The sequence below is a fragment of the Paraburkholderia agricolaris genome, from assembly GCF_009455635.1.
Lineage (GTDB): Bacteria > Pseudomonadota > Gammaproteobacteria > Burkholderiales > Burkholderiaceae > Paraburkholderia > Paraburkholderia agricolaris.
In genome coordinates, this window is sequence record NZ_QPER01000001.1 from 4250769 (window position 1) to 4307329 (window position 56561).

A 56561-nucleotide genomic window follows, 5' to 3' on the forward strand; every position below is an offset into this window, starting at 1 on the left:
GGAAATGGTGGTGGAAGGCATTCAGACCAACATCCCGCTGCACCGCGAGTTGATGCTGGACGCGAAGTTCGTCGAAGGCGGCACCAGCATTCATTACCTCGAAAACCGGTTGGCCGCGAAGCAGCAGGCCGCGCCGGAAGAAGCGTAAGTCATGAGCTACCGGGAACTGATCGCCGAGCTGGCACGCGAGCACGCGGAGGAGTTCTCCGACGCGCTGCTCGAGTTGGGCGCGTTGTCCGTATCGGTTGAAGATGCGGACGCCGACACGCCCGACGAGCAGCCGCTGTTCGGCGAGCCCGGTCTCACGCCGGATCGCAAGGCGTGGCAGCGTTCGCGGGTGATCGCCCTGCTTGCGCCGGAACATGAGCCGGCCGTGCTGCTCACGGCCGCGGCCAATGAGGTGGGGCTGGAAACCGCTCCCTCGTTTACCGTGCGTGAGGTCGAGGACCAGGATTGGGTGCGGCTCACGCAATCGCAATTCGACCCGATTCCAATCGGCGAGCGCATCTGGGTCGTGCCCTCATGGCACGATGCACCGGACCCCGACGCCCTCGTGCTGGAACTCGATCCTGGCCTTGCGTTCGGAACCGGCAGCCATCCCACCACGCGTCTGTGCATGGAATGGCTGGAGCAATCGGTCAAAGCGGAGCAATCCGTGCTCGACTACGGTTGCGGCTCCGGCATCCTCGCGATCCTCGCCAAAAAGTGCGGCGCCAACCCGGTGTACGGCATCGATATCGACCCGCAGGCGGTCGAATCGGCGCGCCACAACAGCGAGCGCAACCGGGCGGAAGTCACCTACGGTTTGCCCGACGCCTGCCCCACCGGCGAATTCGATATCGTGGTCGCCAATATTCTGTCCAATCCGCTCAAGCTGATGGCCTCGATGCTGTCGTCGAAGGTCAAGCCGGGCGGCCGGATCGCGCTGTCAGGCATCCTGGCGCGCCAGGCGGACGAAGTGGCGCAGGTCTACGCACGATGGATCGACATCGGCATATGGCGCGAACACGAAGGTTGGGTATGTCTAACGGGAACCCGCCGCGAAAGCCATTAGAATAAGGCGTATTGCCCAACCAACGGCCTTTCGGCTTACCGGCTCAATATGCTCCTGGCAACGCGTTGCCCCTTCTGCGAAACCGTCTTCCGCCTGCAACCGGCGCAGCTCGCGCTGCGCCGCGGTCTTGTGCGCTGCGGGCATTGCAATGAAGCGTTCGACGCCTCGAGCAGCCTGTTCGAACTGAACGAGGACGGCGACTTCTCCACCGCCAAGCCGGTTGCCGCCGCAGCGGCGATCGAGGCTTTGTCCGGTGTGCGCCCGAAGGACCCCGATTTCAGCGCCGAAGCATGGGATCCGTGGGCGCCGGTCGCCGACGCCACGATCGACAATCGCCTGCTTCACAACGCCCGCAATCTGCCTCTTTCGCCGGTCTCCACCGGTGCAGGCGTCGCGGTCACGCCGCGTCATGCTACCGAGCCGGAACTGCCGGCGAGCGCCTTCACCGCGCCGATTCCCGCCGACAACGAACCCACGCTCGCGCATACGCCCGGCGAAACCTCCGCTTACACGGATGAGGTGCCCGCTGATGTCCCGCCCGAGCCGTTCGCTCACGCGGCCAACCCGCCTGTTGAGGCGGCGCCGCGGGTTTGGCACAAGACCGAACGCCCTTCCGAATATCCTGGGGATGCTGACGAACCGGTTCTGAACGAGCCGGCTGGCTTGCATGGCATTCCCGACAACGAGCCGCATTTCGGTGGGGCCGGCTTAGGTGCGGCCGCAGGCTCAGGTGCTCCCGCTGGTCCAGCCGCGGCAGCCGGCTTGGGTACTGCCGGCGCCGGTGGTCCCGGCACAGCCACATTCGGATCGAGCGGCGAGCCCTTCTCGGTCCAGCCGGTAAATGACGACGGCGTCGATCCCTTCCCGGTGGTACGTGAAACGCGCCCGCCCGAACCGCGCCGCCTCGGCTGGATCGTCTTCGGCTCGGTGGTCGCAGCGCTGCTGGCGATCGCGCTGCTCGCGCAACTCGCCTGGTGGCAGCGTGAAGCCGTTCAGGTCTTCTTGCCACGCTCGCAGGTACTCTATGCAAAGGCCTGCGCGCAACTCGGCTGCCAGCTCACGCCGCCGCACGACATCGACGGTTTGCTGGTCGAGCCGTCCGATCTGCGTCAGGTCGACGGCCCGCACAAGCTCGAACTGAAGATGCCGTTGCGTAACCGCTTCAGTATTGCGCTGGCCTACCCGGCCATCGAACTCACGCTGCTCGACGACCAGAACAATGTCGCCGTGCGCCGCGTGCTGTGGCCGCAAGACTACGTCCCTCCCGGCACGCCGATTGCGGCAGGTCTGGCGGCGCACACGACCCAGACCATGATCGTGCACCTCGACACGGGCAGTGCGGTCGCATCCAATTTCCGCGTGCAGATTTTTTATCCGTAACGCAACCTCGCGCGCCCGGCACTGACCGGGCGTATTCACCGTCATCACTGACGAATTTTCGGAGCACAACAACATGAGTCAAGTAACGCTGGGTGGCAACCCGATCGAAGTAGCCGGCACGTTCCCGACCGTGGGCCAGAATGCCCCCGCCTTCTCGCTCGTGGGCAAAGATCTGAAGCCGCTGTCGCTGGCCGACTTCGCCGGCAAGCGCAAGGTGCTGAACATCGTCCCGAGCCTCGATACACCGACTTGCGCCACGTCGACCCGCAAGTTCAACGAAGCCGCGGCCAAGCTGAGCAACACGGCCGTGATCGTCGTGTCGGGCGACCTGCCGTTCGCCGCATCGCGCTTCTGCACGACTGAAGGCATCGAGAACGTCGTGACGGCTTCAACGTTCCGCGGCCATGAGTTCGCGCAAGCCTATGGCGTCGACGTGACGAGCGGCCCGCTGACGGGTCTGACGGCACGCGCCGTGGTGGTCCTCGACGAGAACGACAAGGTCGTGCACGCTGAACTGGTCGGCGAAATCAAGAACGAACCGAACTACGACGCAGCACTCGCCGCGCTGAAGTAAAACCTTCGCGCACGAACCCCGGCGCCGCGCTTCATGCGCGGCGCTGTCACGTCGTCGCGCCCATTTTCTTTATCGATTTTTACAGGACGCTCACCTTGGCTACGCTGATTTGCGGTTCGCTCGCCTACGACAACATCATGACCTTCGAAGGCCGCTTTCGGGAGCACATCCTGCCGGAGCAGGTTCACATCCTGAATGTGAGCTTCCTTGTGCCGACGATGCGTCGTGAATTCGGCGGCTGCGCGGGCAACATTGCCTACTCGCTGCATCTGCTGGGCGGCAATGCGCGCATCATGGGCGCGCTCGGCGCGATTGACGCGCAGCGCTACATGGACCGTTTCGCGCAACTCGGCCTGTCGACGGAGAACGTGCTGGTGGTGCCGGATACCTATTCGGCCCAGGCGATGATCACCACCGATCTGGAAAACAATCAGATTGCCGCGTTCCATCCGGGCGCAATGATGCAGGCGCATCTGAACCGCGCCGACGAAGCGAAAGGCATCACGCTAGGTATCGTCGGGCCGGACGGTTACGACGCCATGATCCAGCATTCCGAGCATCTGGCAGCGGCCGGCGTGCCGTTTATCTTCGATCCGGGCCAAGGTTTGCCGCTGTTCAACGGCGAGTCGCTGCGACGCATGATTGAACTTGCTACTTACGTAGCTGTCAACGATTACGAAGCCAAACTGGTGAGCAACAAAACGGGTTGGTCGATCGAAGAAATCGCCGGCAAGGTCGAGGCGCTGATTGTCACGCTCGGCGAGCAAGGCGCGCAAATTCATCACGCTGGCGGGATCGAAGAGATTCCGGCGGTCAAGGCACAGCAGGTGCTCGATCCTACGGGCTGCGGCGACGCGTTCCGCGGCGGCTTGTTGTACGGCATCGAGAACAAGCTTGGCTGGGCGACCACGGGGCGTCTGGCGAGCCTGATGGGCGCGCTGAAGATCGAACACCAGGGCCCGCAAAACTACGCGCCCAGCCGGGCGGAGATCAACGAACGGTTCAAGCAGGCGTTCGAATACGACCTGCCGTAATACCGCAAGCTATTGGAGTTAGGGAATGAGAACAACGAGTCGCCTGGTCGTGGCCGCCTTGATCGCCGGTTCGCTGGCCATGTCGGGGTGTGCATACAACAGCAGTTCCGCCGACGTCTACACGGCATCGCAGGCACAGCGGGAAGAAACGGTTCGCATGGGCACGGTCGACAGCGTGCGCGCGGTGAAGATCAGTTCGAACAACGGCCAGCCGAGCGGCTTGGGCGCGATCGGCGGCGGCGCACTGGGCGCGGTAGCCGGCAGCGCGATCGGCGGCGGCCGCGGCTCGATCGTGACCGGCATCATCGGCGGCCTGGCCGGTGCGGTGGCAGGCAATGCGGTCGAGAACGGCGTCGCGGTGCACGACGGCCTCGAGATCACCGTGCGACTCGATAACGGCGATATGCGCGCAATCACGCAAAGCGCCACCGGCGAGATCTTCCGCGCCGGCGACCGCGTCCGGCTGCTCTCCAGCGGCGGCGTCACGCGCGTCACACACTAGGTTTCCCCTCTCGTGCGGTCGCGCTTCACGCGCTTCCGCGACGACCTCAAACGCATGCCCTCCCCTGTGCATGCGTTTTTTTTCGCCTGCCGGTTTTGAAGCGTTTCTCTTAGCGGGCGCGTTCGCCAGGGCAAAAAAAATCCCGTCGCCAGAAACCCGGCAACGGGACCCTGACCGAGTAGCGCTCGGTCATGCTACTTAAGCGCTACTCGATCATCGACACAGGTACGACGTGTCGAAGTACTTCTACCGCTTGTCGTCCAGATTACGGACGGCTGCCCGTCGGGAACGGCCATGCCGCTGCCGGGTTCAGCGCGGTCTTCACCGTTGCTGCCGGTGCGCTCGAGACAGAAGTCGCAGCGGGTGCAGGAGCCGCCTTCTTGGCGACAGCCTTCTTCGCAGGCGCAGCCTTCTTGGCAGGAGCAGCGGCCTTCTTCGCGGCAGCCTTCTTGGCAGGCGCAGCCTTTTTAGCAGCAGCCTTCTTCGCAGGCGCAGCTTTCTTGGCAGCAGCCTTTTTCGCAGGCGCAGCCTTCTTCGCAGCAGCCTTCTTAGCCGGTGCTGCCTTCTTTGCTGCGGCCTTCTTCGCCGGTGCCTTCTTTGCTGCAACCTTCTTCACTGCAGCTTTCTTAGCCGGTGCTGCCTTCTTTGCCGGCGCCTTCTTTGCTGCAACCTTCTTCACGGCGACTTTCTTGGCTGCAACCTTCTTGGCCGGAGCAGCTTTCTTCGCTGCAACCTTCTTAGCCGGTGCTGCCTTCTTCGCTGCAACCTTCTTCACTGCGACTTTCTTTGCAGCGACTTTCTTCGCCGGAGCAGCCTTCTTAGCCGGTGCGGCCTTCTTGGCTGCGGGTTTCTTAGCTGCGGCTTTCTTTAAAGTTGCCATCATTTTCTCCTTCAGGTTTTCAGATGAGAGTCAGTTCAAACTACACCCTTCGTCAAAACCCGTTTCCCGCGGACGCTTCTCAGGGCGCGCGCTACGAAGCGGGCTATTCATCGGCGTACGCAGGTGCTGCGCGCTTACGCTAATGAATGCGGTAAGGCGCGCGGTGCCAATGGGCACCGCGCGCCAGATCTGGTCGATGCTGGATATCAGCATCGGCAATTGCTTGATCGGGCCGCCGGCGCGAACGCCAACGGCTTTTTCCGGGGGGAAGTTTGCCCATCCCACTGAAGGGTTCGCAAAGTGCCAGCCATGTTTGTGGGCCGCGAAGGCACGCGGCGCACCGGGCACGATTTGCATCAGGCGGTTCTGCTCCTAACTAAATTGCCGCGGCCGAAGCCTGCCGGCATCCCCAAAATGAAATGCATCTGCGACTCGGACCCGGATCACTCCCAGGTCAACGCGCCGCCAGTCTGATATTCGATCACTCGCGTCTCGAAGAAGTTGCGTTCCTTCTTCAGGTCGATCATCTCGCTCATCCACGGGAACGGGTTTTCCTCGTTCGGGTACAGCGGATCGAGACCGATCTGCTGGCAACGGCGGTTGCAGATGAAGCGCAGATAGCTCTTGAACATCGACGCATTGAGGCCGAGCACGCCGCGCGGCATCGTGTCTTCCGCGTAACGATATTCAAGTTCGACCGCTTGCTGGAAGATCTCGCGGATGTCCGCGCGGAACTCAGCCGTCCAGAGTTGCGGGTTTTCGAGTTTGATCTGGTTGATCAGGTCGATGCCGAAATTGCAGTGCATCGACTCGTCGCGCAGGATGTACTGGTACTGTTCCGCCGCGCCGGTCATCTTGTTCTGACGGCCAAGCGCCAGGATTTGCGTAAAGCCGACGTAGAAGAACAGGCCTTCCATCACGCAGGCGAACACGATCAGCGAGCGCAGTAGCGTCTGGTCGGTCTCGAGCGTGCCGGTCTTGAAGCCCGGATCGGTCAGCACATTGATGTACGGAATCAGGAATTCGTCTTTCGCGCGGATCGAGGCAACCTCGTGATACGCGTTGAAGATTTCGCCTTCGTCGAGGCCCAGCGATTCGACGATGTACTGGTAAGCGTGCGTGTGGATCGCCTCTTCGAACGCCTGGCGCAGCAGGAACTGGCGGCATTCGGGCGCCGTGATGTGGCGGTAGGTGCCCAGCACGATGTTGTTGGCGGCGAGCGAGTCAGCCGTCACGAAGAAGCCCAGGTTGCGCTTGACGATGCGGCGCTCGTCTTCGGTCAGCCCGTTCGGGTCTTTCCAGAGGGCGATGTCGCGCGACATGTTCACTTCTTGCGGCATCCAGTGGTTGGCACAACCCGCCAGATACTTTTCCCAGGCCCACTTGTATTTGAACGGCACCAACTGATTGACGTCGGTCTGGCCGTTGATGATGCGCTTGTCGGCAACATTGACCCGCGCTTCGGAAATCGCAGCCGTTCCGGCAGCGTGAGCGGCGGCAATGCCTTTTTCGAAAACGTCTTGAGACGCGAAGACGTTTCGGTCCGAGGGAGCATGAGGAGCGGAACGCGTTCCGACTTGCGAACCGACAGCCGATCCCGCAGCGTTGCGCAACACATTCAGTTGCGTAGCGCTCGAGGGAGTTACGGCAGTGATCTCGTCATCCCAGTTGAGCATAAATGTCACCATCAATTTAGAACGGTTTGTACCATCTTTTCACGAGCGATAAAAGAGTTCGCTGATGAAAAATCCTGTTTTCGATTCGCGTTGCTACGTTCATACAACACTTTGTTCAACAGACTGTGTGTGTCGCCTCATGTGAAGCGTGTTGAACGCGTGTCGTCGAAGTGCTTCGCGAGCTCGAAGAGCAACGTGTCGAAGCGACGATTCGCTGCTCTATCTATCTGTATTGCGGAGCGTGCTTGCAGCGTTTTGCGATTGCTTCCTGCTGCCTCGCTGACGCGGTGGATTGCCTGTTCGTCAGCGCTGGCGAGGTGAAGTTCAATGCGATGTCGAGCGATGCTTCTGGCCGGCTGTGTCGTTCGACCTTTGACCGGAGCGTTTGCTGAGCGCTTCATGTCGAGCGCTTCGTCTGTGCTGCCGACTGCTTCATCTACTGCCTGCTTACCGCTTGCCATGCTTCGCTGCTGTTCGACGAGCGGTGTAACGTCGATTCTGTTTCGCCACGCCGCTCGTCTACTTCACTTCGGTACTACTTCTATCAGGCTTGCCGATCGCTGCATGCGGGTCTTTACCTACACCCATCTGCCACGCAGCGATCCTGCCGCCTGCTTCGTGCTCGCCTCGCAGTTGCCAGACGCTTACTGGCAAGCCTCGCACTCGTCGAAACCCGGATCGCCCGGACGCATCATGCACACCGGACCGTCCGCTTCCGGCGCTGCTTCGACTGCAACGGCCGGCGCTGCCGCCGCTACCTGGATGCCGCCCGAAGCCGCACCGCCGTTCGCGCCGAAGCTGCCTGCCGCGCCACCGCCGACACCGCCCGCGCCGCCCGATCCTTCGCCGCCACCCGAGCTCACCGCGTTCAGTGCGCCGTGCGCCACCGTCGACTTCTCGACGTGCGTTGCCGCCATCGTGCGGAGGTAGTAGGTGGTCTTCAGGCCGCGCACCCATGCGAGCTTGTAGATCTCGTCGAGCTTCTTACCCGACGCGCCGCCCATGTAAATGTTCAGCGACTGCGCCTGGTCGATCCACTTCTGACGGCGCGAAGCCGCCTCGACCAGCCACACTGGATCGAGTTCGAACGCGGTCGCGTAGATCGCACGCAGGTCGGCCGGGATGCGGTCGATGCGCGAGAGCGTGCCGTCGAAGTATTTCAGGTCGGCGACCATCACTTCGTCCCACAGACCGCGTTCCTTCAGGTCGCGCACCAGGTAGTCGTTGACCACCGTGAATTCGCCCGACAGATTCGACTTCACATACAGGTTCTGGAAGGTCGGTTCGATACAGGCCGACACGCCGATGATGTTCGAGATCGTCGCCGTCGGCGCGATCGCGATGCAGTTCGAGTTGCGCATGCCGTAGGTGGCGATGCGCGAACGCAGCTCGGTCCAGTCCATCGACTCGCTCGAATCGACTTCGACATAACCGCCGCGCGCATCGGCCAGCAGCTTCACCGAGTCTTGCGGGAGGATGCCGCGGTCCCACAGCGAGCCGCGGTAGCTGGAATAACGGCCGCGTTCCTGCGCCAGTTCAGTCGACGCGTAGTAAGCGTAGTAGCAGACCGCTTCCATCGACGTATCGGCGAACGCAACCGCCTCTTGCGACGCGTACGGCGTGCGCAGCAGGTGCAGGCAGTCCTGGAAGCCCATGATGCCCATGCCGACCGGACGGTGCTTCAGGTTCGAGTTACGCGCCTTGGCAACCGCGTAGTAATTGATGTCGATTACGTTGTCGAGCATGCGCATTGCCACGCTGACGGTGCGCTTGAGCTTGTCGTGGTCCAGCGCCAGGGTGCCGTCGGCCTGTTCCTTCAGGTGAGCGACGAGGTTCACCGAGCCCAGGTTGCAGACGGCGATTTCGGAGTCGCTGGTGTTCAGCGTGATTTCCGTGCACAGGTTCGACGAGTGGACGACGCCGACGTGCTGTTGCGGCGAGCGCACATTGCACGGATCCTTGAACGTGATCCACGGGTGGCCGGTTTCGAACAGCATGCCCAGCATCTTGCGCCACAGTTGCGCTGCCGGAAGCTTCTTGAACAGCTTGATCTCGCCGCGCGCGACCTTGTCTTCGTAAGCCGTGTAAGCCGCTTCGAATTCCGCGCCGAACTTGTCGTGCAGATCCGGGCAGGTAGACGGCGAGAACAGCGTCCAGTCACCGCCTTCGTGCACGCGCTTCATGAACAGGTCGGGAATCCAGTTCGCCGTGTTCATGTCGTGGGTGCGGCGACGGTCGTCGCCGGTGTTCTTACGCAGCTCGAGGAATTCCTCGATGTCCAGGTGCCACGTTTCCAGGTACGCGCAGACCGCGCCCTTGCGCTTGCCGCCCTGGTTGACCGCCACCGCCGTGTCGTTGACGACCTTCAGGAACGGCACCACGCCTTGCGACTTGCCGTTGGTGCCCTTGATGTGCGAACCGAGCGCACGCACGCGCGTCCAGTCGTTGCCCAGACCGCCGGCGAATTTCGACAGCAGCGCGTTTTCCTTCAGCGCTTCGTAGATGCCGTCGAGATCGTCGTCGACCGTGGTCAGGTAGCACGACGACAGTTGCGAGCGGCGGGTGCCCGAGTTGAACAGCGTAGGCGTGGACGACATGAAGTCGAAGCTCGACAGCACGTTGTAAAACTCGATCGCGCGCGCTTCGCGGTCGATCTCGTTCAGCGACAGGCCCATCGCCACACGCATAAAGAATGCCTGGGGCATTTCGATGCGCACGCCGTCGTGATGCAGGAAGTAGCGGTCATACAGCGTTTGCAGACCGAGGTAGCCGAATTGCAGGTCGCGGTTGTTGTCGAGCGCCGCGCCCAGTCGCTTCAGGTCGAACTGCAGCAGCTTGTCGTCGAGCAGCTCGGCTTGCACGCCGCGCTTGATGAACTGCGGGAAGTATTCGGCGTAACGATTGGCCATTTCGCCTTGCGTGACTTCCTCTTCGAGGATCTCGCGGCGGATCGTGTGCAGCAGGATGCGTGCGGTGACCTGGCTATACGCCGGGTCCTTTTCGATCATCGTGCGGGCAGCCAGAATCGCCGAGTCGTAGACCTGGCTCATCGGCACGCCGTCGTACAGATTCTTCACCGTTTCCGCGATGATCGGATCGGCGCTCACGGCGTCGCCCAGGTTCGCGCAGGCGGATTCGATAATGCCGCGCAGCGCTGCCATGTCGAGCGGACGCGTCACGCCGTTGTCGGTGACGTTCAGACCCGGCGTGTTGGCGACGATTTGCTCGTCATGGCCGCGCGCCTGGGTGCGCTTCTCGCGATACAGCACGTACGCACGCGCGACGTTGTGTTCGCCGCCGCGCATCAGCGCGAGTTCGACCTGATCCTGGATGTCTTCAATATGGAACGTGCCGCCGTTCGGGCGGCTGCGCACGAGCGCGCGCACCACGTTCTGCGTGAGTTGCTCGACCAGTTCGCGCACGCGCGCGGAGGCTGCGCCTTGACCACCGTTGACGGCCAGGAATGCCTTCGTCACGGCGATGGCGATTTTCGACGGTTCGAACGACACCACGCTGCCGTTACGGCGGATCACCTTGTAGTCGGCGTAGGTCGTTTGCGGCGCGAGCGGCTGCGCGCCTTGTGCCTGGCCGAAGGTCTGGCCAGTCGGTGAACCCTCGTACCGGGTCGTCGCGTTGTCGGTGGTTTGCATGTGCAAAGCTCCTGGTCCTGGAAATGGTGCGGAGAAAGCCGCGGATTAAAACGAACGCTGCGCCGCCGCGTGCGCAAGCGATGGGGTGCAGGAAAAAGGCCGGCTGAGCCGGGTGGCGGGATGCGACAGCGATGAAGCCTGGTTTGAATTGATGACGGTCTTCACGCTATGAGTCGCGATCACTTGCTGTGCCCTTTCCCTGAATGTTTCTGGACGCTGCCGACTCTCTATCAGCCGCGCCGCAGGAATATTTTCCGGTTGCCCGGAATGCTTGCGGCGCCATGCTCGGGAGCGGGGCGCCGCTGACTTATTCACTCGGTTATGCACTCAGTTATTCACACGGTTATGCACAGAGCAACACAAGATATAGTGCAAAACCGAATTTCTGGCACCAAGTATAGTGGAGATTCGAGACAGGTCAAATCGTTTTATTTGCTTTCGAAGTCTTGACTTTTGCATCTCGCGGCGCAAAGCCGCCTCCCCGGAGAACAAGGCTGCGCCTGGTTCTGCCCGTCTCACGCAAAGTCGTGAGAAGACCCTTTACGGCACTCTGGGAAACTTGAGATAGGGGAAGTACTGATCCGCCAACGCGGTGTCGCGCTGCAGACGCTGCCACTCGAAATGACGCCCTGGATCGGTCTTGCGGCCGGGCGCGATGTCAGAGTGACCGGCCAGCCCCTCGACCGGATAGCGAGCCTTGAGCGCCGTCACTAGTGCGCCGAGCGTGCGGTATTGCGCCGCTTCGAAAGCAGTCGTGTCACTGCCCTCCAGCTCGATGCCGATCGAGAAATCATTGCAGCGCTCGCGGCCGAAAAAATTCGACGGCCCGGCGTGCCATGCCCGCTCGTTGCAGGATACGAATTGCTCGAGCGCGCCGTCGCGATGGATCACGAAGTGCGCCGAGACCCGCACGCCGCGCAGATGCGTGTCGTAGTAGGGGTGGGCGTCACAGTCGAGCGTGTTCTGGAAAAGTTCGGCAATCGCCGTGCCGCCGAATTCATTGGGCGGCAAGCTGATGTTGTGTACGACGATCAGCGTGGGCACCGCCCCTTCGGGTCGCGCTTCGAAATTCGGCGAGGGAAGTTTGCGTGCGGCGGAGACCCAACCGTCGGCGTCGACGGTGAACGCGAGGTTCATCGAGCGTCGCGGCCCGTGGGACGCGCGTCATGCCGCTGTGCGTGCGCGGCGCTGCAGAATGCCTGCCCCGCGACCACCACGGAGTCGCTCTTCGGCGCGTGCACGCCGCACTCGGCGCAACGGATCATCGGCTCGGCGAGCTGCGGCTGTGCGGAAGCGGGTCCACGCGCGCCGCCGTTCGGACCATTCTGGCCGCCTTGGCGATTTGCCCCACCGGCGCCATTCGCACCGGCGCCCCCCGCGCGTTGCGACGCTTGCGCGTCATGACGACGCAGCGCCTTGACCAGCCATTGGCCAACGATGAACAACAGGATCAGCAGAAAAATTTGTCGCATAGCAGGACACTCACACTACAGCACGGTGCAACAGCACCTCGAATACGAAACGGCTGCCGACGTACGCCAGCAGCAGCGCGACGAACGACGCCAGCACCCAGCGCAATGCCGCACGGCCGCGCCAGCCGGACACCTTGCGCGCGGTCAGCAGCGCACCGAACATCACCCAGGAAAGAATCGCGAACACGGTTTTGTGATCGAGCCTCAACGCACGGTCGACCAGTTGCTCGCTAAATATGATGCCCGAGAGCAGCGTCAGTGTGAGCAGCACGAAACCCGCGCCGATCAGACGGAACAGCAGCTTTTCCAAAGTCAGCAGCGGCGGCAGCGTGTCGAGCCAACTCGACAGCCAGCCGCTTCCCGCAGCAGCCGCATTGCGTTGCGACATGCCGCCGCGCATTGCGTGCAGACGCCGCTCGACCAGCAGCATCAGAACCGCGTGCAGTGCCGCGATAGCAAACAGACCGTACGCGATATTGGCGATCAGGAAATGCAGCTTGAACATGGGCGCCGCCGAATACGGCAGCACGCGCACGCCGTTGAAGGCCAGCGGCAATAAGGAAGCGACGCAGGCAAGCGGAAGCACAAGCAGGCGCAGGCCGTCGAGCGGGAAGAAAAAGCTCTCGATCCAGTAGATGCCGGCGCCGAGCCAGAACATCGCCGACAGTGCGAACGCGAAACCGAACACCATCGCGTTCTGGGGAAAGATGGTGGTATGCAGCAGCACGCCGTGGGCGAGCAGCGCGACAAACAGTAGCGCGCGGCCCGAGGCGCTCATGCCCGAGGCCGCCGAGACGCTTGCAGCGGCCGGCACCGGCGGCACGCTCTCGAGCATGGGGCGCAGGGCGGCGTGCCGGTGCGAGCGCCAGCCGGCCACGGCGAGACCGCCGTAGAGGAGCGCAGTGAGGGCATACAGTACAATATCCATATTCGAAGTTTACACTAGGCCCCTGCTCCGCGACGTCTCCCGCATCGCGCCCTGCTCCGGCCGCACTGTTCATCGCTCCCCATGCTCGACAATCTGACTCAACGGATGGCGCGCGTCGTCAAGACGCTGCGCGGCGAAGCCCGGCTCACCGAGGCGAACACCCAGGAAATGCTGCGCGAAGTCCGCCTGGCACTTCTCGAGGCCGACGTGGCGCTGCCCGTCGTGCGCGAGTTCATCGCCAAGGTGAAGGAAAAGGCGCTCGGCGAGGAAGTCATCAGCAGCCTGTCGCCGGGTCAGGCGCTGGTCGGCGTGGTGCAGCGCGAGCTGACCGCGGTGATCGGCGGCGACTATGAAGGCAAAGCGGTCGAACTGAATCTCGCCGTCACGCCGCCGGCCGTCATCCTGATGGCGGGTCTGCAGGGCGCCGGTAAAACGACCACGGTCGGCAAGCTCGCCAAGCTCCTGCGCGAAAAGTACAAGAAAAAGGTCCTGACTGTCTCGTGCGACGTTTACCGTCCGGCTGCTATCGCGCAGTTGAAGATGGTGACGGAACAGGTCGGTGCGGATTTCTTCCCGTCGGAATCGGATCAGAAGCCGGTAGATATCGCGCGCGCAGCGGTGGATTGGGCCAAGCGCCACTACCACGACGTGCTGCTGGTCGACACGGCCGGCCGTCTGGGTATCGACGAGGCGATGATGCAGGAAATCGCCGCACTGCACAGCGAGCTGAAACCGGCGGAAACGCTGTTCGTGGTCGACGCGATGCTCGGCCAGGACGCGGTCAACACCGCGAAGGCATTTAGCGACGCCTTGCCGCTCACCGGCGTGGTCCTCACCAAGCTCGACGGCGACTCACGCGGCGGAGCGGCACTCTCCGTGCGTCACGTGACAGGCAAGCCGATCAAGTTCGTCGGCGTCGCCGAAAAGCTCGACGGCCTCGAGATCTTCTATCCGGATCGGATGGCGAACCGGATTCTCGGCATGGGCGACATTCTCGCCCTCGTCGAAGAAGCGCAACGCGGCGTGGACGTTCAAGCCGCGCAGAAGCTCGCCGACAAGGTCAAGAAAGGCGGCGACTTCGACCTCAACGATTTCCGCGCACAGCTGACCCAGATGAAGGGCATGGGCGGCCTGTCGTCGCTGATGGACAAACTGCCGGCCCAGTTCCAGCAAGCCGCCGCCGGTGCCGACATGGGCCAGGCCGAAAAGCAGATGCGCCGCATGGAAGGCATCATCAATTCAATGACGCCGCTGGAGCGCGCGAAGCCCGACCTGATCAAGGCCACTCGCAAGCGCCGCATCGCCGCCGGCGCGGGCGTGCAGGTGCAGGAAGTCAACCGCATGCTGAATCAGTACGACCAGATGCGCACGATGATGAAAAAGCTGAAGGGCGGCAATCTGCAAAAGATGATGCGCGGCATGAAGGGCATGATGCCCGGCATGCGCTAAGCTTTAGCAAGGCGGCGGCGCGCGTGCTTTCGTACATGAACCACGGCATGCGCGGCTGACTCCGGATTTGTGCGGGTTTATTCTGTACCGCCCGCCGTCGTTCTCACCCACACTATGTATACAGTTACCGCCCGTCAGACGTCATGAACCGCGAAGAAGCTCTCCATATTTTTAGCCACTCCGAAGAAATCGTTTCGGCCGACGACGTCAATGCGTCGATCAGCGGCATGGCTACCGCCATCCGTAACGAGATGAGCGAGGACTTCCCGCTCGTGCTGTCGGTAATGGGTGGCGCGGCGGTGTTCACCGGCATGCTGCTGCCGCACCTCGATTTTCCGCTCGAATTCGACTACATCCATCTGACCCGCTATCGCAACACCACCAAGGGCGGCAACGAGATGCAGTGGCGCGTGGCGCCGGCTGAGTCGGTGAAGGATCGTGTCGTGCTGGTACTCGACGACATCCTCGACGAAGGCGAGACAATGGCCGCGATCCGCGACCGCATTCTGGCCATGGGCGCGAAGCGCTTCCTGAGCGCGGTGTTGTGCGAGAAGATCATTCCGAAGGCGAAGCCGCTGCGCCCGGATTACTGCGGTTTCGAAGTGCCGGACCGTTATGTGTTCGGCTGCGGGATGGATGCCAAAGGCTACTGGCGCAACCTCCCGACTATCCGGGCGCTGACCGAAGGCGCGTAAACAGCGTGCGTCGCAGGCGCCACGTTTGATGACGCTGTTCAATGTAAAAAAGCGACCCACGGGTCGCTTTTTTGTTTGCTGGAAACAATGCAGGGCGCGGCTCTACCCGCTCTGCACTATCTCGGCCGACTCAAAGCTGATGCACAAACGACCGGATACCGCCGAGCATCATCTCCACTGAGATCGCCACCAGCACCAGTCCCATCAAACGCTCAAAAGCCATCATTGCGCGCTCGCCGAGCCACGCCTGAATCCGTTCCGCCAGCATCAGCACGACTGCACAGACGAGCATCGTGACAGTCAGCGCGCCGATCCACTCGAACATCTTGCCCGGCGCCTGCGACGTCAGCAGCATCACCGTTGCAAGCGCCGAAGGACCCGCCAGCGCCGGAATGGCGAGCGGCACGATGAGCGGCTCACCACCGCGCGTGTCGCCGCCGAACGGACCATCTGGATGCGGAAACACCATCCTGAGCGCGATCAGAAACAGCACGATTCCACCGCCGATGCGCAACGACTGGTCCGTCAGACTCATCATGCGCAGGAAGCGGTCGCCGACCACCATGAACAGCAGCAGGATCGCGAAAGCGATCGCCACCTCACGGAGGATGACGATCGTGCGCCGCTTCGGCGCCACCCCACGCAAGCAGCTAATGAAGAGCGGAATGTTGCCGAGCGGGTCGGTGATCAGAATCAGCAAGACTGTCGCGGACAGAAAGGTGTATTCCACCTCGACTCCGCCTAGCGCGCCAACGCGGCGCGAACCTTGCCGATCACCGTTTGGGCGGCGTCTTCGACCGGCAGCAGCGTCGCTTCAGCATCGCGGCGGCCTTGATACTCGAGCTTGCCGTCCTTGAGACCACGGTCGCCAATCACCAGACGATGCGGCACGCCAATCAGCTCCCAGTCGGCGAACATCACGCCCGGGCGTTCGCCGCGATCGTCGAGGATCACGTCGACACCCGCTTCGAGCAACTCTGCGTACAGCTTGTCGGCCTGCTCGCGCACGGCTTCGCTACGGTCGTAACCCATCGGGCACAGCACGACTTCGAACGGCGCGATCGATTCCGGCCAGATGATGCCCTTGTCGTCGAAATTCTGTTCGATCGCCGCGCCCAGAATACGCGTGACGCCGATGCCGTAGCAGCCCATTTCCATCGGCTGCGGCTTGCCGGTCTCGTCGAGGCAGGTCGCGTTCATCGCTTCCGAATACTTCTTGCCGAGCTGGAACACGTGGCCGACTTCGATACCGCGGCAGATCTCGATCACGCCTTTGCCGTCCGGCGACGGGTCGCCCTTCTTCACATTGCGGATATCTGCGACAACCGGCTCCGGCAGATCGCGGCCCCAGTTCACACCGGTGGTGTGGAAATCCACTTCGTTCGTGCCCACCACGAAGTCGCTCATGTTCGCGACCGTGCGATCCGCGACGACCTTGATCGGCTTCTTCGTGTTGAGCGGGCCGAGGTAACCCGGCGGCGTACCGAAGGTCTCAATGATCTCGGCCTCGGTCGCCATGCGGAAATCCGCCAGACCGGGCAGCTTGCTTGCCTTGATCTCGTTGAGTTCGTGATCGCCGCGCAGCATCAGCAACCAGATGGTCGGCTCGGCGCCTTCGTTTTCCGTGGCGAGGATGATCGACTTGATCGTGCGCTCGAGCGGGATGTTCAGCAGCTCAGCCACGGCCTCGCATTTTGCTTTGCCCGGCGTTGCGGTCTTCTTCATTTCCTCGGTCGGCGCCGCGCGTTCCGCGTACAGCGGCAACGCTTCAGCCGCTTCAACGTTCGCTGCGAAATCCGAGGTCGGGCAATAGGCGATCGCGTCTTCACCGGTGTCGGCGATCACGTGGAATTCATGTGAACCGCTGCCGCCGATCGAACCGTTGTCCGCCGCCACTGCGCGGAAATCCAGACCAAGGCGCGTGAAGATCCGCACGTACGCGTCGTACATCTTGCGATACGACTCGCGCAGGCCTTCCGCGTCCTTGTCGAATGAGTACGCGTCTTTCATGATGAACTCGCGGCCGCGCATCACGCCAAAACGCGGACGGATCTCGTCACGGAACTTCGTCTGGATCTGATAGAAGCTCACCGGCAACTGGCGATAGCTCTTGATCTGGCCGCGCGCGATATCCGTGACCACTTCTTCGTGGGTCGGTCCGATCACGAAATCGGATTGCTTGCGATCCTTGAAGCGCAGCAGCTCGGGGCCGTATTTTTCCCAACGGCCCGATTCCTGCCACAGCTCGGCCGGCTGCACCGCCGGCATCAACAGTTCGATCGCGCCTGCCCGGTTCATTTCTTCGCGCACGATGGCTTCCACCTTGCGGATCGAACGCAGGCCGACCGGCAGGTAGTTGTAAATGCCGCCGGCGACGCGGCGGATCATGCCCGCACGCACCATGAGCTTGTGGCTGACGATCTCGGCGTCGGCGGGCGCTTCTTTCAGCGTGCCGATAAAGAAACGGGAAGCTTTCATTCAGATTTTCCAAAAGCGGCGGCTCCGGAGGGACCGCCCGAAAGGTGAAAACGGTGGGGAAATCTTTACAGACCCGGCCTAAGGCCGGCTCGGACTCGCCGAATGCCCGGCCAAAGCCCGGCTCAGTTGCGGCAAACGGTCTGCGCATACCAGGCAAAACCCCGGCAAAACCGGCCCGACCGCAGCATTGAAGCTGCCGCGCAAAGCCTTTGCAGCAGGGGATAAGGCACGGAAAGACAGACAGGCTACCGCAAACGCAGGCCTTTTGCGGCGAATCGTTCCAATCTGGTGCGAATCGGTGCGTCGGGTCCGTTATCTGTTTATAATCAAAGCAATTTTAAAGGATTCGAAGGTGGTTGTATGCTGGATCGTGAAGGCTTTCGCCCGAACGTCGGCATCATCCTCTTGAACGCGCACAACGAGGTGTTTTGGGGCAAACGGCTCCGTGAACATTCCTGGCAGTTTCCGCAAGGGGGCATCAAGTACGGAGAGACCCCCGTGCAAGCGATGTATCGGGAGTTACACGAAGAAACCGGGCTGCTTCCTGAGCACGTCAAGGTGATCGGTCGCACGCGCGACTGGTTGCGCTATGAGGTGCCTGACAAGTTCATCAAGCGCGAAGTACGCGGTCATTACCGCGGCCAGAAGCAAATCTGGTTTTTGCTTCGGATGGTTGGACGCGATTGCGACATATGCTTGCGCGCCACCGACCACCCGGAGTTCGATGCGTGGCGCTGGAACGAGTACTGGGTGCCACTCGACTGTGTGATCGAGTTCAAGCGGGATGTGTATCAGTTGGCGCTGACGGAGCTATCCCGTTTCATGCGCCGGGCTGCGCCGCGTGCGGAAAAACCTGGCGGACACCATGGGCCTCGCTATCCCCGGATAGCGCCGTCAATGGAAAGTCCGCCGGATTCGACGATGATGACGGTCACCACCTCGGTGACCACCCTCAGCATCGAAACGTCGATTCACACGACGATCGCGTCTGATTGCGGTCCGGGTTCCGGGTCGGTAGCCGAACTGGGCTCCGCGTCGGAACACGAAGACGAATCGGATCGCGAAACGGCCGCCGGCTCGCTGTTCCGCCCCGGCGTACGCAATTAACAACTCTGTGCGGCCGTCCACGCCGCCTCCGCGGGTGTGGCTCATCAACGAGCCGCACCCGTCTTTCGAGGAAATCATATTGAAAGCACTTGCTCTCGTCGTGGCGTGCGTCGCCACCGGCGCCCTGCTGGCTGGTTGCGCCAGCAAACCCACGAATAAAGACGACAGCGCGTTTGCCTACCTGCTGGACCGGCCGAGCAACTGGGTTGAAAACAAGGTGGACACCTTACCGCCGCTACCGCAAGACTCCAATCTGCTGCCTTTCGAAGTTTCCGGTAACACGCCGCTGCACTTCGCGGTCGACAAAAATTCGCTTAGCGTCGGCACCGACGGCGTGGTGCGCTACACCGTCGTCGTCACCAGCCCGAGCGGCGCGCGCAACGTGAACTACGAAGGGATTCGCTGCGACACCTATGAATGGCGGCAATATGCAGGGCTGAACGCCGATCACGACGGCTGGGATGAAACCGTCGCCAACGACTTCAGGCGCATCGAGAATGGGGCGCTGAATGCCTATCAGGCAACGCTGTATCAGGATTACTTCTGCGCGAACAAGATGCCCACGGGCACCGCAAAGCAGATTGTCGAGAACATCCGCTACAAACGCACGCAGACCTCGCTGATTCATTAAAACCGTTTTCGCGCATGGTTTCCAATTTCTCCGGAAGCCGCCGCTGACGTAAAAAAGCCGTTCCAGCTCACGCTGGAACGGCTTTTTTGTCTGTCGTTCGGTCGGGGTCTTGCCGGGGCTCAGACCAGCACAAGATTGTCGCGGTGGATAACCTCGGGCTCCAGCATATAGCCGAGCACCGATTCAATCTCACCACTCGGACGCCGCTGGATCAGCTTGGTTTCCGTACTGCTGTAGTTGGTCAGGCCACGCGCGACTTCACGTCCGGCCGCGCTCAAACAAGCTATCACCTCGCCACGCGCAAACGCGCCCTGCACGCCGACGATGCCGATCGGCAGCAAGCTCTTGCCGCCTTCGATCAGCTTTTCGACCGCACCGTCGTCGATCACTACGTGGCCGCGCACTTGCAAGTGATCGGCCATCCATTGCTTGCGCGCTGCCATGCGTGCGGTGCGCGCGATCAACTGCGTGCCAATCGCCTCGCCCGAAGCCAGCCGTGACAACACGTCAGCTTCGCGACCGCTCGCGATCACCGTATTGGCGCCGCTGTGCGCCGCGCGTTTGGCGGCAAGAATCTTGGTCAGCATGCCGCCGCGACCCAGGCTCGAACCCGCGCCGCCCGCCATTGCTTCGAGCTCCGGCGCACCGGCATCGGCTTGCTGAACGAGCGTGGCGCGCGGATCCTTGCGTGGGTCGGCGGTAAAAAGCCCTTGCTGATCGGTGAGGATGACGAGCGCATCGCCTTCGATCAGATTCGCGACCAACGCACCTAAGGTGTCGTTGTCGCCGAACTTGATTTCGTCGGTAACGACGGTGTCGTTCTCGTTGATGATCGGCACAACGCCCAGACGCAGCAACGTCAGTAACGTGGACCGGGCGTTCAGATAGCGTTCGCGGTCGGCCAGATCAGCGTGGGTCAGCAGAATTTGCGCGGTCTGGATCGAATGCTCGGCAAAGCGGCTTTCGTAGACTTGCGCGAGGCCCATTTGACCGACCGCCGCAGCCGCCTGCAATTCGTCGATTTCGCGTGGCCGCTTGGTCCAGCCGAGCCGCTGCATGCCTTCGGCAATGGCGCCCGAACTGACCAGCACCACTTCCTTGCCTTGCGCACGCAGTGCGGCAATCTGAGCGGCCCAGCGGCCGATTGCAGCATGATCGAGGCCGCGCCCGTCATTGGTGACGAGGCTCGAGCCGACTTTCACTACCAATCGCCGTGAATCTGCGATGACTGAACGCATTGTGCGCGGTCTCCCGGGATGACGCGTGATGCATGTGCCGGCCGCCCTTGCAGGCGCCGGCGCTCAGACTTGCTCAGGTTTTGTTACGACTGCGGATCGACGCCGGAGTCATCCGGAGCGGCGGCCGGCGTTTCTGGCTTCTCGCGGAAACGCACGTCGGCGGCAAGATCTTCTGCTTCGGCCGCGCGCTGCGCGTCTGAATGCGCGGCGATGTGGTCATATATCGCGTAGCAAAGACTTTCGCAGCCCTGGCCGGTCAGCGCCGAGATTTCGAACACGGGCCCATCCCAACCGAAGCCTTCGAGGAACGCCGACACGCGCGCTTCACGCTCGTCTTCCGGCACCATGTCGAGCTTGTTCAGCACGAGCCAGCGGGGTTTCTCATACAGCAGCTCGTCGTACTTGCGCAGTTCGTTGACGATCGCCTTGGCTTCCGCAACCGGATCGACCGACTCGTCAAACGGTGCAAGGTCGACGATATGCAGCAGCAGGCCCGTACGCTGCAGGTGGCGCAGGAACTGGTGGCCGAGACCGGCACCTTCCGCCGCGCCTTCGATCAGGCCGGGAATGTCGGCAATCACGAAGCTGCGGCTCGGCCCGACACGCACCACGCCGAGATTCGGCGCGAGCGTGGTGAACGGGTAATCCGCGATCTTCGGCCGCGCGTTCGACACCGACGCGATGAAGGTCGACTTGCCGGCGTTCGGCATGCCGAGCAGACCGACGTCGGCCAGCACCTTCAGCTCGAGGCGCACCATGCGGCGCTCGCCGGGCTTGCCGTCGGTTTTCTGGCGCGGCGCGCGGTTCGTACTGGATTTGAAATGCAGGTTACCGAGACCGCCCGCGCCACCTTGCGCGATCTGCACGCTCTGGTTGTGCTCGGTCAGGTCGGCGATCAGCTCGCCGGTTTCCATATCGGTGATGGTCGTGCCGACCGGCATGCGCAGCGTGATATCGTCGCCGCCCTTGCCGTAGCAGTCCGCGCCACGGCCGTTTTCGCCGTTGCGCGCCAAATGTTTTTTCGCGTAGCGGTAGTCGATCAGCGTGTTGATGTTGCGATCTGCGACCGCGATCACGCTGCCGCCCCGGCCGCCGTCGCCGCCATCCGGGCCGCCGAACGGAACGAATTTCTCGCGGCGCATCGACGCGCTGCCATCCCCTCCGTCGCCGGCGATGACTTCAATCCTCGCTTCGTCAATGAACTTCATGCGTAACTCCGTCCCGTGGTGTGCTGCTAGATGGTGCTGCTGGGTTGATGCTTTCAGATGATGCTATTTTGCCGCGCCCGCCGTGCGGTGGGCAATCGGCCGATCGGCTAACCGCGCCGACAGGGCCAAGCAATCCGCTAATTCTTCGGACAAAAAGCGCTGCAATAAAAAAAGCCCCGCGAACTTCGCGGGGCCCTTTTCCGGTCCTGAAGCCCGTGCCTGAGTAAACTCAGACTGCTGCCGGGACGACGTTGACCATGTGCTTCTTCGCTGCGCCCTTCGTCGAGAAATTGACGTGGCCGTCCGTCAGCGCGAACAAGGTGTGATCCTTGCCGATACCGACGTTTTCGCCCGGGTGCATGCGCGTGCCACGTTGGCGAACGATGATGCCGCCAGCGTTGATGGCCTGACCGCCGTAAACCTTGACGCCGAGACGCTTCGATTCAGAGTCGCGGCCGTTGCGGGATGATCCGCCTGCCTTTTTGTGTGCCATTTGATTTGCTCCTTAACCGTTGCGCTTACGCGTTGATCGCGTCGATGCGCAGTTCGGTATAGTTCTGGCGGTGGCCGCCATGCTTCTGGTAGTGCTTCCGGCGACGCATCTTGAAGATGGTCACTTTTGCGTGACGACCTTGCGACACGACGGTAGCCTTGACGGAAGCCCCACTGACCAGCGGCGTACCGAACTTAATCGATTCGCCTTCGCCCACTGCGAGAACCTGGTCGAGCGTGATTTCAGCGTCAATGTCTGCCGGTATCTGTTCTACTTTAAGTTTTTCGCCGACGGCAACTTTATACTGCTTGCCACCGGTTTTTATGACCGCGTACATTGAGAACCTCACTCTGTGTTCATTTTTCCCACGCACCGCGCGCGGAAACCCGTGATTATACATAGAGTTAGCTGCTCGGTCAAAACTCATTGAGAGCCACCGCGCGCAACGCCCGGCGCCGTGCCGGGCAGCCCCGGCAGCGGCCCATCCGCGGTCTGCGTCGTGCCGAGCCGCAGCGTGCGACCCGGAACTGCCGCGATTCGCCTTATAATTCGCGGCACTACCCAATTCAGCCATCATGTCGTCGACTGCCACCCCCTCCTCCAACGCCGCCAGCCTGCTCGCTCCGATTGCCGAAGACATGCAGCAGGTCAATCGCGTCATACGGCACCGTCTGGCGTCCGACGTGATGCTGATCAATCAGATCTCCGAGTACATCATCAGTGCCGGGGGCAAACGGCTGCGGCCCGCCCTGCTACTTCTGGTGGCGGGCGCATTGGGCGAGACCACCGGGCATCGGCACGAACTGGCCGCAGTGGTCGAATTCATCCACACGGCAACGCTGCTGCACGACGACGTGGTCGACGAATCCGATCTCCGGCGCGGCCGCCAGACCGCCAATGCGCTGTTCGGCAACGCCGCGAGCGTGCTGGTTGGTGACTTCCTGTACTCGCGCTCGTTCCAGATGATGGTCGGCGTGGGCAAGATGCGGGTGATGGAAATCCTGTCGGAGGCGACCAACATCATTTCCGAAGGGGAAGTGCTGCAACTGCTGAACATGCATGACGCCGACGTCGACGAAGCGCGCTACATGCAGGTGATCCGCTACAAGACTGCCAAGCTGTTCGAAGCCGCCGCCCAGCTTGGCGCGGTGCTGGCCGGTTCGGACGCAAAAACTGAAGCCGCGGCGGCAGAATTCGGCCGCCGCATCGGCACGGCGTTCCAGATCATGGACGACTGGCTCGATTACACGGGCACGGCCGAGTCAATGGGCAAGAACGCCGGCGACGATCTGCGCGAAGGCAAACCAACACTCCCACTGATTTATCTGATCGAACGCGGCACACCTGAACAGTCGGCACTCGCGCGCGAAGCCATCGAGCAAGGCGGCACGGCCCGTTTCGACACCATTTTTGAAGCAATCACACGTTCCGGCGCGCTCGACCACACGCTGGAGTGCGCGAAGCAGGAAGCGCTTGCCGCAGCTGCAGCAATTTCTTCGTTTCCCGATTCCATTTTCAAAGATAGCCTGCTAGAATTATGTTCTTACTCGACGGCAAGACAGTCTTGAACGAGACTGAAACACCGTAAGAGTCCAGCAGTACAGATCGGGGTGTAGCTTAGCCTGGTAGAGCGCTACGTTCGGGACGTAGAGGCCGGAGGTTCGAATCCTCTCACCCCGACCAGATTTGCCTTGTTAGTTCAAGGCCCGAAAAACCGCCCAGCTTGCTTGGCGGTTTTTTGTTTTTGAGTCGCAATTTCTAGCGACCGATCGATGCCTTCCGTTTGTGGCCGATAGGCTCCTGTGCATTGCCGCCCCCTCCGCCCGGTCGGTTCGCCCGGCCCCCTCTGCTATATTCTCTCCATCCCTTCCCTACCCTTCACAACGCGTGGAACAACTTCCCTTATGGGCGCAGATCGGCGCCGTCTTTCTGCTGCTTATCTGCTCCAGCTTCTTTTCGATTTCCGAAACGGCGATGATGGCGATCAACCGCCATCGCCTGAAACACCTTGCCAACAAGAATGCGCTCGGCGCGAAAACCACTCAGGGTCTGCTGGCGCACACGGACCAGCTGTTGAGCGTGGTCCTGATCGGCAACAATCTGTTCAACACCATCATCCCGGTGCTCACCACCTCGATCGCGCTGCATACGTTCGGCCGTAACAACGTGGTGCTGTCGATCGCGACCGGCATCGTCGCGTTTCTGATTATCGTGTTCGCGGAAATCACGCCGAAAATCGTCGGCGCTACGTTCCCCGAGAAGATCGCGCTGCCGGCCAGCCTGCTGATCGCACCGATGATGCGCATCGGCAAACCGCTCGTCTGGTTCGTCAATCTGTTCGCGAACACGATCTTGCGCGTCCTGCATATCAACACCAAAGGCGCGCACGACCAACGGCTTTCCACCGAAGAACTGCGCACCATCGTGCTCGAATCGGGCAGCTTCATGCCGACCAAGCACCGCAGCATTCTGTTGAACCTGTTCGATCTCGAGAACATCTCCGTCGACGACGTGATGATCCCGCGCCGCCGTATCGAGGCGCTCGACTTCGACGCACCGTTCGAACAGATCCTGCACCAGCTGGAAACCTGTTACCACAACAAGCTGATCGTTTATCAGGGCGACATCGACCGTGTGCTTGGCGTGCTGCACGTGAGAAAAACACTGGCCGCCTTGCACAACCAGGAACTGGAGCGCGAGACGCTGCGCGAGTTGCTGGCCGAACCGTATTTCGTGCCGTCCGGTACACCGGTATTCCAGCAACTGCAGTACTTCCAGGAGAGCCGTCACCGCACGGCGCTGGTCGTGAACGAATACGGCGAGTTGCAGGGGCTGGTCACGCCGGAAGACATCATCGAAGAACTGATCGGTGAATTCACGACCTCGATTCCGCGTAGCGCCAATTCGCGCGGCGGCTGGAACGAGAACGGCGAATGTATCGTTGCCGGCAGCATGCCCCTGCGCGAACTGAACCGCTGGCTGCATCTCACGCTGCCAACCGACGGACCAAAAACGCTCAACGGACTGATTCTCGAAATACTCGAAGACATTCCCGATGGCGACGTGTGCGTTCAGATCGGCGAGGTGAAACTCGAGGTAATGCGCAGCGACGACCAGGCGATTCGCACCGTCAAGCTGTTCAAACCACCTGTTCGCGCGAGTGCGAAAGCCATCAAGACTGTGCGCGGCTAAGTACAGCACACCGCAGCATTGCACATGGACGCGGTGCGCACCATTAGCCGATTGGCTGAATGGTGGCGCCCGCGGCCTTACCGGATGATGGGGTCGTCGTGTTCTACAGGCGGCTCGTCACCGGTCTCTCATGCAAGATTCTTTTCAACACTCGGCATCGTTGCGGCCTATTGCCGTCGATAGCGAAGGTTCACTCAAACCCAAGGCCAACGGCTTTACGGCCAACGCCGCTGTCGGCACGAGGCTTGAGCCCGGCCCCACCGATTCCGACAGCGCGCCTGCGGTACGCCTGCTAACCGATACGTTGCAGGAGGCAACCCGTCGCAATGCATCGGACCTGCACATCGAACCGGCCGAGCGTGGCTGGCGCATGCGTTTGCGCATCGACGGCGTGCTGCACGAAATCCCCCAGCCCCCTGCGCATCTGCGCGACGCATTCATCACGCGGGTAAAAGTACTGGCGCGCATGGACATCGCCGAGCGGCGCGTACCGCAGGACGGCCGGCTGCGTATTGCCACCTCGCCAGGGCGCGTCGAAGACTACCGCGTCAACTCGCTGCCTACCTTGTTCGGAGAAAAGCTGGTGCTGCGCAGACTCGACGCGTTGCCCACGGATCTTTCGCTCGACTCATTGGGCCTCGATCCACAGCAACGTGCAGCAGTCGATGCGGCGATTCGCGCGCCGCACGGCCTCGTGCTCGTCACCGGGCCCACCGGCAGCGGCAAGACGCTGTCGTTGTACTGCTTCCTGCATATGCTCAACGACGAGGCACGCAATCTGTGCTCGGTAGAAGATCCGGCGGAAATTCAATTGGCAGGGATCAACCAGGTGAGTGTGCGCGAAAAGGCCGGCCTCACATTCGCGCTGGCGCTGCGCGCGTTCCTCCGTCAGGATCCCGATGTGATCATGGTTGGCGAAATCCGCGACGACGAAACCGCCGACGTCGCCGTAAAGGCGGCGCAGACCGGCCACCTCGTCCTGTCCACCTTGCATACGAACGACGCGCCGGCTGCCGTCGCGCGTCTGATCGACATCGGCGTCGAGCCTTACAACCTGGCCGCCGCACTAAAGATGGTGACGGCCCAGCGGCTGGTGCGGCGGCTGTGCGTGGCGTGCCGCGCACCCGCGCCGCAATCGGCGGCGGCGCTGCGAGCAGCGGGCTTCGCCGACGATCACCTCGACGGCTGGCAACCATTCGGCGCCGCCGGATGCGCCGCTTGCCACGGTATCGGCTACCGCGGCCGCGTCGGGGTTCACCAAGTGATGCCTGTCTCGGATGCGATGCGCGAGCTGATCGTGGCACGCGCGGGCACCCTGGAGTTGGCTCGGCTCGCACAAGCTGAGCACGTCGCTACCTTGCGCGACGCGGCCTTGGCGCGTGTGCGCGACGGCACGACGAGCCTTTCTGAAGCGCTGGCCGCCACCGAGGTCGCATGAGCACAGCCGCGCCTACTCAGCCAGCCGCCGATTTGCGCTTCAGATGGCGCGGTGTCGACGTCAACGGCATGCAACAAAGTGGCGCGCTCGTGGCGCCAGATGCCAGCGCCGCGCGAGCGATGCTCAAGCGCGACAATCTGTTCATCGTCGAACTGGCGGCCCGCGGGCCGGCACCACGCCCCAAAACTCGCGCCAACGACGTGACGATATTCACCCGTCAGCTTGCCAGCCTGTTGCGCGCCGGTTTGCCCCTCGCCCCCTCGCTGGAACTGTTGGCGCAAGCGCAAGGTTCGCCCCGGCAAGGCATGCCCCGAATCGTCGGTGCGCTGGCGCGCGATATCACCAGCGGCCTGCGGTTCTCAGCGGCATTGCAGCGGCATCCGGCGCAGTTCAATGCGTTGTACTGCCAGCTCGTCGAGGTCGGCGAAGCGGCCGGCGCATTGGCAACGATCCTTGCCCGGCTCGCCGACGACCGCGAACGCGCCGCCGCGCAGCGGGCCAAGGTGCGCGCGGCGCTGACCTATCCGGTGGCCATCCTGTTACTCGCCATAGCGATTACCGCGGCGCTGCTGATCTGGGTTGTCCCCACCTTCAAGCAGATCTTCGATGGCTTCGGGGCGAAGCTGCCCGCACCAACACAGTTCGTGCTGGCTTTGTCCGCAGGTGCTGCGCGTTGGAGCATTCCTCTGGTCGCTGTGACATTCGCAGCAGGTTCGGCTGTGACATTTCTGTTAAGACGTTCCGAAGCGGCGCGCATCCGGTTCGCACGCACATCGCTGACAATCCCGATCGCCGGTCCATTGCTTCGCACCTTGTGCGCGGCGCGCTGGAGTCGCGCGCTGGGCACTTTGCTCTCAGCCGGCACACCCCTCGCGGACGCGTTCGATTCACTCACTCACGCCACCGGCAACGCTTTCTTCGACCGTGCTACGGTGGAGATTGCCGCGCGGTTGCGGCGCGGCGAGCGGCTTGCCGCGGCAATGCGCGCAGCACACTGCTTTCCACCTGAGGTTGTGCAACCGGTCGCGGTTGCCGAGGAGTCCGGAGCGCTCGACACCATGCTGATCGATGTGGCGTCGCTCGCCGATCGTCAGGTAGACGAAAAGATCGGCACGCTTTCGGGTCTGTGCGAGCCCCTTGTCATCATCGTGCTGGGTACGCTGGTCGGTGGCCTCGTGATCGCGATGTATCTTCCCATTATTCAACTCGGCAACGTGGTGTAGCATCGCAGCCGAATCCCACCCTTTTTATATGCAGGCCACCATTCCGCTCGTGTCAGATACCTCTTCCAGCCTGTTTTCGGGTCTGCTGTCCGGCCACTTCGCAACGGGTCTCGAACTCGCGTTCGGTAGCTTGCCCGAAGGCCTGCAAATTGCATTCGCAATCGTATTCGGCCTTGTGATCGGCAGCTTCCTGAACGTGGTGGTGCATCGCGTGCCGATCATGCTGGAGCGCGCGTGGCGCGAAGAGGTCAGCGAGGCCACCGAACAACCGCTTGAAAACGACGGCCTGCCCGCCCGCTACAACCTGTGGGTGCCACGCAGCGCATGCCCGCACTGCGGCCACGTGCTCAGCGCATGGGAAAACCTGCCGGTGCTGAGCTACCTGCTGTTACGCGGACGCTGCTCCGCGTGCAAAACTCGCATCAGCCTGCGCTACCCGCTGCTCGAAATCGCCACCGCAGCCTGCGCGGCAGGGGCGCTCGCACTGTATGGGCCGACCGGCACGGCACTCGCCGCCTTCGGACTATGCGCCGCGCTGCTGGCAATGAGCGCGATCGACATCGACACGCATCTGCTGCCGGACTCGATGACGCTGCCGCTCCTGTGGGCCGGCCTGATCGTGAATTTCAACGGCATGTTCGCGAGCCTGCACGATGCCGTGCTGGGCGCGATCTTCGGCTATCTGGTGCTGTGGGCCGTGCATTGGCTGTTCCGGCTCGTGCGCGGCATTGAAGGGATGGGTTATGGTGACTTCAAACTGCTGGCTGCGCTCGGCGCATGGCTTGGCTGGGCGGCGCTTCCGCAGATCATCCTGATCGCGGCGGTAACCGGTGCAGTGGTCGGCCTCGCGGCGACATGGCGCGGTCGCATGCGCTTTGAAGAGCCGCTGCCGTTCGGGCCATTTCTCGCAGCGGGCGGTGCTGTTACGCTATTTCTCGGCACACCGTTTTATCTGGCCTTGGGAGGCTGAAGCATGTTTGTTGTGGGACTGACCGGCGGCATCGGCAGTGGTAAGTCCACTGTGGCCGACCTGTTCGCTGCGCACGGCGTACCGCTTGTCGACACCGACCTGATCGCGCACCGCATTACGGCGCCGCATGGCATCGCAATGCCCCAGATCGCCGCGGAGTTCGGCGATTCGTTCGTTGCCGCGGATGGCTCGCTCGACCGCGCCCGCATGCGCACGCTGGTGTTCAGCGACGAAGGTGCGCGCAAACGCCTCGAAGGCATCACGCATCCGTTGATTCGTGCAGAGACCGAACGCGAACAGCGTGAGGCGCAAGGGCCGTACGTGATCGTGGTCGTACCTCTGCTGGTGGAGTCGGGCAACTGGAAAACGCGCGTGAACCGCGTGCTGACGGTCGATTGCAGCGTCGAGACGCAAATCGCGCGCGTGATGAGCCGCAACGGGTTCAGCCGCGAACAGGTTCTGGCGATCATCGCCCGCCAGGCAACGCGCGAAGCGCGCCTCGCCGCAGCCGACGACATCATCGACAACGACAACGCACCGCTGGATGCGCTCAAGGCGCAAGTCGACGCACAGCATCGCGTCTATCTGGCACTGGCGGCGGCATAAGCGTGCGCAGGCCGTGGTATGCCGAGCACACAGTTTTGTTGAACTTTGCCGCGGCACGCGAGCCGAAGCACTCCGAAAACCACTCGAAACACGCGAAAAAAATTGCGAAAGCGCGCTGAAAAAGTGCGTGATTGCTAGGGTAGTCTCACGGCATTAGAATGTTCTGCATTCCTGTCACCGACCACGCCCGAGGCGAGCCCGCTTGATCCTTTACGAGTATCCCTTCAACGAGCGAATCCGGACGCTATTGCGCCTCGAAGATCTGTTCGAGCGCTTCACCTTCTTTCTGACTCAGGAAGACGCCCGGGAACACCACGTCGCACTGACAACGTTGTTCGAAATCTCAGAGGTGGCGGGTCGCGCGGATCTGAAGTCCGATCTGATGAAGGAACTTGAGCGCCAGCGGCAAACCTTGGCGCCGTTCCGGGGCAATCCGGGTATCGAGCAGAACGCGCTGGAGGCAGTGCTGGGAGAGATCGAGCAGACTTTGTCGGGGCTTTCACAGATGCAAGGCAAAACCGGCCAGCATCTGGCAGACAACGAATGGCTCGCCAGCATCCGCAGCCGCGCGATCATTCCGGGTGGTACCTGCAAGTTCGATTTGCCTTCGTACTACGCGTGGCAGCAGATTCATCCCGATCAGCGCCGGCAGGACATCGCCAAATGGGTCACGCCGTTGTTGCCCTTGCGCGATGCGGCAACCATCGTTCTGCGTCTCGCGCGCGAATCCGGTCAGGCGTCCAAGGTCATGGCTATGCAGGGCAGCTATCAGCAGATGCTGTCGGGCCGTTCATACCAGCTGATGCAGGTACGGGTGGCACCTGAATTGCGGGTGATTCCTGAGGCCAGCGCTAACAAGTACATGCTTTGGGTACGCTTCACGGTGCAGGACGGCGATTTGCGTCCGCGCGCGGTAGATGTCGACGTGCCCTTCCAGCTTACGCTGTGCAGCCTGTAAGATCCGCCCTTTAGAACCGAACCGTGGGGCCACGCCTTTAAAGCGGCGAAAAATGCCCCTATATTCGTTACTTGTTCCGTTTCCGATCGCCTGCCTGACCGTATGCCTACCGTCGTCAAATGCCCCACTTGCGGAAAGGACGTCCGCTGGACCCCTGAAAACCGCTTCCGTCCGTTCTGCTCCGATCGCTGCAAGCAGATCGATCTCGGCGCCTGGGCCGCTGAGAAGTACAAGATAGGCGGCACGGATGAAGAAGCGCCGTCAGATGAATCACCGGGTGGGGACTACAACCCGCATTAAACAGCGCAGGCATGCAGCAGTGCTGCAGTCTTCCGGGCGGCGCCGCTCACGCGGCGCCGCCCGTCACTACGCACCATCTTCCTGGTTCTTCTCAGCCGCGAGCCATTCCAGTACGGGGATCGCCGCCGGCAACAACGGTGAAACCGTCGCCGGGAGTGTCTGCCAGACAAATGCCTGGCCTTCGCGGCCGTGCGGCTCGCCGGTCCACTCTGTCACTTTGCAAAAAAACAGTCGCACATAGGCGTGCGGGTAGTCGTGCTCGAGCGTGCGCCAAAGATGACTCGCCTTGACGTCGATCCCCAGCTCCTCGTGCAACTCACGGGCTAGCGCGGCCTCGACCGATTCGCCCGCCTCCAGCTTGCCACCCGGAAACTCCCAGTAGCCTTCATACGGCTTGCCGGCCGGCCGCTGCGCCAGCAGATAGTGTCCATCGGACTGAACCAGCACGCCCACGGCCACCTCGGTCACCGTGCGGCCAGCCGCGTTCTTCTGCGCGTCGCTCATGCCGAGGTCTTCCGGCCAGACCAGTCGCGCGCGAATTGCCACGCGACGCGCCCCGAGCGGGACCCGCGCTCCAGCGCCCAAACCAGCGCATCGCCGCGCGCCGCCTCGACTTCCGCGTCGTCGCAGCCAAAATGGCGCAGCCAGTGGCCGATGATCGACAGATAGTCGTCCTGCTTGAACGGATAGAAGCTAACCCACAACCCGAAGCGCTCGGACAACGATATCTTTTCTTCGACCAGTTCGCCTGGATGAATCTCGCCGTCGGACGTGTGCTTGTACGTCTCGTTGTCGCTCATGTACTCGGGCAACAGATGGCGGCGGTTCGACGTTGCGTAGATCAGCACGTTGTCCGACTGTGCGGCGATCGAGCCGTCGAGCGCGACCTTCAGCGCCTTGTAGCCCGACTCGCCGTCTTCGAACGACAGGTCGTCGCAGAACACCACGAAGCGCTCCGGTCGTTGCGCGATCAGATCGACGATGTCGCCCAGATCGTGCAAATCGTCTTTATCCACTTCGATCAGGCGCAGCCCGTCATTCGCATAGGCGTTCAGGCAGGCCTTGATTAGCGACGACTTGCCCGTGCCGCGCGCGCCCGTCAGCAGCACGTTGTTAGCCGGCTGCTTGTGCACGAACTGACGCGTGTTCTGCTCAATCAACCCCTTCTGGCGATCGATGTTTTGCAGATCGTCGAGCGTAATCGACGAGATGGCCGGAACCGGCTGCAAATATCCGCGCCCCTGGCGTTTGCGCCAGCGAAAGGCGACCGCCGCCGACCAGTCGATCTCGGGTTGGGCAGGCGGAAGCATCGCTTCAAGGCGAACGAGCACGGCTTCGGCCCGGGTCAGAAACTGTTCGAGTTTGTCCATGGCTGAGAGATAAGCGGCCAAAGCGCCGCGTAATGAACCTGGTTACGAACGATAGTCGGCGTTGATGCTCACGTAGTCGTGCGACAGATCGCAAGTCCAGATCGTGGCTTGCGCATTGCCGCGGCCGAGTACGACGCGAATGCCGATCTCGCTCTTCTTCATGACGCGCTGGCCATCTTCCTCGCGGTAGGCCGGATTGCGGCCGCCGGCAGTGGCGACCAGCACGTCGTCCAGATACAGATCGATCTTGCCGACGTCGAGATCGTCCACGCCGGCATAGCCGATGGCCGCGAGAATGCGGCCGAGATTCGGATCCGATGCATAGAAAGCCGTCTTCACGAGCGGTGAGTGCCCAATCGCATAAGCGATCTGGCGGCATTCGCCGACGCTCGAGCCGCCTTCCACATGCACGGTCATGAATTTGGTCGCGCCTTCGCCGTCGCGCACGATCAGTTGCGCGAGGGTCTGGGCGACTTCGGTCACCGCGTCGCGCAGCGCTGCATAAGCGGGCGAATCGGTGGACGTGATCGCCGGCAGGCTCGATTTGCCCGAAGCGATCAGGATGAAAGAATCGTTGGTCGATGTATCTCCGTCGATCGTAATGCAGTTGAACGAGCGGTCCGCCACGTGCTTGACCAGTGCATCGAGCACCGGCTGCGCGACAGCAGCGTCGAACGCGAGGAAACCGAGCATGGTCGCCATGTTCGGCTTGATCATGCCGGCGCCCTTGCTGATGCCGGTGAGCGTGACCGTGTGCCCCTCGACCGTAACCTGGCGCGAGACGGCTTTCGGCAGCGTGTCCGTGGTCATGATCGCCTGGGCGGCGTCGTACCAGTTGGCTTCCTTGCGGTTTGCCAGCGCAGCGGGCAGTCCCGCCTTCAGACGATCGACCGGCAACGGTTCCAGAATCACGCCCGTCGAAAACGGCAAAACCTGCTCCGGCGTGATGTCCGCGAGACGCGCGAGTTCGGCGCAGGTTTCGCGTGCAGCGACGAGGCCAGGCTCGCCCGTGCCCGCGTTCGCGTTGCCGGTGTTGATCACCAGCGCGCGAATCGGCTTGCCGCCCTGCCGTACGCGCTCCAGATTCTCGCGGCACACGGTGACGGGCGCGGCACAAAAGCGATTCTGCGTGAACACGCCGCCTACTGTCGCGCCAACGCCCACGGAGATGACCAGCACGTCCTTGCGGTTCGGTTTGCGGATATTCGCCTCCGCCCAGCCGAGCGTGACGCCGGCGACAGGGTGAAGTTGAGCGGGATCGATCGAAGGGAAATTGACAGCCATGGTCGCGACCTGTCGAAGAAAATGCCGGCAGGCGCCGGCATCGATGGAAACGGAAACTGATGGCTCGAGCGCGTTGCCGAACCACCGCGAAATCACCAGCAAAGCACTGGGTAAAACGAAGCGGCGCGCTTAAAGCGCGCCGCTTTCGCCATTATGCGATCCTACCGTGACACTGCTTGTACTTCTTGCCGCTACCGCACGGGCACGGGTCGTTGCGGCCCACCTTCGGCACGCTATCCGCGCTCACGTCCGACGCGACGGCGTGAGACGAGCCGTGGCTCATCGCGTCGCCGATCATCGCGGCGGTAGCCGCCTCCGCGGCGGCAGGCGCTGCCGCTGCTGCCTCGGCGAATTCGGCGTGACGGAATTCGACGTTTTCGAGGTGGCTACCCTGCTCTTCGTACTGCTCGGCGGCCTGTTCCAGCTGTTCCGGCGACTGGATCTGCACGTTCATCACCACCCGGGTAACTTCGAGCTTCACGGCGTCGAGCATCGCGGCGAACAGTTCGAACGCCTCCCGCTTGTATTCCTGCTTCGGATTCTTCTGCGCATAACCGCGCAGATGGATGCCCTGGCGCAGGTGATCGAGCGCAGCCAGATGCTCACGCCAGCTACGATCCAGCGTTTGCAGCATGATCGAACGTTCGAACGCGCTGAATGATTCGCGGCCGACCTGTTCGACCTTCGATTCATACGATTCGTCCGCAGCGGCTTCGACCGCTTCGAGAATCTCGTCCGCGCTGATCGAGTTCGACTCGTTGATCATTTCCTGGATCGCGAGGTCGAGCTGCCATTCGTTGCGCAGCACTTCTTCCAGCTCGGGCACTTCCCACTGCTCCTCGATGCTGCCGGCCGGCACGAATTGGTGAACGATATCGGCGATCACGCCATGACGCATGGCGCCAATGGTTTCGGTGATGTCGTTCGCTTCGAGCAATTCATTGCGCTGCTGATAGATCACCTTCCGCTGATCGTTCGACACATCGTCGTATTCAAGCAATTGCTTGCGAACGTCGAAGTTTCGCGCTTCAACCTTGCGCTGCGCCGATTCGATCGAACGCGACACGATGCCCGCCTCGATCGCCTCGCCTTCCGGCATCTTCAGGCGGTCCATGATCGCGCGCACGCGATCGCCCGCGAAAATACGCAGCAGCGGATCTTCCAGCGACAGATAGAAGCGCGACGAGCCCGGGTCACCCTGACGGCCGGCACGGCCGCGCAACTGGTTGTCGATCCGGCGCGATTCGTGACGTTCAGTGCCGATGATGTGCAGGCCGCCCGCGGCCTTCACCTGGTCGTGCAGCGCCTGCCATTCGTCGTGCAGCTTCTGGATACGCGTCTGCTTTTCAGCATCGGAAAGTGTTTCATCCAGCTCGATGAACGACGCCTGCTTTTCGGCGTTGCCGCCGAGCACGATGTCGGTGCCGCGACCGGCCATGTTGGTGGCGATCGTGACACGCTTCGGACGGCCCGCTTCGGCGACAATCTCTGCTTCACGCGCGTGCTGCTTGGCGTTCAGCACTTCGTGCGGCAAGCCGGCCTGCTTCAGCAGATGCGACAGCAGTTCCGAGTTCTCGATCGACGTCGTACCGACGAGCACCGGCTGACCGCGTTCGTGACAATCGCGGATGTCGCGGATCACCGCGTCATAGCGCTCCTTGGCGGTCTTGTAGATCTGATCCTGCTTGTCGATCCGCTTCGGCGGACGGTTGGTCGGGATCACGACCGTTTCGAGACCGTAAATCTCGTTGAATTCGTACGCTTCGGTATCGGCCGTACCGGTCATGCCGGACAGCTTCGCGTACATACGGAAGTAGTTCTGGAACGTGATCGACGCGAGTGTCTGGTTCTCGCTCTGGATCTTGACGTGCTCCTTCGCCTCAACCGCCTGGTGCAAGCCGTCCGACCAGCGGCGGCCCGACATCAAGCGGCCAGTGAATTCGTCGACGATCACGACTTCGCCGTTCTGCACGACGTAATGCTGATCCTTGAAGAACAGCGTGTGCGCGCGCAGTGCGGCGTACACGTGGTGCATCAGCGTGATGTTCTGCGGCGCGTACAGGCTTTCGCCCTCGCCGATCAGGCCCCATTCGGCGAGCAGACGCTCGGCCTTTTCGTGGCCCGACTCCGTCAGAAAGACCTGACGACCTTTTTCGTCCAGCGTGTAATCGCCCGGCTTTTCGACGCCGGTGCCGTCCGCCTTCTCTTCGCCGATCTGGCGTTCGAGCAGCGGCGGCAGCGCATTCATGCGCACGTAGAGTTCGGTGTGATCTTCGGCCTGGCCGGAGATGATGAGCGGCGTGCGGGCTTCGTCGATCAGGATCGAGTCGACCTCGTCGACCACCGCGAAATTCAGGGCTCGCTGCACGCGCGCGTCGGTCTCATAGACCATGTTGTCGCGCAGGTAGTCGAAGCCGAATTCGTTGTTGGTACCGTACGTGATGTCAGCGGCGTACGCTTCCTGCTTCGCGCCGTGATCCATCTGCGACAAATTGATGCCGACCGACAGGCCCAGGAAGTTGTACAGACGCGCCATCCATTCGGCGTCGCGCTGGGCCAGGTAGTCGTTCACCGTGACGACGTGCACGCCGCGGCCGGACAGCGCGTTCAGGTACACCGGCAGCGTGGCCACGAGCGTCTTGCCTTCACCGGTGCGCATTTCGCCGATCTTGCCGTAATGCAGGACCATGCCGCCGATCAGCTGCACGTCGAAGTGGCGCATCTTGAGCACCCGCTTGCTCGCCTCGCGGCACACCGCGAAGGCTTCCGGCAGGAGCTTGTCGAGCGACTCGCCACTCGCGACACGCTGGCGGAATTCACCCGTTTTGGCGCGCAGTTGGTCGTCCGTCAATTGCTCGATCTGCGGCTCGAGCGCATTGATCGCCGTGACGGTCTTTTGATATTGCTTGACTAACCGCTGGTTGCGGCTGCCAAAAATCTTCTGTAGAAAACCGGTGGTCATCGGATCGGTGTCTGCGTCGCGGCTTCGGCTGGTTCGCGGCGTGCAGTTCATGCACGTGCGCTCCGGGGTCGGAAAGGCCTCGGCGGCTTAGTCCAAGAGTGAATTCGAATCGGGCATTTTAGCACGCGCCCCCGCCCGCGCCTGTGTCAGCGGCGCGACGACGGCAAGCCAGAAAAACCCGCCGCAGCGACCTCCGACAATACGCATTGAGGCAGATCCGCGTGCATCCCGCACGGTACAATCGCGGCGTGAGCGCACATCGGGTGCAAACACGCCGTCACTGTCAAACATGAGCCGTTTTCCGTCCTTTTCAAGGCCGCCGCCCCAGCAGTTCAAGGCGCGCCGCCCGCAGCCCGTCGCCGAAGTGCTGAAACGCACCGACGCATTTGCGGCCCTGCGCGCGGGCGTCGAGCAGATTGCGGCGCTGGAAAAGGATTTGCGCGAGCTGCTGCCGGATTATCTGGCAACCAGCGTAGAACCCAGCTTCATCAAGGAAGGCGTACTGGCCCTGTTTGCCGGGCACAACGCGCTGGCCGCCCGCCTGCGCCAGATCGAGCCGCGGTTGCTGTCGGATCTGCAGCAGCGCGGCTGGCCGGTCAATTCACTGCGGATTCGCGTGCGGCCACAGCCTTTGAAGGAGCCGCCGCCGGTCAAGCAGGCGCGCATGACGCCAGTCGGCGCCGACGCGCTGCACGCGCTTTCCGAATCGCTCGCACCCTCGCCGTTGCAGGAAGCTTTGGCAAAAATGGCAGCGCGGCATCGGCGAAATCGCTGAGCAAAAAATAAGCGACCCACAAGGGCCGCTTATTTTTCATCCATTCGCTTCGGAAATTTCATCCGAAGCGGCTAAGCAAATTACGCGAACGCCGTCTGCGTTTCGTACGCAAAGCCGCGCGGCGCCTTCTGCGTGTCCTCGAACGTGACGATCTCGTACGAATCCTCATGCGCCAACAACTCGCGCAGCAGCGCGTTGTTCAGGCCGTGGCCCGACTTGTACGCGGTGTACGAAGCCAGCAACGGATGGCCGATCACGTACAGATCGCCGATCGCGTCGAGCATCTTGTGCTTCACGAATTCGTCGTCGTAACGCAGCCCGTCGTTATTCAGAATGCGGTACTCGTCCAGCACGATGGCGTTATCCATGCTGCCGCCACGCGCCAAACCGAGTTCGCGCATCATTTCCACTTCATGCGCAAAGCCGAACGTGCGCGCACGGGCGATTTCCCGCACATACGATGTATTGGCAAAATCCACTTCCAGCGCCTGGCCGGTTTTATCCACAGCCGGGTGACGGAAATCGATGGTGAATTTGAGCTTGAAACCGAAATACGGATCGAGACGCGCGAATTTATCGCCGTCGCGAATTTCGACCGGCTTGGTGACCTTAATGAATTTCTTCGCCGCGTTCTGTTCTTCAATACCCGCCGACTGAATCAGAAACACGAACGAACCCGCACTGCCGTCCATGATCGGAATTTCTTCAGCGGTCACGTCGACATAAAGATTATCGATGCCGAGGCCCGCGCATGCGGACATTAAATGCTCGACGGTCGACACGCGCGCGCCGTCTTTCTGCAACACCGAAGCCAGACGCGTATCGCCAATCGCCATCGCCGACGCAGGGATATCCACCGGCGTGGGCAAATCCACGCGCGAAAACACGATGCCAGTATCCGGCGCCGCCGGGCGGAGCGTCAGGTCAACCTTGCGGCCGGAGTGCAGGCCGATGCCGACTGTCTTGACGATTGATTTGATAGTGCGCTGCTTCAACATGGTGATCTTCTATTCGATTGAAAATCCCAATCGGGACTTTTTATTCCATAGCGCGAAGTATACTCCAATACCCTAAGGGACGTCGTTTCACGGAACGTATCAATCTGTTTCTCTGCATTACCCCTTGGGCGCCCGTCAGGGAAAGCGTGACGGGCCGATGTCCGGAACGGAGGCGTTTCCGGTCATCGGCCCGCGTAACGGCCTGTCACAAAAGCGTCTTATGTGCCGTTGCCCTGATACAACGCAATAAGCGCGCAGACCCGGGGCATTGGCTTCAAACGCAATCGCGACTAGCTCAACGTAGCGAGGATACTCTCTGCACCGCTGACTTCGAATTTGCCGGCAGCCTCGACGTTCAACGTCTTGACCACGCCGTCGTCGACAACCATTGCGTAGCGCTGGGAACGGATTCCCATGCCGCGCGCCGACAAATCCTGCTCAAGACCGAGTGCTCGCGTGAAAAGCGCACTGCCATCCGCCATCATGCGCACCTTGCCCGAGGCGTGCTGATCGCGTCCCCACGCGCCCATTACGAACGCGTCGTTGACGGACACGCACCAGATCTCGTCGACGCCAAGAGCGCGCAACTGCTCGGCATGCTCAACGTAACCCGGTACATGTTTGGCCGAACAGGTCGGCGTGAACGCGCCCGGCAACCCGAAGATCACCACGCGCTTACCCGCCGTCTGCTCGCGCACGTCGAAGCTGTTAGGCCCCAGCGTGCAACCCGCGCGCGCGTCTTCGACAAACTCGAAGAGCGTTGCGTCGGGTAGCTTCTCACCTGTTTGAATCATGCTCAGTCCTTTGCATCGATGCGAAGCACGCTCGCACGTCGTCGTGTCGCAGTGAATTCAGCGTCTGCCCAATTCAGGCTCCGCCATCCGGCGACAGTTGCCCCGTCCGCTTCGCGATTCCGAAGAGGGCACTTGTCCTTGCCGCGAATCAAACGATACGCGGCTTTTTCGCCGTTCACCCGCCACGCTCGTGCATTCGTCCGCCAACGCTGCACTTCTACAAGCCGCAGCGCGACAACGAAAGCCTGCTCGTGCGCTCAGTCCGCCTGCTTGCGCAGGAATGCCGGAATGTCGTACGTATCGACGCCCTTTTCCTGCAGCGCCTGCACGTGCGAAGCCGCCGTATCGCGCGAGGTGCGCCACACAGCCGGCGTATCCAGCGCGCCGTAATCGGCCGTGCTTGCATGCGACGACGACGGCGTGTAAGCGGCGTGTTGCATCCCGCCGATCGGCTGATTGTCCGTGCCGGTGCGCAGCAGCGTCATCGGTGCCGATTGCTGCTTCTTCGCCGCACGGCCCAGACCCGTTGCCACGACCGTCACGCGCAGCGCGTCGCCCATTGCATCGTCGTACACCGCACCGAAGATCACGGTTGCGTCTTCTGCAGCATAGCTCTTGATGGTGTTCATCACTTCGCGCGTTTCCGACAGACGCAGCGAACGGCTCGACGTGATGTTGACCAGCACGCCACGCGCGCCCGACAGATCCACCCCTTCCAGCAGCGGGCTGGCCACAGCCTGCTCGGCAGCCAGACGTGCGCGATCGACGCCAGCAACCGTCGCCGTGCCCATCATCGCCTTGCCCTGCTCGCCCATCACCGTCTTCACGTCTTCGAAGTCGACGTTCACCAGACCGTCGACGTTGATGATTTCCGCGATGCCGGCAACTGCGTTGTTCAGAACGTCGTCTGCGCACTGGAAGCACTTGTCCATCTCGGCGTCATCGCCCATCACCTCGAACAGCTTGTCGTTCAGAACGACGATCAGCGAGTCGACGTGATCCTCCAGTTGCTGCGAACCAGCTTCTGCCACACGCATGCGCTTGCCGCCTTCGAATTCGAACGGCTTGCTGACTACACCAACAGTCAAGATACCCATTTCCTTGGCGATCTGCGCGACCACCGGTGCTGCGCCCGTGCCCGTGCCGCCACCCATGCCGGCGGTGATGAACACCATGTGTGCGCCGCGCAGTGCGTCGGCGATGCGCTCACGTGCTTCTTCTGCTGCGGCGCGGCCCATTTCCGGCTTGGCGCCGGCGCCCAGACCCGTGTTGCCGAGCTGGATCACCGCGGAAGCGCGCGAACGCGACAGAGCCTGCGCGTCCGTGTTCATCACGATGAAGTCGACGCCTTGCACGCCTTTGTTGATCATGTGCTGAACGGCATTGCCGCCAGCGCCACCTACTCCGATCACCTTGATGATGGTGCCGTTCGTTTCGGTTTCCAGCATCTGGAATTCCATGTTGCCTCCGTCAAGATAAAAAATTGCAGCCACTTCGGCCGTTATTCGGCAGGAGATCGGGCAACCTCCTGTCGCGCGCCAGCCGCCGGCACCAGCGCGTATTTACGTAAAACCGTTCAAAAAGCGAATTCTTTTAGAAGTTGCCGAGGAACCAGTCTTTCATTCGCGTAAAGACCTGGCCCATCGACCCCGACTGCACCGCGACCTTGCGGCCGCGCATCCGTTGCGAGCGCCCTTCGACGAGCAGACCCATCGCCGTCGAATAACGCGGGTTACGCACGACGTCCGCAAGACCGCCCGCGTACTCCGGCACGCCGATGCGCACCGGCTTCAGGAAAATGTCCTCGCCGAGTTCGACCATGCCGAGCATCATCGACGCGCCGCCGGTCAGCACCACGCCGGAGCTGAGCAGTTCTTCATAACCGGACTCGCGCACCACCTGCTGCACGAGTGAAAACAGTTCTTCGACCCGCGGCTCGACCACCGCTGCCAGTGCCTGGCGCGACAGCGTGCGCGGACCGCGCTCGCCGAGACCCGGCACTTCGATCATCTCGTCCGGATCGGCCAAGGCTTGCTTCGCAATGCCGTAGTCGACCTTGATGTCTTCCGCGTCCGGCGTCGGCGTACGCAAAGCCATCGCGATGTCGCTCGTGATCTGGTCGCCGGCGATCGGAATCACCGCTGTGTGACGAATCGCGCCTTCGCTGAAAATCGCGATATCGGTCGTGCCGCCACCGATATCGACCAGCACCACGCCGAGTTCCTTTTCGTCTTCCGTCAGCACCGCCAGCGACGAAGCGAGCGGCTGCAGGATCAGATCGTTCACTTCGAGCCCGCAGCGGCGCACGCACTTCACAATGTTCTGCGCCGCACTCACCGCGCCGGTCACGATGTGCACCTTCACTTCCAGGCGGATGCCGCTCATGCCGATCGGCTCGCGCACATCTTCCTGACCGTCGATGATGAATTCCTGCGTCAGGATGTGCAGCACCTGCTGATCGGTCGGGATGTTGATCGCCTTGGCCGTCTCGATCACGCGCGCGACGTCCGTCTGCGTGACTTCCTTTTCCTTGATCGCCACCATGCCGCTCGAATTGAAGCTGCGGATATGGCTGCCGGCGATCCCGGTAAAGACGTTCGTGATCTTGCAGTCGGCCATCAGCTCGGCTTCCTCGAGCGCGCGCTGAATGGACTGCACGGTGGCTTCGATGTTCACCACCACGCCCTTCTTGAGCCCCTTCGATTCGCTCTGGCCGAGGCCGATCACCTCGTAGTGGCCCTCGCCCTTCAACTCGGCGACGATAGCCACTACCTTCGACGTCCCGATGTCGAGGGCGACCAGCAGATCTTTATAGTCTTTACTCATAGCGTGCTCATTGCGTGTGATGTCCGTTTACTTCTTGCCCTTGTCGGGTTCGCTGATGAAGCGCATGCCAGCGGCACGAATCGCGAAACCGTTCGGATAGCGCAAGTCTGCATACTCGATATCCTTTCCCCAACGTTGCGTCACCGCGTTCCACGCCGCGGTCAGGCGGCGGCTCCGATCGAGCAGTGTGTCCTGATTGCGTTCGCGCCCAAGCTCCACCTGCATTCCGTTCGACAGCTTCACCGTCCACGCATAACGCGGCGACAGCGTGACTTCCTCCGGCGTTGCGCCCAACGGCGCAAACCACTTCCTGAAATCGCTATAACGTGCGACGACCTCTTTTGCCGTACCGTCCGGGCCGTCGAACGCGGGCAGCTCTTCTTCGAGCTCGCCCTGGTTCGCGGTGAACAGCTCGCCATCCACGCTTACCAACTGATCGCTACCCCACGTACCAAGGGGTTTGTACTCTTCAAGCGTGACAGCCAGCGCGTTGGGCCAGACCCGCCGTACGCTCGCATGACGCACCCAGGGCATCTGCTCGAACGCCTGCCGCGCGACGTCGAGATCCACCGTAAAAAAGTTGCCTTTCAGGCGCCCTACCACTCCGGCACGCACCGTCGGCGAATTGATGTGCTCGGTGTCGCCGTCGATCTGGATTTCGCGCAGCGCGAAATTCGGACGCTGAATCAGCCAGTAACCGCCAGCCACCAGCAGCACGAGCACCAGCACCGCATGCAATGCGTTGGCGGCGAGATTGAGCTGGCGAACGTTGTTCCACATGGTGTTGCTTTCGGGTCGCCCCGGTCAGTCCTTAGTTAGTCCTTAAGCGTCAGCGCCAACACGCCGACAACCAGGTCCTGATAGCTGATGCCCACCGCGCGCGCCGCTTTCGGCGGCAGCGAGTGATCGGTCATCCCAGGGGCCGTGTTCACTTCCAGGAAATACGGGTTGCCATCGGCGTCGAGCATGAAATCGGCGCGCCCCCAATCGGTACAGCCGAGTACGTCGAACGCGCGGCGCGCCAGCACTTTGAGGCGCGCTTCTTCGTCCGCCGCCAGACCGCACGGAATCAGATACTGCGTGTCGTTGGCGATGTACTTCGCGTGGTAGTCGTAGAACTCGCCGGCCGGCACGATACGGATCACCGGCAGGTCCAGATCGCCGGCGACACAGGCCGTATATTCGCCGCCGCCCTCGATGCTCTGTTCGACCACGACGATCTTGTCGTACTTGACCGCTTCGAGCAGCGCTGCCGGCAATGCGTCGGCGCTTTTCACCTTGATCACCGCGACGCTCGAGCCTTCGCTGGCCGGCTTCACGAACAGCGGCAAGCCAAGCTTCGCGACGATATCTTTCGCGCGTGCTTCGTAATCGTCGCCGCGCAGCACAGCCTCGAACGGCGGCGTCGGAATGCCGAGTTGCTGCCACACGAGCTTGGTGCGGAACTTGTCCAGACCGAGCGCCGAACCAAGCACACCGCTACCGGTATAACGAATGCCGTAAAAATCCAGTGCGCCCTGGATCTGGCCGTTCTCGCCGTAACCGCCATGCAGCGCGTTGAACGCGCGCACGAAGCCTTCTTCCTTCAACGCGGCGAGCGGACGCTCGGCCGGGTCGAACGGATGCGCGTCGATACCGGCGTCGCGCAGACCTTGCAGCACGAGGCGGCCCGAATTGAGCGACACCTCGCGCTCGGCGGAATCCCCACCGAGCAGCACTGCTACTTTGCCAAACTGTTTAGGGTCGATGCTGCTCATTTCACTCATACCTTCGTTTCTTGCGCGAGGCGTCCCGGCACACCGCCGATCGAACCCGCGCCCATCGTGATCACCACATCGCCGTCGCGAACCACTGCTGAGAGCGCGTCCGGCACTTCATCCACCGTATCGACAAACACCGGCTCGACCTTGCCCGCCACGCGCAGCGCGCGCGCCAAGGCGCGGCCGTCCGCGGCGACGATCGGCGCTTCACCGGCCGAATAGACTTCGGTCAGCACCAGCGCGTCGACGGTCGACAGCACCTTCACAAAATCTTCGAAGCAATCGCGCGTGCGCGTGAAGCGGTGCGGCTGGAATGCCAGCACCAGACGCCGCCCCGGAAACGCGCCACGCGCCGCCGCGACCGTCGCCGCCATTTCCACCGGGTGATGACCGTAGTCGTCGACCAGCGTGTACGTGCCGGCTGCTTTGCCTTCCGACACGACCGGCACTTCGCCGTAACGCTGGAAGCGGCGGCCCACGCCGTTGAAATCCGCGAGCGCTCGCTGGATATCGGCATCTTTCACTTCAAGTTCAGTCGCAATCGCGATCGCGGCCAACGCGTTCTGCACGTTGTGCTCGCCCGGCAGATTCAGCACGATGTCGAGCGGAGCCGCGTCCTCACGCATTGCGGTGAAGTGCATCTTGCCGCCACGCGCTTCGACGTTGACCGCGCGCACCTGCGCGTCCGGCGCGAAGCCATAGCGGATGATCGGCTTCGACACGAACGGCAGGATTTCCTTCACGTTCGGATCGTCGACGCACAGCACCGCGATTCCATAGAACGGCAAACGGTGCGTGAATTCGATGAATGCCTGCTTCAGGCGCGCGAAGTCGTGCCCGTAAGTGTCCATGTGATCGGCGTCGATATTCGTGATGACCTCGATCACCGGGAACAGATTCAGGAACGACGCGTCCGACTCGTCCGCTTCGGCGACGATGAAATCGCCCGTCCCCAGACGCGCATTCGCGCCCGCGCTGATCAGGCGCCCACCGATCACGAACGTCGGATCGAGCCCGCCCGCCGCCAGCACGCTCGCCACCAGCGAGGTGGTCGTGGTCTTGCCGTGCGTGCCGGCAATCGCGATGCCCTGCTTCAGACGCATCAGTTCCGCGAGCATCACGGCGCGCGGCACGATCGGAATGCGGCGATGACGCGCGGCCAGCACTTCCGGGTTGTCACTGCGCACCGCGGTGGAAACGACCACGGCGTTCGCGCCTTCAATGTTCTCTGCCGCGTGGCCAATCGCGATACGCGCGCCGAGCGCGGCGAGGCGATCGGTGATCGCGTTGCTCGACAGGTCCGAGCCGCTCACCTGATAGCCGAGGTTGACCAGCACCTCCGCGATGCCGCTCATGCCGACACCGCCGATGCCGACAAAGTGAATATGTTTGACGATGTGTTTCATTGCTTTCCTTCTGGGCTCGCGCCCGAAATCGAACCCGCCACAGTCGCGCAAATCTTCGCGACCTGTTCCGTGGCGTCGGGTTTCGCGAGCGAGCGCGAACGCTCCGCCATTTCCGCGAGAGTCTCTCGCGTCTGGCTGCGCAACCAGTCGGCGAGTTTCTGCGCCGACAGATCGCGTTGCTGCACGACCAGCGCCGCGCCGTTGTCGGCGAGGAACGCTGCATTAGTGGTTTGGTGATCGTCTACTGCAAACGGGAACGGCACGAAGAATGCCGCCACCCCAACTGCCGCAATCTCCGACACCGTCATCGCGCCCGAACGGCAGATCACCAGATCCGCGTTCGCGTACGCGTTCGTCATGTCGTCGATGAAAGGCACGAGCTCTACATCGGCGCCCGCTTGCAGGGCCGCCGCCGCGTAGTTCTCACGCAGCGCTTCAATATGCTTCGCGCCCGCCTGATGCACGATGCGCGGACGTTCATTCGGCGCCAGCAGCGCAACCGCGCGCGGCACCACTTCGTTCAACGCCGCTGCGCCCAGGCTGCCGCCCACCACCAGCACATTCAGCGGACCGCTGCGCGCTGCGTAGCGTGCTTTGGGTGCAATTGCGCGCGCAAGTTCCGCACGAATCGGGTTTCCGGTCCATTCGCCGTGCGGCAGCGCATTCGGGAATGCAACCAGTACACGTTTCGCGACTTTCGCAAGCACCTTGTTAGCGAGACCCGCGATCGAATTCTGCTCATGCAGCACCAGCGGACGCCCGCTCAACGCGGTCATCAAACCCGCCGGGAACGTGATGTAACCACCCATGCCCAGCACGACGTCGGGCTTCACGCGACGCAACACACTCAGGCTTTGCGAGCAGGCGCGCAGCAGATTCAGCGGCAACATCAGCTTGGTCTTCAGGCCCTTGCCGCGCAGCCCGCCGAAGCGCACGTATTCCATCGGGATGCCGTGTTTCGGCACCAACGTCGCTTCCATGCCCGCGGGATTGCCGAGCCATACGACCTTCCAGCCCCACGCCTGCATCAGGTGCGCGACCGCGAGCCCCGGGAACACGTGTCCCCCGGTGCCACCGGCCATCACCATCAACGTGCGTTGCTGCATGGAGGTCATACTTTCCCTCCACGCATGAGCACCCGGTTCTCGTAATCCACGCGCATCAGCACCGCGACCGCTACGCAATTCAGCAAGATGCCCGAACCGCCGTAGCTGACGAGCGGCAACGTCAAACCTTTCGTCGGCAGCAGGCCGAGGTTCACACCCATGTTGATGAAGGTCTGCGCGCCGAACCAGATACCGATGCCCTTCGCGACCAGCCCGGCAAAGGTGCGGTCGAGTGCAAGCGCCTGACGGCCGATCTCGAACGAGCGGCGCACGATCCAGTAAAACATCAGGATCACGACCAGCACGCCGACAAAACCGAGTTCCTCGCCGATCACCGCCAGGATGAAGTCGGTATGCGCTTCCGGCAGATAGTTGAGCTTCTCGACGCTGCCGCCCAAGCCCACGCCAAACCATTCGCCGCGCCCGAACGCGATCAGCGAGTGCGTCAATTGATAAGCCTTGCCCTGCGCGTAACGGTCGTCCCACGGATCGAGGTAGGCGAAAATCCGCTCACGCCGCCATGGCGACGCCCACACCAGCAAGCTGAACGTGCCGACCGCGGTGGCCACCAGGCCGCCGAACAGCTTGCCGTTCACGCCGCCGAGGAACAGCACGCCCATCGCGATCGCGGCGATCACCATAAACGCGCCCATGTCCGGTTCGAGCAGCAGCAACGCGCCGACGAGACCCACCGCCACCGCCATCGGCAGAAAGCCCTTGGCGAAGCTGTGCATGTATTCCTGCTTGCGCACCGTGTAGTTCGCCGCGTAAATCGTCACGGCCAGCTTCATGATTTCCGACGGCTGCATGTTCGTGATGCCGAGCGGAATCCAGCGGCGCGCACCATTCACGCCCTTGCCGACGTGCGGGATCAGCACGATCACCAGAGCCGCCAGCGAAATCAGGAAGAGCTTCGGTGCGTACTTATCCCACGTCGAGATCGGAACGCGGAACGCCACGACGCCGATCACCGAGCCCATCACCACAAAAACAAGCTGGCGCACGAGGAATGCGTAGTCACGGTATGACGCGTACTTCGGCGAATCGGGCATGGCGATCGACGCCGAATACACCATGACGACACCCAGCCCGAGCAAGGCGACCACCACCCACAGCAACGAATGATCGTAGTCGAGCATCCGCGAGCGCAGCGGACGCACGCCGTTCACCGCGCTCGAAAGACCGCTGCCACCAGCACGACCCGCGCTGCGGCCCGTGGTCGCGGCATCGCCACTGCCATTGCCGGCACGGGAGCCGGCGAGGCGCGAACCGAAGCGTTCCGACCAGCTCATATCATCGTCCCCCGTTCAGCCGCGATCTCTTCCACCGTGCTGCGGAACACCGCTGCGCGATGTGCGTAACCCTTGAACATGTCGAAGCTCGCGCAAGCCGGCGACAGCAGCACGGCGTCGCCGGGCTGCGCCAATGCGGTGGCGGCCCGCGTCGCTTCTTCGAGCGTCGCGTGGTCGGTCATTGCAATGCCGGTGTCTTCCAGCGCGGCGCGAATCTGTGGTGCGTCGCGGCCGATCAGCATCACGGCGCGGCACCAACGCATTACCGGTGCCGCGAGCGGTTCGAAATCCTGACCCTTGCCGTCGCCGCCGGCGATCAGCACCGCGCGTTGCGCGAGACCATCGAGCGCGGCAACTGTCGCGCCCACGTTGGTGCCCTTGCTGTCGTCGACATAATCGATACCTTCGATCGACGCGATCAATTCCACGCGATGCGGCTCGCCGCGATATTCGCGCAGGCCGTGCAGGAGCGGCGCGCCGGGCAGAGCGATCGCGCGCGCGAGGCCATACGCGGCCAATGCATTGGCCGCATTGTGCAGACCGCGGATACGCAACGCGTCGGCCGGCATCAGGCGTTTGAGCGCGATATTCTTGGGTGCCGCCACTTCGTTTTTGCGGCGGCGCGTCGGCGCGGGTTCGTCGCTGGCGTCGCGATCGTGCGCTTCGACCAGCCAGATCATGCCGTTCTCGCGCAACAGACCGTAGTCACCGTCGTTTTTCGGCTCGGTGACGCCAAAAGTGATCATCGCTGTGTCGGAATCGGCCGAAGGCGCCAGCGCCATCACGCGAGAGTCGTCGCGGTTCAGCACACGCACGGTTTGCGGTCCGAAAATGCGCCCCTTCGCGGCGGCGTACGCATCGAGGCCGCCGTGCCAATCCAGGTGATCCTGCGTGATGTTCAGCACGACGGCTGCGTCTGGAGAAAAGGTATGCGCGGTTTCCAGCTGGAAGCTCGACAGTTCCAACACCCACACGTCGGGCAGCGCCGTGTTGTCGATTGCCTCGCTGAGTTTGTCCAGTGCAGCCGGGCTGATGTTGCCCGCCACCGCCACCTTCTTGCCGGCGCGTTCGCACAGCAGGCCGGTGAGGCTCGTCGTCGTGGTCTTGCCGTTAGTACCGGTGATCGCAATCACCTTCGGCGCGTAACCGCTTTCGCCGAGCGTCTTCAGCGCTTGCGCGAAGAATTCGAGTTCGCCCCATACGGGGATATCCTGCTCGCGCGCGGCCGAGATCAGCGGCAGCAAATCAGCGGCGAGCGGCGACAAACCCGGGCTGATCGCCACGAGTTCCACGCCTTCGAGCAATGACAGCGAGAACGGGCCGCCGACGAAGTCGGCATCAATGCTGTGCGCTTCCAGTGCGGACAGGTTCGGCGGCACCTCACGCGTATCGGCCACACGCAGCCGACAGCCGTGCCGCGCGCACCAGCGCGCCATCGCGAGACCGGATTCACCGAGTCCCAGCACGAGCACCATCGGCTTTTGCCGATCCCGAAACTTCTCGCCAAACATCGCCTGCTTCCCCTAAATACGACTTAACGCAACTTGAGCGTGGACAAACCGAACAGACACAGCATCAACGTGATGATCCAGAAACGCACGACCACCTGCGTTTCCTTCCAGCCCGACAATTCAAAATGGTGATGCAGCGGCGCCATCTTGAAGAGGCGCCGCCCTTCGCCGAAGCGGCGTTTGGTAAATTTGAACCACGTCACCTGCAACATCACGGAGAGCGTCTCCGCGACGAAAATGCCGCCCATGATGAAGAGCACGATTTCCTGACGGACGATCACCGCGACCGTGCCGAGCGCGCCACCCAGGGCGAGAGCACCGACGTCGCCCATGAACATCTGCGCCGGGTGCGTGTTGAACCAGAGGAACGCGAGCCCTGCCCCGCCCATTGCCGAACAGAAGATCAGCAATTCGCCCGCACCGGCGATGTGCGGAAACAGCAAGTATTTCGAATAGACCGAGCTACCCATCACATAGGCGAACACACCGAGCGACGCGCCGACCAGCACGACCGGCATGATCACGAGACCGTCGAGACCGTCCGTGAGATTCACCGCATTGCTCGCACCGACAATCACCAGATACGTCAGCACGATGAAGCCCCATACGCCCAGCGGATAGCTGATCGATTTGACGAACGGCAACATCAGGTCGGCACGCGCCGGCAAGCCCATCGACAGGCCGCTGCGCACCCACGCCATGAATAGGTCGAACACGCGCACGTTGCTCGCTTCAGACACGCTGAAGGCGAGATACACCGCCGCGAACAGGCCGATCACCGACTGCCAGAAATACTTTTCGCGCGACGACATCCCGCGCGGGTCTTTATGGACCACCTTGCGGTAATCGTCGACCCAGCCGATCACGCCAAAGCCGAACGTGACCAGCATCACGATCCAGATGAAGCGGTTGGTCAGATCGGCCCACAACAACGTCGACACCGCGATACCGAGCAGAATCAGTACGCCACCCATGGTCGGCGTACCGGATTTGACGAGGTGCGTTTGCGGACCGTCTTTACGGACGGCCTGGCCGACCTTCATCGCGGTCAGCTTGCGAATCACCGCCGGGCCACAGACGAGCCCGATCAGCAGCGCGGTGATGGTGGCCATCACCGCACGGAATGTCAGATAACTGAACACGCGCAAGAAGCTTGCGTCATTCTGCAGCCATTGCGCCAGCGCCAGTAGCATGCTTCGGTCCTTCTATTTCAATGTGCAGCGGGCGTATTGCCCGCTGCGTTGGGTTGTGGACTCGTTACGGCGTCCACCACGCGCTCCATTTGCATGAAGCGCGAGCCTTTCACGAGAAGCGTTGCAGCGGGGCCAAAACCGGCTTGCTGCAATTGCGCGACCAGCGTGTCGATATCGGCCACGTGATGCGCGCCTGGGCCGTACGCGGTGCAGGCGTCACGCGAGGCGTGGCCCATGGCGTACAGCGCGTCGATACCGCGTTCCTTTGCGTAGGCGCCGATTTCGCGGTGAAACGCCGGACCGTGGTCGCCGACTTCGCCCATGTCGCCCATTACCAGCACTCGCGGCGATTCGCGCGACGCAAGCACGTCGATCGCCGCACGCATCGAGTCGGGATTCGCGTTGTAGGTGTCGTCGATCACGGTTGCGCCGGCTAGTGTGCCGAGCACTGCGCGCTTCACCTGCAAACGGCCTTTCACGGCGCCGAACGATTCGAGACCACGCTTGATCGCGTCGAGCGACACGCCTGCTGCAAGCGCGGCCGACGTCGCGGCCAGCGCGTTGTGCGCGTTGTGGTCGCCGAGTACTTGCAGCGTCACATCGACGTGGCCTTCCGGCGTGTCGATGCTCAACACGTTGCCTTCGAACGTGCCCGTTACAGCGGCTTCAGTCACGCGCCCGGCGTTATTCAAAGCGAAATCGACGATGCGGTTGCCGGTTGCCGCGACGCGCCAGATGCTCGCGTAGGCATCGTCGGCGGGGAATACAGCGACCCCTTCCGGCGTCAACGCGTGAATCACGCTCGCATGTTCGAGCGCGACGGCTTCAACCGTCGCCATGAATTCCTGATGCTCGCGCTGCGCGTTGTTCACCACGGCGACCGTCGGCTCGGCGATCTTCGCGAGCAACGAGGTCTCGCCCGGATGGTTCATGCCGAGTTCGACCACAGCCAGTTGATGCGCGGCGTGCAGACGGAACAGCGTCAACGGCAAGCCGATATCGTTGTTGAAGTTGCCGGCGGTCGCGAGGCGTGCATCCGCGCCAACCGCGGCGGCGAAAATCGACGCGATCATTTCCTTGACCGTCGTCTTCCCATTGCTGCCAGTCACGGCCACGAGGGGCAAGCTGAATTTACGCCGCCAGCCGCGTGCCAGCGCGCCGAGCGCGACACGCGTATCGGCTACGCGCAATGCCGGCACATGCCAATTGTCAGGCGCGCGCGTCAGTAGCACGGCCGTCACGTTGCGCGACGCGACTTCCCGCAGGAAATCGTGCGCGTCGAAACGCTCACCCTTGATCGCGACAAACAGGTCGCCCGGACCCGCGCTACGGCTATCGGTCGAAACGCGTTCGAACGTGACGCTTTCGCCGCCGAGCACGGTTGCGCCGGGAATCAGCGCGGCGGCTTCACGCAGCGAGAACATGCTCATTCGCCACCTCCGCGTGCGTGCGTCGCCCGTGCGGCGAGCGCAAGGCGAGCGTGATCCTGATCGGAGAAAGCGCGTTTCTTACCCATGATTTCCTGTGTTGCTTCGTGCCCCTTGCCGGCCAGCACGATGACGTCTTCGCGCGCGGCGCCGCGGATCGCTTGCAGGATTGCGCTTGCGCGGTCCTCGATGCGGCGGACCTTCGACGCGTCTTGCATGCCTGCGGTAATCTGCTCGATGATCGATTGCGGATCTTCGCTGCGTGGGTTGTCGCTGGTCACGACAACGCCGTCGGCGAGCCGCTCGGCGATTGCACCCATCAGCGGACGCTTGGTCGCGTCGCGGTCGCCGCCGCAGCCGAACATGCAGATCAGTTCCCCGCCGCGCGCGGCCGCCATCGGGCGCAACGCTTCCAGGGTCTTTTCCAGTGCATCCGGCGTGTGCGCGTAATCGATCACGACGAGCGGCTCGTCGCTTTGCGCGCGGCCGCCGAGACGTTGCATGCGGCCATTGACCGGTTCGAGCTTTGCCAGTTCGGCAAGCGCTGCATCGAAGGGCACGTCGGCTGCAAGCAAAGCGCCGAGCACGCCGAGCAGATTGCTGACGTTGAAGGCGCCGAGCGTTTGCACTTCGACTTCGGCATTGCCCCAGTCCGACGTGGCCAGATGAAACGCGGTGCCGGTCGCGGTGGCGCGCACATTCGAGGCGAGCAGCAACGCGTCGGCTTGCGGCGCATCCTTGAGCGTTTCGTCGAGGCCGTAAGCGATCGTGCGGGCATGACCCTTCGTGCTCGCGAGCAGGCGCCGACCGGCCGCATCGTCACGGTTGATCACCGCGGCGCGCAATTCCGGCCATGCGAACAGACGCGCTTTGGCGGCTTCGTAGGCTTCGAACGTGCCGTGATAATCGAGGTGGTCTTGCGTGAGATTCGTGAACACGGCGATGTCGAACGCCGTGCCGTTCACACGGCCCTGATGCAACGCGTGCGACGACACTTCCATTGCCACCGCCGCTGCGCCGGCGTCGCGCAACTGCGCGAGACTGCGCTGCAATTGCGGCGCGTCAGGCGTCGTGAAACCGGTATGCACGAGTTGACCCGGCAGACCGGTGCCAAGCGTACCGATGATCGCGCAGCGCTTGCCGAGCGCCGTTAGCGCCGCGGAAATCCATTGGCTGCAAGACGTCTTGCCGTTGGTGCCGGTGATGCCGACGGTCAGCATGCCGTCGCTCGGATCCTTATACCAGGCGCTCGCAATCGAACCGGCGAGTTCGTTCAGCGCCGGCACAGCCAGCGTGGTGGACGGATCGATCGCGTCGCTAAAGCCTTCGGGCTGAACCAGCACGGCTGCTGCACCACGCTCGATCGCGCTGCTGATGAACGGGCGGTTGTCCGCGCCATCGACCGCGTAGGCGAAAAACGCGTCGCCCGCTGCGACCGTGCGCGTGTCGGCGTGCAGATGCGCGCCTGGCTGCACGCGCGCGTGCAGCCAGTTGAGTGCGTCGGCGATCTGCCGGTGCGCTGGATGCTTCTTGCGCAGCGCGCTCATCGCACAACTCCGGGATGCGTTTTGGCGTTGGCGGCGATTGTCATTTTCTTCGCACCGCCGCTGGTGGCGAGTTTCTTGACCACGGCCGGTGAGGCCGGCGTGCCCGGTGCAACAGGCGCCGAATCGTCCGACACGACCATCTGTTTGACCGGCATATCCGGCGGCACATTCAGCGAGCGCAGCGTGTCGCCGACGATCGCCGAGAATACCGGACCGGACACCTGACCGCCGAAGTGGCTGCCCGCCGTCGGTTCGTCGACCGACACGGCGACGACGATACGCGGATTCGGCATCGGTGCCATGCCGACGAACGAAGCGCGGTACTTGGAGTGGTCGTAGCCATGAGCGCCGTGCTTATACGCAGTACCGCTCTTGCCGCCGACGCGATAGCCCGGCACGGCCGCGTCCGGCGACGTGCCGCCCGGCGCAGTCACGGTTTCGAGCATCGCGCGTACTTCGCGAGCGGTGGTAGGCGCGAAAATTTGCGGGCCCGTGGCCGGCTGATCGCCACCAGGCGCGTGGAAAATCGACACCGGCATGATCTGGCCGTCATGCGCGATCGCGGTGTACGCACGCCCTAACTGGAATAGCGATACCGACAGACCGTAGCCGTACGACATGGTCGCCTGCTCGATGCGGCGCCAGCTCTTCCACGGACGCAGGCGGCCCGCCGCCGCGCCCGGGAAGCCGACCTTCGGCGCCTGGCCGAGACCGATGCTGGTATACATATTCCACATCTCTTCGGGCTTGAGCTGCATGGCGATCTTCGTCGCGCCGATGTTGCTCGACTTCTGGATCACGCCACCCACCGTCAGCACGCCGAACGCGCTGTCGTCGGTAATCGGCGCACCGTCTAGCACGAAACGGCCGCCGCCTGTATCAACCAGTGTAGTCGGCGTCACGCGGTGCAGATCGAGTGCCAGCGAGATCGTGAACGGCTTCATGATCGAGCCCGGCTCGAAGGTGTCCGTCAGGATGCGGTTGCGCAGTTGATCGCCGGTCAGGTGCGAACGGTCGTTCGGGTTGTACGTGGGGTAATTGACGAGCGCCAGCACTTCGCCGGTACGCACGTCGATCACCATCGCCGCGCCCGCTTTCGCCTTGAATTTCTCGACCGCCGCCTTCAGGTTCGTGTACGCGATGTACTGGATCTTGCTGTCGATCGAGAGATCGACGTCCTGACCGTTATGCGGCACGACCTGTTCGTCCACGTCTTCGATGATGTGGCCCATGCGGTCTTTGATCACACGGCGGCTGCCCGACATGCCGGCGAGCAGCTTCTGGTCGCCGAGTTCGACGCCTTCCTGGCCTTCGTCTTCCACATTGGTGAAGCCGATCAGGTGAGCCGTGATCTCGCCTTCCGGATAGAAACGCTTGTACTCGTCGCGTTCGTAAATGCCGGGAATATCCAGCGCGGCGACTTTCTCGGCGACGTCGACCGGCACCTGGCGCTTCACGTAGACAAAGTTCTTGTCCTCCGACAGCTTCGCGCGCAACTCCTTGTTCGTCATGCCGAGCAGCTTGCCGAGCTGGTTCAGCTTGTCGGCGCCGAGATCATCCGGCACCGAGTCGGGAATCGCCCAGACCGCGCGCACCGGCAGACTCGTGGCGAGCACGAGGCCATTGCGGTCGAGGATCTTGCCGCGCGTGGCCGGCAGCTCGAGACGGCGCTGATAGCGGATCTCGCCCTGCTTCTGATAGAAGGCGTTGCCCGGTCCCTGAATCCAGAAGGCGCGCCCGGCCAACGCGACAAACGCCATGAACAGCATGAACACGACGAGTTTCGAGCGCCACATGGGCAGACGCACCGACAGAATCGGGTTCGCCGAAAAGGCGACGCTTTTGCGAGTCGACGATTTTTTCATCGCACGCCTCCGCGACGGGTCGCAGCCGGCGCCGAGGCCGGCCCGGACGTCGGAATCGGCGCATCCTCAGCCTTGGCGGCGCCCGGGTCGAGCGTCAGGTATTGGGTGCGGCCGGTCGTAACCGATTGCATCTTCAGGGAATCAGTGGCGATCTGCTCGATGCGCGACGTCTTCGATAACGCGCTCTGCTGATATTGAAGCTGTGAGTAATCCTGCTGCAGCTGGCGCTCCTGCGATTGCGCCCGCTGCAACTGGATAAAGATCTGACGCTGCTGATTGGTAGCGTTGACGACAGACAAAGCGCAGCCCATCACAATCATCAGCAGGAAGATATTGAGGCGACTCATGGCGCGATCCGCTCCGCCACACGCATCACGGCAGAACGGGCACGCGGGTTCGCGGCGACTTCAGCGTCGCTTGCGAACACACGGCCGATGATTTTGAGCGGAGGGCTCGGCAGATCGACGGCACGAATCGGCAGACGGCGATCCACCGCAGGCGTACTGGCGTGCGCCTGCATGAATCGCTTGACGATCCGGTCCTCGAGCGAATGAAAGCTGATGACCACCAGCCGCCCCCCTTGCTCCAACAGCGACAACGCTGCTTCTAAAACGACTTGCAGCTCCGCAAGCTCTTGATTGATGTGAATCCGTATAGCTTGAAAGGTGCGGGTTGCCGGATCCTTGCCCTTCTCACGGGTTTTGACGACGTTAGCCACGATTTGGGCAAGCTCGCCCGTGCTGACGAGAGGCCCAAGACGGTCGGACTCTGCCCGGCGAGCAACAAGCGCCTTTGCAATCTGAAAAGCAAACCGTTCTTCCCCATAATCTCGTATCACCTCCGTCAGTTCCTGCACCGTGGCCCGCGCCAGCCAGTCAGCCGCGGACTCGCCGCGCGTCGGGTCCATCCGCATGTCGAGCGGGCCATCGGCGCGGAAACTGAAACCCCGCTCCGGATCGTCGACTTGCGGCGACGACACGCCCAGATCCAGCAAAACGCCCGACACCCGCCCTACTCCGCGCTCCGCAATCGCGGTGCGCAGTGAAGCAAAACTCTCATGCACGATGCCAAAGCGCGGATCGGCAATCTGCTGTGCCGTGGCGATGGCAAGCGGGTCTTTGTCGAACGCGATCAGACGCCCCGACTCGCCCAGCTTCTCCAGCACCAACCGGCTATGCCCGCCGCGCCCGAACGTACCGTCCACATACACGCCGTCCGCGCGCGTGACCAACGCCTCGACCGCCTCTTCCAGCAGCACCGTGCGATGCTGCAATTCGTTTCTCATCGCAGGTGCCATATATGTAATCCG

Annotated in this window: 53 protein-coding genes and 1 tRNA gene (1 of these 54 only partly in view); 20 read left to right on the plus strand and 34 right to left on the minus strand. The window is 62.4% G+C overall.

Annotation, left to right across the window (positions count from 1 at the left end; all coding sequences use genetic code 11):
* From accC to GH665_RS18645, 6 genes are all read left to right on the plus strand, one after another.
* A protein-coding gene (gene accC, locus GH665_RS18620) for an acetyl-CoA carboxylase biotin carboxylase subunit (RefSeq protein ID WP_007180351.1) crosses the window boundary here: on the plus strand, nt 1-148 show its 3' portion. 1220 nt of this gene lie to the left of the window's left edge; the window shows 148 of its 1368 coding nt (coding positions 1221-1368); its start codon lies off the left edge, out of view; it ends in the stop codon at nt 146-148.
* A 3-nt stretch (nt 149-151) separates the two neighbouring features.
* Entirely contained in the window at nt 152-1054 is a 903-nt protein-coding gene (prmA, locus tag GH665_RS18625; RefSeq protein ID WP_153137380.1) for a 50S ribosomal protein L11 methyltransferase, read from the plus strand.
* Between the two features lie 48 nt (nt 1055-1102).
* On the plus strand, nt 1103-2434 hold the full coding sequence (locus GH665_RS18630; protein ID WP_153137382.1) for a zinc-ribbon and DUF3426 domain-containing protein: 1332 nt from the start codon (nt 1103-1105) through the stop codon (nt 2432-2434).
* Nucleotides 2435-2507: 73 nt separating this feature from the next.
* Entirely contained in the window at nt 2508-3008 is a 501-nt protein-coding gene (gene tpx, locus GH665_RS18635; RefSeq protein ID WP_153137384.1) for a thiol peroxidase, read from the plus strand.
* Nucleotides 3009-3103: 95 nt separating this feature from the next.
* Complete coding sequence (locus tag GH665_RS18640) at nt 3104-4042, plus strand: carbohydrate kinase family protein (RefSeq protein WP_153137385.1); 939 nt, start codon at nt 3104-3106, stop codon at nt 4040-4042.
* 25 nt (nt 4043-4067) lie between these two features.
* Nucleotides 4068-4544 carry an outer membrane lipoprotein gene (locus GH665_RS18645; RefSeq protein ID WP_028196458.1) on the plus strand — a complete coding sequence of 159 codons (477 nt, stop codon included), beginning with the start codon at nt 4068-4070 and terminating at the stop codon, nt 4542-4544.
* A gap of 265 nt (nt 4545-4809) precedes the next feature.
* On the opposite strand, the gene GH665_RS18650 is transcribed toward GH665_RS18645, so the two are convergent.
* The 8 genes from GH665_RS18650 to GH665_RS18685 all read right to left on the minus strand — a co-directional run bounded on the left by GH665_RS18650 (nt 4810) and on the right by GH665_RS18685 (nt 13150).
* A complete protein-coding gene (locus tag GH665_RS18650) occupies nt 4810-5424 on the minus strand; it encodes a histone H1-like DNA-binding protein (RefSeq protein ID WP_153137387.1) in 615 nt (204 codons plus the stop codon).
* A gap of 30 nt (nt 5425-5454) precedes the next feature.
* Nucleotides 5455-5781 carry a hypothetical protein gene (locus GH665_RS18655; RefSeq protein WP_153137389.1) on the minus strand — a complete coding sequence of 109 codons (327 nt, stop codon included), beginning with the start codon at nt 5779-5781 and terminating at the stop codon, nt 5455-5457.
* A gap of 86 nt (nt 5782-5867) precedes the next feature.
* Nucleotides 5868-7100: a ribonucleotide-diphosphate reductase subunit beta gene (locus GH665_RS18660; protein ID WP_028196461.1), complete on the minus strand. Its 1233-nt coding sequence runs from the start codon at nt 7098-7100 to the stop codon at nt 5868-5870.
* A 137-nt stretch (nt 7101-7237) separates the two neighbouring features.
* Nucleotides 7238-7561 (minus strand): hypothetical protein, encoded by a 324-nt coding sequence (locus tag GH665_RS18665; protein WP_153137391.1) that lies wholly within the window; start codon nt 7559-7561, stop codon nt 7238-7240.
* 183 nt (nt 7562-7744) lie between these two features.
* On the minus strand, nt 7745-10750 hold the full coding sequence (locus GH665_RS18670; protein ID WP_153137393.1) for a ribonucleoside-diphosphate reductase subunit alpha: 3006 nt from the start codon (nt 10748-10750) through the stop codon (nt 7745-7747).
* Between the two features lie 540 nt (nt 10751-11290).
* Entirely contained in the window at nt 11291-11887 is a 597-nt protein-coding gene (gene ampD, locus GH665_RS18675) for a 1,6-anhydro-N-acetylmuramyl-L-alanine amidase AmpD (RefSeq protein ID WP_153137395.1), read from the minus strand.
* Nucleotides 11884-12222, minus strand: coding sequence for a PP0621 family protein (locus tag GH665_RS18680; protein WP_153137397.1), 339 nt, complete (start codon nt 12220-12222; stop codon nt 11884-11886). The genes ampD and GH665_RS18680 overlap by 4 nt, the downstream gene beginning before the upstream one ends.
* Before the next feature lie 10 nt (nt 12223-12232).
* Nucleotides 12233-13150, minus strand: coding sequence for a cytochrome C assembly family protein (locus GH665_RS18685; RefSeq protein ID WP_153137399.1), 918 nt, complete (start codon nt 13148-13150; stop codon nt 12233-12235).
* An 81-nt stretch (nt 13151-13231) separates the two neighbouring features.
* On the opposite strand from GH665_RS18685, the gene ffh reads away from it, so the two are divergent.
* Together ffh and GH665_RS18695 are read left to right on the plus strand one after the other, a co-directional pair.
* Nucleotides 13232-14599: a signal recognition particle protein gene (ffh, locus tag GH665_RS18690; protein WP_153137401.1), complete on the plus strand. Its 1368-nt coding sequence runs from the start codon at nt 13232-13234 to the stop codon at nt 14597-14599.
* Between the two features lie 143 nt (nt 14600-14742).
* A complete protein-coding gene (locus GH665_RS18695) occupies nt 14743-15294 on the plus strand; it encodes a hypoxanthine-guanine phosphoribosyltransferase (RefSeq protein ID WP_120347512.1) in 552 nt (183 codons plus the stop codon).
* Nucleotides 15295-15424: 130 nt separating this feature from the next.
* Here GH665_RS18695 and GH665_RS18700 read toward each other — a convergent pair whose 3' ends face one another.
* Nucleotides 15425-16024 carry a MarC family protein gene (locus GH665_RS18700; RefSeq protein WP_153137403.1) on the minus strand — a complete coding sequence of 200 codons (600 nt, stop codon included), beginning with the start codon at nt 16022-16024 and terminating at the stop codon, nt 15425-15427.
* An 11-nt stretch (nt 16025-16035) separates the two neighbouring features.
* Nucleotides 16036-17772 (minus strand): proline--tRNA ligase, encoded by a 1737-nt coding sequence (locus GH665_RS18705; protein WP_153137405.1) that lies wholly within the window; start codon nt 17770-17772, stop codon nt 16036-16038.
* 360 nt (nt 17773-18132) lie between these two features.
* Between GH665_RS18705 and GH665_RS18715 the strand changes: the two genes are divergently transcribed.
* Nucleotides 18133-18879 (plus strand): RNA pyrophosphohydrolase, encoded by a 747-nt coding sequence (locus GH665_RS18715; protein ID WP_153137409.1) that lies wholly within the window; start codon nt 18133-18135, stop codon nt 18877-18879.
* Between the two features lie 79 nt (nt 18880-18958).
* The gene (locus GH665_RS18720) at nt 18959-19510 is read left to right on the plus strand and encodes a CNP1-like family protein (protein ID WP_153137411.1); all 552 of its coding nucleotides are present in this window, start codon (nt 18959-18961) and stop codon (nt 19508-19510) included.
* 119 nt (nt 19511-19629) lie between these two features.
* On the opposite strand, the gene proB is transcribed toward GH665_RS18720, so the two are convergent.
* The 4 genes from proB to rplU all read right to left on the minus strand — a co-directional run bounded on the left by proB (nt 19630) and on the right by rplU (nt 22786).
* Nucleotides 19630-20748 (minus strand): glutamate 5-kinase, encoded by a 1119-nt coding sequence (gene proB / locus GH665_RS18725; protein WP_028196472.1) that lies wholly within the window; start codon nt 20746-20748, stop codon nt 19630-19632.
* Nucleotides 20749-20831: 83 nt separating this feature from the next.
* Nucleotides 20832-21956 carry an Obg family GTPase CgtA gene (gene cgtA / locus GH665_RS18730; RefSeq protein WP_153137413.1) on the minus strand — a complete coding sequence of 375 codons (1125 nt, stop codon included), beginning with the start codon at nt 21954-21956 and terminating at the stop codon, nt 20832-20834.
* Nucleotides 21957-22185: 229 nt separating this feature from the next.
* Nucleotides 22186-22449, minus strand: coding sequence for a 50S ribosomal protein L27 (rpmA, locus tag GH665_RS18735; protein WP_007180330.1), 264 nt, complete (start codon nt 22447-22449; stop codon nt 22186-22188).
* Between the two features lie 25 nt (nt 22450-22474).
* Nucleotides 22475-22786, minus strand: coding sequence for a 50S ribosomal protein L21 (gene rplU / locus GH665_RS18740; RefSeq protein ID WP_007180329.1), 312 nt, complete (start codon nt 22784-22786; stop codon nt 22475-22477).
* A 238-nt stretch (nt 22787-23024) separates the two neighbouring features.
* On the opposite strand from rplU, the gene GH665_RS18745 reads away from it, so the two are divergent.
* The 9 genes from GH665_RS18745 to yacG all read left to right on the plus strand — a co-directional run bounded on the left by GH665_RS18745 (nt 23025) and on the right by yacG (nt 31136).
* Entirely contained in the window at nt 23025-24017 is a 993-nt protein-coding gene (locus GH665_RS18745; protein WP_028196474.1) for a polyprenyl synthetase family protein, read from the plus strand.
* 38 nt (nt 24018-24055) lie between these two features.
* A tRNA-Pro gene (locus GH665_RS18750) sits at nt 24056-24132 on the plus strand.
* Nucleotides 24133-24336: 204 nt separating this feature from the next.
* Nucleotides 24337-25641, plus strand: a complete 1305-nt coding sequence (locus tag GH665_RS18755) for an HlyC/CorC family transporter (RefSeq protein ID WP_153137415.1) — start codon at nt 24337-24339, stop codon at nt 25639-25641.
* 130 nt (nt 25642-25771) lie between these two features.
* The gene (locus GH665_RS18760) at nt 25772-27079 is read left to right on the plus strand and encodes a GspE/PulE family protein (protein WP_153137417.1); all 1308 of its coding nucleotides are present in this window, start codon (nt 25772-25774) and stop codon (nt 27077-27079) included.
* A complete protein-coding gene (locus GH665_RS18765; protein WP_153137419.1) occupies nt 27076-28302 on the plus strand; it encodes a type II secretion system F family protein in 1227 nt (408 codons plus the stop codon). Before GH665_RS18760 ends, GH665_RS18765 begins: the two co-directional genes overlap by 4 nt.
* 28 nt (nt 28303-28330) lie before the next feature.
* The gene (locus GH665_RS18770; protein ID WP_153137421.1) at nt 28331-29272 is read left to right on the plus strand and encodes a prepilin peptidase; all 942 of its coding nucleotides are present in this window, start codon (nt 28331-28333) and stop codon (nt 29270-29272) included.
* 3 nt (nt 29273-29275) lie between these two features.
* Entirely contained in the window at nt 29276-29878 is a 603-nt protein-coding gene (gene coaE, locus GH665_RS18775) for a dephospho-CoA kinase (RefSeq protein WP_153137424.1), read from the plus strand.
* A gap of 202 nt (nt 29879-30080) precedes the next feature.
* The gene (gene zapD, locus GH665_RS18780) at nt 30081-30836 is read left to right on the plus strand and encodes a cell division protein ZapD (RefSeq protein WP_030100922.1); all 756 of its coding nucleotides are present in this window, start codon (nt 30081-30083) and stop codon (nt 30834-30836) included.
* Between the two features lie 102 nt (nt 30837-30938).
* Nucleotides 30939-31136, plus strand: a complete 198-nt coding sequence (gene yacG, locus GH665_RS18785) for a DNA gyrase inhibitor YacG (protein ID WP_153137426.1) — start codon at nt 30939-30941, stop codon at nt 31134-31136.
* Between the two features lie 66 nt (nt 31137-31202).
* Here yacG and GH665_RS18790 read toward each other — a convergent pair whose 3' ends face one another.
* The 4 genes from GH665_RS18790 to secA form a co-directional block, all read right to left on the minus strand.
* Complete coding sequence (locus tag GH665_RS18790; RefSeq protein WP_153137428.1) at nt 31203-31640, minus strand: NUDIX domain-containing protein; 438 nt, start codon at nt 31638-31640, stop codon at nt 31203-31205.
* A complete protein-coding gene (locus GH665_RS18795) occupies nt 31637-32506 on the minus strand; it encodes an ATP-binding protein (protein ID WP_153137430.1) in 870 nt (289 codons plus the stop codon). The genes GH665_RS18790 and GH665_RS18795 overlap by 4 nt, the downstream gene beginning before the upstream one ends.
* Nucleotides 32507-32548: 42 nt before the next feature.
* Nucleotides 32549-33790 carry a bifunctional glutamate N-acetyltransferase/amino-acid acetyltransferase ArgJ gene (argJ, locus tag GH665_RS18800; protein ID WP_153137433.1) on the minus strand — a complete coding sequence of 414 codons (1242 nt, stop codon included), beginning with the start codon at nt 33788-33790 and terminating at the stop codon, nt 32549-32551.
* A 151-nt stretch (nt 33791-33941) separates the two neighbouring features.
* Entirely contained in the window at nt 33942-36752 is a 2811-nt protein-coding gene (gene secA / locus GH665_RS18805; protein WP_153138587.1) for a preprotein translocase subunit SecA, read from the minus strand.
* Between the two features lie 289 nt (nt 36753-37041).
* On the opposite strand from secA, the gene GH665_RS18810 reads away from it, so the two are divergent.
* Complete coding sequence (locus GH665_RS18810; protein WP_153137435.1) at nt 37042-37527, plus strand: DciA family protein; 486 nt, start codon at nt 37042-37044, stop codon at nt 37525-37527.
* 80 nt (nt 37528-37607) lie between these two features.
* On the opposite strand, the gene lpxC is transcribed toward GH665_RS18810, so the two are convergent.
* The 16 genes from lpxC to rsmH all read right to left on the minus strand — a co-directional run bounded on the left by lpxC (nt 37608) and on the right by rsmH (nt 56549).
* Complete coding sequence (gene lpxC, locus GH665_RS18815; RefSeq protein ID WP_153137437.1) at nt 37608-38525, minus strand: UDP-3-O-acyl-N-acetylglucosamine deacetylase; 918 nt, start codon at nt 38523-38525, stop codon at nt 37608-37610.
* Between the two features lie 290 nt (nt 38526-38815).
* On the minus strand, nt 38816-39319 hold the full coding sequence (locus GH665_RS18820; protein WP_153137439.1) for a peroxiredoxin: 504 nt from the start codon (nt 39317-39319) through the stop codon (nt 38816-38818).
* Between the two features lie 257 nt (nt 39320-39576).
* The gene (gene ftsZ / locus GH665_RS18825; RefSeq protein WP_153137441.1) at nt 39577-40779 is read right to left on the minus strand and encodes a cell division protein FtsZ; all 1203 of its coding nucleotides are present in this window, start codon (nt 40777-40779) and stop codon (nt 39577-39579) included.
* A gap of 133 nt (nt 40780-40912) precedes the next feature.
* Nucleotides 40913-42145 (minus strand): cell division protein FtsA, encoded by a 1233-nt coding sequence (gene ftsA / locus GH665_RS18830; RefSeq protein WP_007180311.1) that lies wholly within the window; start codon nt 42143-42145, stop codon nt 40913-40915.
* 27 nt (nt 42146-42172) lie between these two features.
* On the minus strand, nt 42173-42925 hold the full coding sequence (locus GH665_RS18835; protein WP_153137443.1) for a cell division protein FtsQ/DivIB: 753 nt from the start codon (nt 42923-42925) through the stop codon (nt 42173-42175).
* Nucleotides 42926-42960: 35 nt separating this feature from the next.
* Nucleotides 42961-43902, minus strand: a complete 942-nt coding sequence (locus tag GH665_RS18840; RefSeq protein WP_153137445.1) for a D-alanine--D-alanine ligase — start codon at nt 43900-43902, stop codon at nt 42961-42963.
* A 5-nt stretch (nt 43903-43907) separates the two neighbouring features.
* Nucleotides 43908-45311 (minus strand): UDP-N-acetylmuramate--L-alanine ligase, encoded by a 1404-nt coding sequence (gene murC / locus GH665_RS18845; RefSeq protein ID WP_153137447.1) that lies wholly within the window; start codon nt 45309-45311, stop codon nt 43908-43910.
* Nucleotides 45308-46426, minus strand: a complete 1119-nt coding sequence (gene murG / locus GH665_RS18850) for an undecaprenyldiphospho-muramoylpentapeptide beta-N-acetylglucosaminyltransferase (protein WP_153137448.1) — start codon at nt 46424-46426, stop codon at nt 45308-45310. Before murG ends, murC begins: the two co-directional genes overlap by 4 nt.
* Nucleotides 46423-47709, minus strand: coding sequence for a putative lipid II flippase FtsW (gene ftsW / locus GH665_RS18855; protein WP_153137450.1), 1287 nt, complete (start codon nt 47707-47709; stop codon nt 46423-46425). The genes murG and ftsW overlap by 4 nt, the downstream gene beginning before the upstream one ends.
* The gene (gene murD, locus GH665_RS18860) at nt 47706-49220 is read right to left on the minus strand and encodes a UDP-N-acetylmuramoyl-L-alanine--D-glutamate ligase (protein ID WP_153137452.1); all 1515 of its coding nucleotides are present in this window, start codon (nt 49218-49220) and stop codon (nt 47706-47708) included. Before murD ends, ftsW begins: the two co-directional genes overlap by 4 nt.
* Before the next feature lie 23 nt (nt 49221-49243).
* Nucleotides 49244-50413, minus strand: coding sequence for a phospho-N-acetylmuramoyl-pentapeptide-transferase (gene mraY, locus GH665_RS18865; RefSeq protein WP_153137453.1), 1170 nt, complete (start codon nt 50411-50413; stop codon nt 49244-49246).
* Nucleotides 50414-50430: 17 nt separating this feature from the next.
* Complete coding sequence (locus tag GH665_RS18870) at nt 50431-51843, minus strand: UDP-N-acetylmuramoyl-tripeptide--D-alanyl-D-alanine ligase (RefSeq protein ID WP_153137455.1); 1413 nt, start codon at nt 51841-51843, stop codon at nt 50431-50433.
* Nucleotides 51840-53387 carry a UDP-N-acetylmuramoyl-L-alanyl-D-glutamate--2,6-diaminopimelate ligase gene (locus GH665_RS18875; protein WP_153137457.1) on the minus strand — a complete coding sequence of 516 codons (1548 nt, stop codon included), beginning with the start codon at nt 53385-53387 and terminating at the stop codon, nt 51840-51842. Before GH665_RS18875 ends, GH665_RS18870 begins: the two co-directional genes overlap by 4 nt.
* Nucleotides 53384-55252, minus strand: a complete 1869-nt coding sequence (locus tag GH665_RS18880; RefSeq protein WP_153137459.1) for a peptidoglycan D,D-transpeptidase FtsI family protein — start codon at nt 55250-55252, stop codon at nt 53384-53386. The genes GH665_RS18875 and GH665_RS18880 overlap by 4 nt, the downstream gene beginning before the upstream one ends.
* Nucleotides 55249-55599 (minus strand): cell division protein FtsL, encoded by a 351-nt coding sequence (gene ftsL, locus GH665_RS18885; RefSeq protein WP_025647929.1) that lies wholly within the window; start codon nt 55597-55599, stop codon nt 55249-55251. Before ftsL ends, GH665_RS18880 begins: the two co-directional genes overlap by 4 nt.
* Nucleotides 55596-56549: a 16S rRNA (cytosine(1402)-N(4))-methyltransferase RsmH gene (rsmH, locus tag GH665_RS18890; RefSeq protein WP_035519863.1), complete on the minus strand. Its 954-nt coding sequence runs from the start codon at nt 56547-56549 to the stop codon at nt 55596-55598. The genes ftsL and rsmH overlap by 4 nt, the downstream gene beginning before the upstream one ends.
* Between the last annotated feature and the right edge of the window lie 12 nt (nt 56550-56561).

What these genes read in the sequence shown, in the direction of transcription:
- prmA (WP_153137380.1), top strand. Translation starts at nt 152, where the DNA reads ATGAGCTACCGGGAACTGATCGCCGAGCTGGCACGCGAGCACGCGGAG.
- GH665_RS18630 (WP_153137382.1), top strand. Translation starts at nt 1,103, where the DNA reads ATGCTCCTGGCAACGCGTTGCCCCTTCTGCGAAACCGTCTTCCGCCTG.
- tpx (WP_153137384.1), top strand. Translation starts at nt 2,508, where the DNA reads ATGAGTCAAGTAACGCTGGGTGGCAACCCGATCGAAGTAGCCGGCACG.
- GH665_RS18645 (WP_028196458.1), top strand. Translation starts at nt 4,068, where the DNA reads ATGAGAACAACGAGTCGCCTGGTCGTGGCCGCCTTGATCGCCGGTTCG.
- GH665_RS18650 (WP_153137387.1), bottom strand. Translation starts at nt 5,424, where the DNA reads ATGGCAACTTTAAAGAAAGCCGCAGCTAAGAAACCCGCAGCCAAGAAG.
- GH665_RS18655 (WP_153137389.1), bottom strand. Translation starts at nt 5,781, where the DNA reads ATGCAAATCGTGCCCGGTGCGCCGCGTGCCTTCGCGGCCCACAAACAT.
- GH665_RS18660 (WP_028196461.1), bottom strand. Translation starts at nt 7,100, where the DNA reads ATGCTCAACTGGGATGACGAGATCACTGCCGTAACTCCCTCGAGCGCT.
- GH665_RS18665 (WP_153137391.1), bottom strand. Translation starts at nt 7,561, where the DNA reads ATGGCAAGCGGTAAGCAGGCAGTAGATGAAGCAGTCGGCAGCACAGAC.
- GH665_RS18670 (WP_153137393.1), bottom strand. Translation starts at nt 10,750, where the DNA reads ATGCAAACCACCGACAACGCGACGACCCGGTACGAGGGTTCACCGACT.
- ampD (WP_153137395.1), bottom strand. Translation starts at nt 11,887, where the DNA reads ATGAACCTCGCGTTCACCGTCGACGCCGACGGTTGGGTCTCCGCCGCA.
- GH665_RS18680 (WP_153137397.1), bottom strand. Translation starts at nt 12,222, where the DNA reads ATGCGACAAATTTTTCTGCTGATCCTGTTGTTCATCGTTGGCCAATGG.
- GH665_RS18685 (WP_153137399.1), bottom strand. Translation starts at nt 13,150, where the DNA reads ATGGATATTGTACTGTATGCCCTCACTGCGCTCCTCTACGGCGGTCTC.
- ffh (WP_153137401.1), top strand. Translation starts at nt 13,232, where the DNA reads ATGCTCGACAATCTGACTCAACGGATGGCGCGCGTCGTCAAGACGCTG.
- GH665_RS18695 (WP_120347512.1), top strand. Translation starts at nt 14,743, where the DNA reads ATGAACCGCGAAGAAGCTCTCCATATTTTTAGCCACTCCGAAGAAATC.
- GH665_RS18705 (WP_153137405.1), bottom strand. Translation starts at nt 17,772, where the DNA reads ATGAAAGCTTCCCGTTTCTTTATCGGCACGCTGAAAGAAGCGCCCGCC.
- GH665_RS18715 (WP_153137409.1), top strand. Translation starts at nt 18,133, where the DNA reads ATGCTGGATCGTGAAGGCTTTCGCCCGAACGTCGGCATCATCCTCTTG.
- proB (WP_028196472.1), bottom strand. Translation starts at nt 20,748, where the DNA reads ATGCGTTCAGTCATCGCAGATTCACGGCGATTGGTAGTGAAAGTCGGC.
- cgtA (WP_153137413.1), bottom strand. Translation starts at nt 21,956, where the DNA reads ATGAAGTTCATTGACGAAGCGAGGATTGAAGTCATCGCCGGCGACGGA.
- rpmA (WP_007180330.1), bottom strand. Translation starts at nt 22,449, where the DNA reads ATGGCACACAAAAAGGCAGGCGGATCATCCCGCAACGGCCGCGACTCT.
- rplU (WP_007180329.1), bottom strand. Translation starts at nt 22,786, where the DNA reads ATGTACGCGGTCATAAAAACCGGTGGCAAGCAGTATAAAGTTGCCGTC.
- GH665_RS18745 (WP_028196474.1), top strand. Translation starts at nt 23,025, where the DNA reads ATGTCGTCGACTGCCACCCCCTCCTCCAACGCCGCCAGCCTGCTCGCT.
- GH665_RS18760 (WP_153137417.1), top strand. Translation starts at nt 25,772, where the DNA reads ATGCAAGATTCTTTTCAACACTCGGCATCGTTGCGGCCTATTGCCGTC.
- GH665_RS18765 (WP_153137419.1), top strand. Translation starts at nt 27,076, where the DNA reads ATGAGCACAGCCGCGCCTACTCAGCCAGCCGCCGATTTGCGCTTCAGA.
- GH665_RS18770 (WP_153137421.1), top strand. Translation starts at nt 28,331, where the DNA reads ATGCAGGCCACCATTCCGCTCGTGTCAGATACCTCTTCCAGCCTGTTT.
- coaE (WP_153137424.1), top strand. Translation starts at nt 29,276, where the DNA reads ATGTTTGTTGTGGGACTGACCGGCGGCATCGGCAGTGGTAAGTCCACT.
- yacG (WP_153137426.1), top strand. Translation starts at nt 30,939, where the DNA reads ATGCCTACCGTCGTCAAATGCCCCACTTGCGGAAAGGACGTCCGCTGG.
- GH665_RS18790 (WP_153137428.1), bottom strand. Translation starts at nt 31,640, where the DNA reads ATGAGCGACGCGCAGAAGAACGCGGCTGGCCGCACGGTGACCGAGGTG.
- GH665_RS18795 (WP_153137430.1), bottom strand. Translation starts at nt 32,506, where the DNA reads ATGGACAAACTCGAACAGTTTCTGACCCGGGCCGAAGCCGTGCTCGTT.
- argJ (WP_153137433.1), bottom strand. Translation starts at nt 33,790, where the DNA reads ATGGCTGTCAATTTCCCTTCGATCGATCCCGCTCAACTTCACCCTGTC.
- secA (WP_153138587.1), bottom strand. Translation starts at nt 36,752, where the DNA reads ATGACCACCGGTTTTCTACAGAAGATTTTTGGCAGCCGCAACCAGCGG.
- GH665_RS18810 (WP_153137435.1), top strand. Translation starts at nt 37,042, where the DNA reads ATGAGCCGTTTTCCGTCCTTTTCAAGGCCGCCGCCCCAGCAGTTCAAG.
- lpxC (WP_153137437.1), bottom strand. Translation starts at nt 38,525, where the DNA reads ATGTTGAAGCAGCGCACTATCAAATCAATCGTCAAGACAGTCGGCATC.
- GH665_RS18820 (WP_153137439.1), bottom strand. Translation starts at nt 39,319, where the DNA reads ATGATTCAAACAGGTGAGAAGCTACCCGACGCAACGCTCTTCGAGTTT.
- ftsZ (WP_153137441.1), bottom strand. Translation starts at nt 40,779, where the DNA reads ATGGAATTCCAGATGCTGGAAACCGAAACGAACGGCACCATCATCAAG.
- ftsA (WP_007180311.1), bottom strand. Translation starts at nt 42,145, where the DNA reads ATGAGTAAAGACTATAAAGATCTGCTGGTCGCCCTCGACATCGGGACG.
- GH665_RS18835 (WP_153137443.1), bottom strand. Translation starts at nt 42,925, where the DNA reads ATGTGGAACAACGTTCGCCAGCTCAATCTCGCCGCCAACGCATTGCAT.
- GH665_RS18840 (WP_153137445.1), bottom strand. Translation starts at nt 43,902, where the DNA reads ATGAGCAGCATCGACCCTAAACAGTTTGGCAAAGTAGCAGTGCTGCTC.
- murC (WP_153137447.1), bottom strand. Translation starts at nt 45,311, where the DNA reads ATGAAACACATCGTCAAACATATTCACTTTGTCGGCATCGGCGGTGTC.
- murG (WP_153137448.1), bottom strand. Translation starts at nt 46,426, where the DNA reads ATGACCTCCATGCAGCAACGCACGTTGATGGTGATGGCCGGTGGCACC.
- ftsW (WP_153137450.1), bottom strand. Translation starts at nt 47,709, where the DNA reads ATGAGCTGGTCGGAACGCTTCGGTTCGCGCCTCGCCGGCTCCCGTGCC.
- murD (WP_153137452.1), bottom strand. Translation starts at nt 49,220, where the DNA reads ATGTTTGGCGAGAAGTTTCGGGATCGGCAAAAGCCGATGGTGCTCGTG.
- mraY (WP_153137453.1), bottom strand. Translation starts at nt 50,413, where the DNA reads ATGCTACTGGCGCTGGCGCAATGGCTGCAGAATGACGCAAGCTTCTTG.
- GH665_RS18870 (WP_153137455.1), bottom strand. Translation starts at nt 51,843, where the DNA reads ATGAGCATGTTCTCGCTGCGTGAAGCCGCCGCGCTGATTCCCGGCGCA.
- GH665_RS18875 (WP_153137457.1), bottom strand. Translation starts at nt 53,387, where the DNA reads ATGAGCGCGCTGCGCAAGAAGCATCCAGCGCACCGGCAGATCGCCGAC.
- GH665_RS18880 (WP_153137459.1), bottom strand. Translation starts at nt 55,252, where the DNA reads ATGAAAAAATCGTCGACTCGCAAAAGCGTCGCCTTTTCGGCGAACCCG.
- ftsL (WP_025647929.1), bottom strand. Translation starts at nt 55,599, where the DNA reads ATGAGTCGCCTCAATATCTTCCTGCTGATGATTGTGATGGGCTGCGCT.
- rsmH (WP_035519863.1), bottom strand. Translation starts at nt 56,549, where the DNA reads ATGGCACCTGCGATGAGAAACGAATTGCAGCATCGCACGGTGCTGCTG.